This is a genomic window from Aeromonas rivipollensis (genome assembly GCF_010974825.1).
Classification (GTDB): Bacteria; Pseudomonadota; Gammaproteobacteria; order Enterobacterales; family Aeromonadaceae; genus Aeromonas; species Aeromonas rivipollensis.
Window position 1 is genome coordinate 1 of sequence record NZ_JAAILA010000022.1, and the last position, 57104, is coordinate 57104.

The following is a 57104-nucleotide window of genomic DNA, read 5'->3' on the forward strand; positions in this document are numbered from 1 at the left end:
AGATAAGTAATGTCGGCGACCACAAGTTGCTCTGGAGCCACCGGCGTGACCTGCTCAGACCCTGCCTTGAGCAAGTTGGGATGACGGTAGAAGCGGTGAAAACTGTGGGTGGTCTAGTGATACGCCCGCCTGGGGTGAACCAGCAGGCGGTGCTCGGCAAATATCCGAAACAGCCTGTCCCGCCCCACCTTGAGCCCGCCATCATCCTGACCCTGCAGCAGATAATGCAGCTTGCGAGTACCGACCCGCGGTTGGCGCAGTCGTACCTGACGCACGAAGCGCACCACCTGCAGCCCCTGTGCATGGCGCAGGTCTGCAACCCGATTGCGCTTGTAGTAAGCCTGACGGCTTATCCCCAGAAACAGGCAAGCCCTGACGATGGTCAGCCTCTGGACTTGCCGCTGCGAGAGGACTTGCCGGGTCGCTTTTTTACGATGGAGACGCCGTAGTCGTTCTTCAGCACATCGACGACGGCCTCAAAGAACTGGGCCTTCTGGCTCATCAGCGCCAGCTGCTGCTCGAGTTCCTTGATGCGCTGTTCGGGCGTCTGGTTGTCGGGGTCAGGCATGGTGATAGTCCTGCCGGCGCGCACAGAAGCCCCCTGGCTCCAATCTTGCCGACCATGTTTACGCAACCATACCAGAACGGTGGAGCGGCCCTGAATGCCATAACGAGTCTGCGCCTGTTTGTAGGTGAGCTCGCCTTTTTCAATCTGCTCGACCAGCGCCAGTTTAAAAGTCAGCGAGTAATCGCGCTGTGTTCGTTTCACACCTTGTCCCATCGGATTCTCCATTTATGTGGGGGAAAGGTGTAAACCATATTCAGGACGGGACAGGGTAAATAAAAAAGCCCTGAATAATCAGGGCCTTTCTGCACTATCCGTGGCTTAGAAGCGACGCACGAAGTCAGCGACAGGCAACTCGCGCAGCTTGCGCGCCTCCAGCATGGGGGTGCCCAGGTAGAGGAAGCCCACCAGTTGATCCTCCGGTGCCAGCCCCAGCCCCTGATTGATCACCTCATCGAAGATGAACCAGCCGGAGCGCCAGATGCCGTTGAACCCCTGTGCCTGGGCCGCCATCTGCATCGCCATCAGGGCGCAGCCGGCGGAGAGCTCCTGCTCCAGTTTAGGTACCTTGGGGTGTGCCTGATAGCGGGTCGCGACGGCCACCACCAAGGGCGCTCGCAGGGGCGCGGCGCGGCTCTTCTCGATGCTCTCGTCATCCTCGCCGCGGGCGCGAGCGGCGTCCGCCAGCAGGGCCCCCAGACGCTCGCGCCCCTCCCCTTCAAACAGGATGAACTGCCAGGGTGTCAGGGTGCCGTGATCCGGTGCCCGCAGGCCGGCCTTCAGAATATTGTCGAGCACCTCGCCACTCGGGGCCGGTGTGGTCAGACGGCCACAGGAGTGGCGGTTGAGTAACAGGGAGAGGGCATCCATGGTCAGTTCCTTATCAGGGGGCAATGATGGCGCTACCTTAGCACAGCCCGAAGGGGAGCACAGCCAGGGCCAGCCCGCGCCACCAATAGAAACCCCCTGATAGTCAGGGGGTTATCATCATGCTGTCAGCCAAGGCCAGGGCGCTAGATAACGGACGCCAGCTCGGCCCCCTGGCGGATGGCCCGCTTGGCGTCCAGCTCCGCCGCCACGTCGGCACCGCCTATAATGTGCACCGGCTTGCCCGCCGCCTGCAGACCGGCCTGCAGCTCCCGCAGGGGCTCTTGCCCGGCGCAGATGATCACCTGATCCACCGGCAGGCACTGCCTGGCCTCACCCACCTGGATGTGCAGCCCCTCGTCGTCGATGCGCAGGTACTGCACGCCGGAGAGCATCTGCACCTTGCGGTTCTTGAGCACGGTTCTGTGGATCCAGCCTGTGGTCTTGCCCAGGCCATCCCCCACCTTGCTCTCCTTGCGCTGGAGCAACCAGATCTGGCGCTCGGGAGCGTCTATCTCGGGCTTGATCAGGCCGCCGCGCTCACCCAGGCTCTTGTCGATACCCCACTCCTTGAGCCAGTGATCGCGATGATGATCCGCGCTCCCCTCCGCCTTCTTCTCCACCAGGAACTCGGCCACGTCGAAGCCGATGCCGCCGGCCCCGATCACCGCCACCTTCTGGCCGACCGGCTTGCCATCGCGCAATACATCGAGGTAGTTCAATACCTTGGGATGCTCGATCCCTGGGATGTTGGGGGTCCGCGGGCGTATGCCGGTGGCGAGGATCACCTCGTCGAAACCGCCGCCAAGCAGGCTCTCGGCGCTCTGGCGCTGGCCGAGATAGAGCTCGACGCCGCACTTCTCCAGCCGCCTGGCGAAGTAGCGTAGGGTCTCATGAAACTCCTCCTTGCCCGGGATCTGCTTGGCGAAGTTGAACTGGCCGCCTATGGTCGGCGCCTGATCGAACAGGCTCACCTGATGGCCACGCTCGGCGGCGTAGCAGGCGAACGCCAGCCCGGCCGGCCCGGCCCCCACCACCGCCAGCTTCTTGGGCTGGGGCACCCGGCCAAACGTCAGCTCGGTCTCGAAACAGGCGCGGGGATTGACCAGGCAGGAGGCGCGTTTTTGCTTGAACACGTGATCGAGGCAGGCCTGGTTGCAGGCGATGCAGGTGTTGATCTCGTCCGCCCGGTTCTCGGCGGCCTTGATGACAAACTCGGGATCCGCCAGGAAGGGGCGCGCCATGGAGACCATGTCCGCCTCCCCCTGCGCCAGGATGCGCTCGGCCACCTCGGGGGTGTTGATGCGGTTGGTGGTGATAAGCGGCACTGTGAGGTGCTTTTTCAGCTCGGCGGTCACCCAGCTGAAGGCGCCCCGCGGCACGCTGGTGGCTATGGTGGGGATACGCGCCTCGTGCCAGCCGATGCCGGTATTGATGAGGCTAACCCCGGCTTGCTCCAGCGCTTTCCCGAGCGCGATCACCTCCTCCAGGGAGGAGCCCTTCTCCACCAGATCCAGCATGGAGAGACGGAAGATGATGATGAAGTCGGTGCCGACCCGCTCGCGAATGGCCCGCACTATTTCCAGCGGGAAGCGCATGCGGTTTTCGCTGCTGCCGCCCCAGCCGTCGCTGCGCTGGTTGGTGCGCTCGCAGATGAACTGGTTGATGAGATAGCCTTCCGACCCCATCACCTCGACCCCGTCATAGCCCGCCGCCTTGGCGAGGGCCGCGGTCGAGGCGAAGTCCCGTATGGTGCCACGGATCTGCCGCTCGCTCATGGCCCGCGGCTTGAACGGAGAGATGGGAGCCCTGATGGCGCTTGGCGCCAGGCTGAACGGATGGTAGGCATAGCGGCCGGCATGGAGGATCTGCAGGGCTATCTTGCCCCCCTCCTGATGCACGGCGCCGGTCACCTTCTTGTGCTTGGCGACCTGCCAGGGGAAGCTGAGCTGGGAGCCATGGGGTACCAGGCGCCCCCGCAGGTTGGGGGCTATGCCGCCGGTGACTATGAGGCCGACACCGCCGCGGGCGCGCTCGGCGTAGAAGGCGGCCAGCTTGTCAAAGCCCCCCTTCTCCTCCTCGAGACCGGTATGCATGGAGCCCATCAAGACCCGGTTCTTCAACTGGGTAAAGCCGAGATCCAGGGGAGTCAGCAGGGTGGGATAAAGGCTCATGATGTGGCTCCTTGCAAGACAGGGGCGCAGGGGATCGCGAGCACACTGCGACGCGAGGGGGCACAAGCTGACTCAAGAGGGATCGGCAACGTCGGGTAGCGGCTCACAGGGCCTCCAGTTAATTTTTTGTTATCAAATTGAGGCTAGAGTAAAGAATCGAAAATCCTTTTTCAAACAAATGTTTGGACATTTTTTCAGCGAACAGCCGTATCCCGAAGCCAGGGGGAGCGATCGCGGCCAAGCGAAAATGGCAATTGGCGGGTCAACTGGTTAATAATGCCCTTCTCTACCCATTAACAGGGCGTTAGCACGGCTATGTCTATTTTCAAAGGTCTGGGGTGGCTGTTTCGCAGCCTCTGGCGTCTGCTCAACTTTACCCGCTTGATGCTGGTCAATCTGCTGTTTCTCATCGTCGTGCTGGTCATCGCCTTCAGCCTCAACCAGAGCGAGACCCCAAGCACCCCCATAGAGGGCGCCCTCACCCTCAATCTCGCAGGCGTGCTGGTGGAACAGCGCACCCAAACCGATCCGACGGTGCAGCTGCTGAGACAGATGGAGAAGAGCGACGATCAGCCCAGTGAAATCGTCCTCTCCGACCTGCTGTGGGCCATCAAGAGCGCCGGAGATGACGATCGCATCAAGGCGCTGGTGATCAAGCCCCAGGGACTGCAGGGGGCCAGCCTCTCCAAGCTACAGGAGGTGGCGAGCGCCATAGACGCATTCAAGGAGAGCGGCAAGCCGGTCATCGCCATGGCCGACTACTACAGCCAGGGCGCCTACCTGCTCGCCGCCCATGCCGATCACGTGCTGCTCAACCAGAGCGGCGCCGTGCTGATCGAAGGCTTTGGGGTCTACCAGACCTACTTCAAGTCGGCGCTGGAGAAGCTCAACGTCACCCCCCATGTGTTCAAGGTCGGCACCTACAAATCCTTCGTCGAGCCCTATACCCGTGACGAGATGTCCCCCGAGAGCAAGGAGGCGAACCAGCGCTGGCTGGATCAGCTGTGGCAATCCTATGTCACCGACGTGGCCGAGCAGCGGGAGATAGAACCGGATGCGGTCGCGCCAGACAAGGATCACTTCCTCGAGCTGCTGCGCAAGGCCGGTGGCAATGCTGCCAGCTACGCCCTCGACAACGGTCTGGTGGATCAGCTCGCCACCCGCGACGAGATGACCCAGGCGGTCATCAAGGAGGTGGGCGAGAGCGAGGATCACGGCTGGAAAGGGGTCGGGCTGAAAGAGTATCTGGCCGCCATCCCCGAGCAATATCCCCAGAGCGGCAAGGATGAGGTGGGCCTCATCACCGCCAGCGGCGCCATCATGGACGGGATCCAGCCGGCCGGCACCATAGGCGGTGACAGCCTCTCCGAGCTGCTGGCCGAGGCCCGCCGCGACGATCTGGTCAAAGCCGTGGTACTGCGGGTCGACAGCCCAGGGGGCAGCGCCTTCGCCGCCGAGCAGATCCGCGCCGAGCTGCTGGCCCTGAAACAGGCGGGCAAGCCGGTAGTCATCTCCATGGGCAGCTACGCCGCCTCCGGTGGCTACTGGATCTCCGCCGATGCGGACAAGATCTTCGCCTCCCCCACCACACTCACCGGCTCCATCGGGGTGTTCGGCATGTTCGCCACCATCGACAAGGCGCTCTCCCAGTACGGGGTGCACACCGACGGCGTCGGCACCACAGACTTCGTGGGAGTCGGGCTGACCCGGGCCCTGCCGGAGCACGTCGGCCAGGCCATCCAGCTGAGCGTGGAAGACACCTACCAACGCTTCGTCGGTCTGGTCGGCAAGGGCCGCGGCCTGAGCCCGGAAGAGGCGGAGAAAGCCGCCGAAGGCCGGGTCTGGACCGGTCAGGATGCCAAGGAGCTGGGGCTGGTGGACGAGTTCGGCAACCTGGACGACGCCCTCAAGGCCGCCGCCGAGCTCGCCAACCTCAAGAGCTGGCAGGTCACCCCCATAGCGCCGGAAGAGTCGGCAAGGGACAAGTTCCTGCGCGAGCTGTTTGACAGCAGCGCCCAGGCGCTGGCCCCGCACCTGCAAAGCTGGCTGCCCGCAGGGTTGGGCCAGGCGCTGGTGGAGATGAACCGCAGCCTGGACCCGCTGACCCGCTTCAATGACCCGCAAGGCACCTACGCCTTCTGCCCGGTCTGCGTGCCCTGATCCGGCAACGACAACAAAAAAACCGCCGAAAGGCGGTTTTTTTATCTTCAGAAACCCATGACTATCAGCTCAGCAACCCGGCCTCTGCCCAGTGCTGCAACTCGGCCAGCACCCGGGTCTCGCGCACAGTCCACTGGGGGCAGGGGCCGGCCAGCTGGGTCTTGTTGGTCTGCAGGGCCTCTTCCATGGCGAACCAGCCCGGGGTGAAGCCAAGACGTATCTCGTAGGGCTGGGGGTGCGGCTCGCTCCAGTCCTCCCCCACCTGGCAGAGGTAATAGAAGGAGCGGATGCAGTAGGCGTCATAGTAGGCCTCGCGGGCGGCGCGAAACTCCCGGGTCTGCCCGAGCAGCAGACCCACTGCCACCAGCTCGGCGCCGCACTCCTCGCGCAGCTCCCGGGCCAGGGCCGTATGGTGACACTCCCCCGCCTCTATGCCGCCCCCGGGGAACATGAGATCCCCGTTGACGCGAGAGTGCACCAGCAACAGTTCATCCCCGCGCATCACCACGGCCCTGACCGTGGTCCGCTCGAGCACCCTCCCCTCGCAGGGAACCTGACCATGGACGAGGCGGATGTCGAAGGCATGGGCCCACTCGGGGGCACCGGATGGCAGCGATATCATGGGGCCTGGTAGCTCCCGGCTCTAAGCGCCTCGACTATGGTGGCGGCCGCCTGATCCAGCCTCTCCTGCTGCTCCTTGCCGATGGCATGGTAGATCCCGAGGCGGGTGGACGAGACCTCGGGGGTCTCCTGAAACGACTCGCTCACCTTGCCCCACTGATAGGCCAGATCAAACGCCTTCTGCCCCATGTAGAGGGTGCTGAGAGCGGTGAGGATCCGGCTGTTGACCTTGTCCCCTTCCCCATAGAGGGAGAGGGCGTGATGCATCAGGGCGATGGCCTTCTGGGGCTCGCTCTTGGCATAGATACCCCCCAGAGCCAGCTGCAACTCCGGCTCCTCGAGGGCGGGGGTGCCTTCCAGCGCCAGGAAGCTGGCACGGGCCGCTGGATTGGTGTTGTTGGTCCAGTGCCAGAGCAGCAGATAGGGATCCTGGGAGCCACGGGTCTGGGCATCCAGCTGCTCCAGCTGAGCGCCGGCGGCCAGCATGCCCTCCACCCTGGGGCTCTTCTGCTCGCGGGCCCGCTTGTATTCGATGTTGGTGGAGTGTTCGGCGCACTGGAGGTAACGCTCCAGGTCACGCATCAGCTCGTACCTGTGCCTGTCCGTGCCCTCCTCCTGGAGGTAGTAGCGGGCGCGGATGACATCGCTGCGCTCATGGCGACACCAGCCGTCGTCCACCAGATCCGCACAGAGCGCCGGAGACTGGGTGCAGATGTTGTGGATCCTGTCGTCATCGCAGGCCATCAGCGTCAGACAACAGGCGAGGGGGAGCAGTAACGGACGCTGTGAGAATAGGGTCATGGTTCACATCTGGTTGGTAACAATCGCAACCCGCCCTGGCCACCGCCAACTAGCAAACAGGCTACATATCCATTACAATGCGCGCGCCGTATAAGGCCGCGACTGCAGAATAATATAACGAAACCGTCAGCCCTACACTGATCTGCATTCGACGAATTTCAATTTGCCCAGGCAACTTGCTTCAACAACGTGAAATAAAGGATCTGGTTAATGACCCACGAGCACTACTTGCAGGCGTGGCAGGAGAGCCAGGAGCTCGCCGAAGCCATGCAGCCCTTGATTGGTCGCCTCTACCGACAGCAAGGGATAGAAATCACCCTCTACGGGCGCCCCCTGCAGAACGCCTCCACCATCGACATCCTCAAGGCCCACAGGGTCGTTCGCCGCCACCAGGGCACTCCCCTCCCCATCCAGCAAAGCTTCCCCCTGCTCCAGGCCATGGTCGCCCTGAACCCGACCGCCGCCGAAGTCGATCTCGGCAAGCTGGCGGTGGGTTACTGGCAGGATCACCAGGATGAAGCCGGCATAGACGACTACCTGCGTGCCAAGCTGGCCCCGGCCCTGAACCGCGATTCAGTGCCCGCCCCGACCGACGTGGTGCTCTACGGCTTTGGCCGCATCGGCCGCCTGCTGGCCAGGCTGCTGATCGAGCGCACCGGCGCCGCCAACTCCCTGCGCCTGCGCGCCATAGTCGTGCGTGGCGGTCGCGAAGGAGATCTGGAGAAACGCGCCAGCCTGCTGCGCCGCGACTCTGTGCACGGTCCCTTCAACGGCTCCATCGAGGTGGATAATGAGCGCAGCGCCATCATCGCCAACGGCACCTTCATCCAGGTGATCTATGCAAACAGCCCGGCGGACATCGACTACACCGCCTATGGCATCGACAATGCGCTGATCGTCGACAACACAGGGGTCTGGCGCGACGAGGCGGGTCTGTCCGAGCACCTCAAGGCGCGCGGCGCCGCCCGGGTGCTGCTGACCGCCCCCGGCAAGGGGGAGATGAAGAACGTGGTGTTCGGGGTCAACCACGAGGTGATAGGCCCGGATGACAAGATCATCTCTGCCGCCTCCTGTACCACCAACGCCATCACCCCCGTGCTCAAGGTGATGCAGGACAAGTACGGCATCCGCCACGGCCACGTGGAGACGGTGCACTCCTACACCAACGATCAGAACCTGATCGACAACTATCACAAGGGCGAGCGCCGCGGTCGCAGCGCAGCCCTCAACATGGTGATGACCAGCACAGGCGCCGCCAAGGCGGTGGCCAAGGCGCTGCCGGAGCTCAAGGGCAAGCTGACCGGCAACGCCATCCGGGTGCCGACCCCCAATGTGTCGCTGGCCATCATCAACCTGTCGCTGGAGCAGGGCACGGATCGGGAGAGCCTGAACGCCTATCTGCAGCAGATGGCCCTGAGCTCGGCCCTCCATCGCCAGATCGATTACAGCGCCAGCACAGAGCTGGTCTCCTCCGACATGGTGGGTTCGCGCTTCGCGGGCATAGTGGACTCCCAGGCCACCATAGCCGAGGGGGATCACTGCGTGCTTTACGTGTGGTATGACAACGAGTTCGGGTACAGTTGTCAGGTGGTGCGGGTGATGGAGCAGATGGCTGGCGTGGTACGCCAGGATTTGCCTGCCTGATCCCTTCATGGCTCAATTTGCAAGGAGAGGCCGATGTCGTTTCAACAGGTGATAGGGCAGATGCCCAAAGAAGTGTACGAGCGGCTCAAGACCGCGGTCGAGCTGGGCAAGTGGCCGGACGGCCAGCCCCTCACCGAGGAGCAGAAGGCCACCTCGCTGCAGGCCGTGATGGCCTGGCAGGCGATGCACCTTGCCGATCCCGAGCACATGAACATAGGCCGCGACGGCGAGATCGTGATGAAGAGCAAGAGCGAGCTCAAGCGCCAGTATCGCGATGAGGAAGAGATAGTCAGGATCGACCTCAACCACTGAGCCTGACCTGCTAGGTAGCCCGCAGCAGCTACAACAAAAGGGGAGCCAATATGGCTCCCCTCTCTTTTTTCTGACATATCCCCCTCATCCCCAGCCCTTCTCCCGCCAGGGGAGAAGGGAGCAGGCCCGCAGCCTGCGGATAGTAAGCGGGCCACCTGCCGGCAATCTTCATGGCGAGCCTGGCTGCCAACAGCACCTCCATCTATCCCCTCTCTCCCTGGGAGAGGGCCAGGGTGAGGGCCGCAATGCTCAGGGGGTCAGCTCGCCCCGCAGGGACTGCTGCATCAGCTCGCGGATGCGCGGGGCCGGCAGATCCTGGCTCAGCAGGAAGTGCAGCTTGGTGAGCGCCGCCTCGGCCGTCATGTCGAAGCCCGAGATGACACCGGCCCGGGAGAGGGCGTTGCCGGTGGCATAGCCGCCCATGTTGACCTTGCCGTGCAGGCACTGGCTCAGGTTGACTATGATGACGCCCCGGGCCGAGGCCTCGGAGAGCAGCGCCAGCATGGCCGGGTTCTGGGGCGCATTGCCCACCCCGAAGGAGAGCAGGATCAGCGCCCGCACCGGTTGCTGCAAGATGTTGGCGATCACCTCGGCCGAGATGCCGGGATAGAGGGTCACCACGCCGATGGGCTGGGGGGTGATGTCGTGCAGCACCAGCGGACGCTCGGACGGCTCCCCCAGCTCCCCCGCTTCCAGAGAGATGGCGATGCCGGCATTGAGCAGCGGCGGGTAGTTCGGCGAATCGAAGGCGTGGAAGCCGTCCGCGTGCACCTTCTTGCTGCGGTTGCCGCGATAGAGCTGATTGTTGAAAAACAGCGTCACCTCGTGGATCGGGTAGTTGGCCGCGATATAGAGGGCATTGAGCAGGTTTTGCTGGCCGTCGGAGCGCAGCTCGGCGAGCGGGATCTGGGAGCCGGTGATGATGACCGGCTTGTGCAGATCTTCGAGCATGAAGGAGAGGGCCGAGGCGGTGAACGACATGGTGTCGGTGCCGTGCAGGATCACGAAGCCGTCGTACTGCTCGTAGTTGTCACGAATGTCCTCGGCGATGCGCTGCCAGTCCGCCGGGGTCATGTCGGAGGAGTCGATGAGGGGGGCATATTCGTGGATATGATAATCCGGCATCTCGGGCCGGTGAAACTCGGGCATCCGGGCCAGACAATCTTCCATGAAACCCGCCATCGGCACATAACCGTGGTCGGAACGCTGCATCCCTATGGTGCCGCCCGTGTAGGCGATATAGATAGACTTCTTCACACCCTCTCCTCTCTCTGGACTGACAACCGGCGGACAATTCAAGGTTCAACCGGTTCCTTCACTTCCTATTCCGGTTCCGCTCATGGGCGGGAAACTGGCGAATTATAGAGACTGCCGCTGCAAATGACAGCAGTCATTGTTGCGGGCAGGAGCACGCCCAGGACATAGTTTTAAATGCTAGGTTAATGCACTGTTTTGAGCATTAATATGATGAACATGGATATAAACGGTGATTTTTGCTACTATCCGGCGGATTTTTCATGAATGTCATCTGGATGCCTGATGAAATCGGGCTCGCATCGATCCCATTTTTGCCTGGGACTGGGGCTGTGGCCCCCTCTTGAACTGGCGCCTGCGCCACACTGTTTTTATCCCGGCTGAATCTGTGAGTCTTTCTCGCCAAAGACACAGCCGATCAACATGGGAGTACCGCATGATACAACTTGATTCCTACGCCACCCTGGTCGCCGCCACCCTGGTGTTGCTGCTCGGCCGTCTGCTGGTCAACCGGATTGGCCCCCTGCGTACCTTCAACATCCCCAAACCGGTGGCTGGCGGCCTGGTGGTCGCCCTGGTGCTGCTGCTGCTGCGCTCCACCATGCAGCTTGAACTGCAATTTGACACCACACTGCAAACCCCGCTGATGCTGGCCTTCTTCGCCTCCATTGGTCTCTCCGCCGATCTGGGCAGCCTCAAGCGCGGCGGCAAGGCGGTGATCACCTTCCTGCTGGTGGTCACCGGCCTGCTGCTGGTGCAAAACAGCCTGGGGGTCGGTCTGGCCACCCTGCTGGGTCTGGACCCGCACATGGGGCTGCTGGCCGGCTCCATCACCCTCTCCGGCGGCCACGGCACAGGCGCGGCCTGGGGCTCCATCTTCACCGAGAAGTACGGCGTTCAATCTGCCGCCGAGCTCGCCATCGCCTGCGCCACCTTCGGCCTGGTGCTGGGGGGGCTGATCGGCGGGCCTGTCGCCCGCTACCTGGTGAAGAAGGTGCAGGTGCCCGGCGAGGAGCACAACCGTGACGGCGCCCCCCAGGGCTTCGAGATGCCGGACATGGAGCGGCCGCTCACCACCTTCAGCCTGATCGAGACCCTGGCGCTGATCGCCATCAGCCTGAAGGGGGGCGAGATGTTCTCCCTCTACCTCAAGGGCAGTGCCCTGGAGCTCCCCGTCTTCGTCTGCGTGCTCTTCGTCGGCGTGCTGCTGCGCAACCTGCTGACCCTGCTCAACTGGCATGAAGTGAGCGACCGCGAGGTCTCCCTGCTCGGCAACGTCAGCCTGTCGCTCTTCCTCGCCATGGCGTTGATGAGCCTGAAGCTGTGGGATCTCGCCAGCCTGGCCCTGCCCATCTTCATCCTGCTGGCCGCCCAGACGGTGGCGATGGCGCTCTACGCCATCTTCGTCACCTTCAGGGTCATGGGCAGCAACTATGACGCGGCCGTGCTGGCGGCGGGCCACTGCGGCTTCGGTCTGGGGGCCACCCCCACCGCCATCGCCAACATGCAGGCCATCACCCAGCGCTTCGGCCCGTCCCACCTGGCGTTCCTGGTGGTGCCCATGGTGGGCGCCTTCTTCATCGACATCATCAACGCCGTGGTGATCAAGCTGTTCCTGGCCCTGCCCTTCCTGTAAGCCCGGGTGCCAGACCCCATATGAAAGAGCCCACCTTTTGGTGGGCTCTTTGCTGGCGCTCTCCCGCCCCCCTGGTTCCCAGGAAGGCCAGAGCATCCCGGGATTCAGCCCCTGCGACAGTCAGGACGCATCACGGCCTTGGCCGGATGACGGACAACAAAAAGCCCCGCACTCCAGTGCGGGGCTTTTTACATCGGGCGCCGCAGTGGCGCCGCTTCTCGACCCTTTCTTACAGGATAAAGGTCGAGACCTGCTGGTTCAGATTGGTGGCGCGTCCCTTGAGGTGGTGCGCCTGATCCAAATCCCGCATGGCGGCGGCGGTGATCTCGTCACTCACATCCTTGATGGCGGTGGTGTTCTGGGTGATCTCGCCAGTCACCTGGGTCTGCTCCTCGGCGGCGGTGGCGATCTGACCCGCCATGTCGGAGATGAGGGAGACGGCCTGGGTGATCTCTTCCAGCGCGGCGGCCGCGGCATCGGCGTCCTTGACGCTGTTGTCGGCCAGCCCCTGACTGGTCTGCATCAGGCTGACCGCACGGGCCGTGGTCTGCTGCAGCGTCTCTATGGTGGACTGGATCTCCTGGGTGGAGTCCTGAGTACGGCGCGACAGCACCCGCACCTCGTCCGCCACCACGGCGAAACCGCGACCCTGTTCACCGGCACGGGCCGCTTCGATGGCCGCGTTCAGCGCCAGCAGGTTGGTCTGCTCGGCAATGCCCTGAATGGTGGAGAGGATGCCGGAAATGGCCTGGGCGTGGCGGCTCAGCTCGCCGATGACGCCGGTGGCCTGACCCACTTCCTCGGCCAGGTTGTTGATGGACTGACGAGTCTGGTTCACCAGCATCTTGCCCTGCTCGCTGCTCTGGGCAGATTGCTGAGCGGCGGCGGCTGTGTTCTCGGCGTTGCCGGCGATCTCCATGGTGGCGCTCGCCATCTCGGTGACCGCGGTGGCGACCATGGTCACCTCCTGCTGTTGACGCTGCAGCTCTTCCACCGCGGCCTGGTTGGTCACCAGGCTGCGCTCCGCATCGGCATTCAGCTCGTTGGCGAGTTGGCGGATATTGCCGATCAGCTGGTGCTGGCTGCCGACGAAACGGTTGAAGCTGTTGGCCAGCTGACCCACCTCGTCATTGGCATCGATCTTGATGCGCTGGGTCAGATCGCCGTTACCGTCGGCGATGCGGGCCAAGGCCTGGGAAACCTTGCCGAGGGGGCCCAGCAGCAGGCTGACCAGCCAGGAGATGGCGATGATGCTGCCCACCAGCACCAGCAGAGCCAGGCCGAGCTGGGTCATCAGCAGGGAGGAGAGCGGTGCCTCCAGGGTGGCCTTGTCCAGCACCAGCACCAGCTCCCAGTCGGTGTTCGGGATGTCCGTCGCCCACAGCAGCTTGTCGCGGCCTTCGTTGTCAAAATAGGCGGGGAGCAGGCTGTTGCTGCTCTTGCTCTGCTCGATCAGGGCATTGGAGAGATCGTTGTCGATCTCGCTCGCGGGCTTCATCGCCTTGGCCGCATCTTTATAGGCAATGACAGTGCCGTCCTTGTGCATCAGGATGGCGACACCGTCCGCCGGCAGGGCCATCTTGGTGACATCCTCCACCAGGGAGGCGATGGAGAGATCGCCGCCGACCACGCCGCCCTGGGCCGGTTGGGCCAGGGTCACCACCATGACGTTGTAAGCCACGTCCAGGTAGGGCTTGGTCACTATCATGCCGCCCTTGGCCATGGCTTCCTGATACCAGCCACGGGAGCGGGGATCATAGCCGTCACGGTTGATGGAAGGGTCAGAGTCGTTCATCTTGCCACTGCCCTCACCGAAATAGGTGAGCTGGAAACGGCCGGAAACTTGCGCCTGTTGCAGGGCATTGAGGGGTTCGGGGCCAGCCTTGTTGCCAAGGGCCTGGATGACATCGCGACGGGCGGCGAGCCAGTCACTGACGCTGGCGGCCTGCTGGCTGCCGAGGCGCTGCACCTGTTCCTGACTGCCTTGCAGCAACAGGGACTTCTGGCTGCTGTAGCTCTGCCAGGAGAGCAGCAGGATCACCAGGGAGAGGGCGATCACCACAGACAACAGTATCTTCTGCTTGAGTGATAGGTTTTTCATCGTGCTTTCTTCTTGTGGGGTCAGGAACAGGATTACTCGAAAAGTGCGCGGCACTCCATGTTGTTGTTAGCGGCCAAAGCGCACAGAACTGAAGCGGAGAATGGCGCGGCTGGCGATATTTTCTGCAAGAAAGCACAAAATAGCCTCCGAAATCGGTGACAGAAGGCGGCCAGGGCCAGCCAACCCTGTTTATTCCTTCCACAATTGGCTAGAATATCCCGTTTTTAAATCACATCGACCCCGAGAGTTTTCACGATGTTTGAAGTCAATCCTGTATTAAACAAACTTAAGGAGCTGTCTGAGAGGACAGAGCTTCTTAGGGGGTACCTTTGACTATGACGCCAAGAAAGAGCGTCTAGAAGAGGTCAACGCCGAGCTGGAACAGCCGGACGTATGGAATGAGCCCGAGCGCGCACAGGCGCTGGGCAAGGAGCGCGTCTCCCTGGAAAACGTGGTCGGCACCATAGACGTCTTGACACAAGGTGCTGAGGACGTCGAGATGCTGGTCAGTCTGGCGGTCGAAGGCGAAGACGAGGAGACCTTCAACGAGGCAGTGGCCGAAGCCGATCAGCTGGAAGCCAAGCTGGTGGATCTCGAATTCCGCCGCATGTTCTCCGGTCAGCACGACGGCTCCGACTGCTACATCGACATCCAGTCCGGTTCCGGCGGCACCGAGGCTCAGGACTGGGCCAACATGGTGCTGCGCATGTACCTGCGCTGGGGCGATGCCCACGGCTACAAGCCGGAGCTGATCGAGCTGTCTGACGGCGACGTGGCCGGCATCAAGTCCGCCACCGTCAAGTTCACCGGCGAGTATGCCTTCGGCTGGCTGCGCACCGAGACCGGCGTGCACCGCCTGGTCCGCAAGTCACCGTTCGACTCGGGTGGCCGTCGTCATACCTCGTTCTGCTCGGTGTTCGTCTACCCCGAGATCGATGACGACATCGAGATCGACATCAACCCGGCGGATCTGCGCATCGACGTCTACCGCGCCTCCGGTGCCGGTGGTCAGCACGTCAACCGGACCGAGTCCGCGGTGCGTATCACCCACGTCCCCACCGGGGTGGTGGTGCAGTGCCAGAACGACCGTTCCCAGCACAAGAACAAAGATCAGTGTATGAAGCAGCTGAAGGCCAAGCTCTACGAGCTGGAAATTCAGAAGCAGAACGCTGAGAAGCAAGCCCTCGAAGAGACCAAGTCCGACATCGGCTGGGGCAGCCAGATCCGCTCCTACGTACTGGATGACTCCCGTATCAAGGATCTGCGCACCGGCGTCGAGACCCGCAATACCCAATCGGTACTCGACGGCGACTTGGACAAGTTTATCGAAGCCAGCCTGAAATCAGGCCTGTAAACAGAGCAGCAGGAATCACCATGTCTGAACAAACCACTACTCCGGAAGTCGACCAGACTCTCGAACTGAACAACGAGATGACTGAGCGTCGCTCCAAGCTGGCCGCCTTGCGCGCCCAGGGCAACCCTTTCCCCAACGACTTCCGTCGTGACAGCCTGTCCGGCGATCTGCACGCCGAGTTTGGCGACAAGAGCGCCGACGAGCTGGTGGCCTTGAATAAACGGGTGAAGATTGCCGGTCGTATCATGACCCGCCGGATCATGGGCAAGGCTTCCTTCGCGACCCTGCAGGACATGGCTGGCAAGATCCAGATCTACGTGACCCGTGACGACCTGCCGGAAGGCTTCTACAACGAGCAGTTCAAGAAGTGGGATCTGGGGGACATAGTCGGCGTGGAAGGGACCCTGTTCCGCACCAACACCGGCGAGCTCTCCGTCCATGTGGGCGAAATCCGCCTGCTGACCAAGGCACTGCGTCCGCTGCCCGAGAAGCACAAGGGCCTGACCGACCAGGAAGCCCGCTGCCGTCAGCGCTACCTGGATCTGATCGCCAACGAAGAGTCCCGCAAGACCTTCATGATCCGCACCCAGGTGGTTGCCGGCATCCGCAAGTTCTTCAACGAGAAGCGCTTCATGGAAGTGGAAACCCCCATGATGCAGGTCATCCCGGGCGGCGCCTCCGCGCGTCCCTTCGTCACTCACCACAATGCGCTGGACATCGACATGTACCTGCGTATCGCCCCCGAGCTTTACCTGAAGCGTCTGGTGGTCGGTGGTTTCGAGCGCGTGTACGAGATCAACCGCAACTTCCGTAACGAAGGGATCTCGGTGCGTCACAACCCCGAGTTCACCATGATCGAGTTCTACATGGCCTATGCCGACTACATCGATCTGATGGACCTGACCGAGGAGCTGCTGCGCACCCTGGCCCAGGACATCCTGGGTGACACCAAGATCCGTTACGCCAAAGAGGGCGAAGAGGGTCTGACCATCGACTTCGGTCAGCCGTTCCAGCGCCTCACCATGGTCGAGTCCATCCTCAAGTTCAACCCGGATGTGACCCAGGACGATCTGGCCACCCTGGAGAGCGCCAAGGCCGTCGCCAAGGGTCTGCACATCGAGCTGATGAAGGGCTGGGAGCTGGGCCACGTGATCACCGCCATCTTTGAAGAGACAGTTGAGCACATGCTGCTGCAACCGACCTTCATCACCGAGTACCCGGCTGCCGTCTCCCCGCTGGCTCGCCGCAACGACAAGAACCCGGATGTGACCGATCGCTTCGAGTTCTTCATCGGTGGCCGCGAGCTGGCCAACGGCTTCTCCGAGCTGAACGATGCGGAAGATCAGGCCAAGCGCTTCCAGGATCAGGTGAACCAGAAAGAAGCGGGCGACGACGAAGCCATGTTCTACGACGCCGACTTCGTCACTGCGCTGGAACACGGCCTGCCGCCCACTGCCGGTCAGGGTATCGGTATCGACCGTCTGGTGATGCTGTTCACCAACAGCCACACCATCCGCGACGTCATCCTGTTCCCGGCCCTGCGTCCGCAACAGAAATAAGCGATCGCCTCAGGCCTGGCCTGATGCCCGATGGCACTGAAAACGCCCCGCAACTGCGGGGCGTTTTTTATGGCAAAGAATAAAGCTGCGAGCAGGGTACGCCCGGCTGGCGGCTTATGGGGCGGGCGGCAGCAGCCACTCCCCCTGCCACAGGGTCAGCGCCTGACCCGACATCCACACCCTATCCCCCTGCAACTCCAGCACCAGCTCCCCGCCCCGCGCGGAGATCTGCCGCGCCCGCAACTGCGTCTTGCCGAGTCGCTCGGCCCAGAAGGGCACCAGGGCGCAGTGGTTGGAGCCGGTGACAGGATCCTCCTCCACTCCGACCCAGGGGGCGAAGTAGCGGGAGACGAAGTCATCGCCTCCCCGGCTGGAGAGCGCAGTCACCATCAGGCCACGACCTGGCAGGGCCCCCAGGGCGTGGAAGTCCGGCTTGAGTGCCTGCACCTCTTCTTCGCTCTCCAGCACCAGCAGGAACTTGGCGCCGGCGGCCAGGGTCTGCAGCGGCGTGCAGCCGAGGGCCTCGGCATAGGCGGGATCCAATGTCAGCGGAGCAAGGGGGATGCGCGGAAAGTCGAGCCGGATCCACTCCCCCTCGCGGCAAGCCTGCAGCTCGCCGCTGCGGGTCTCGAAGCGCAGCACCTGGGTGCGGGCCACAGCCCCGGTCTGCCACAGCACATGGGCGGCCGCCAGGGTGCCGTGACCGCAGAGATCCACTTCAACCGTCGGGGTAAACCAGCGCAACCGATAGTGCGCCTCTCCCAGGGGAGTGAGGAAGGCGGTCTCCGACAGGTTGAACTCCGCCGCCATGGCCTGCAGCTCGGCATCGCTGCGCTCGGGGCCCAATACGACGATGGCGGGGTTGCCCCCGAAGGGGCGCTGGCTGAAGGCATTGACATGGAACAGTCTGGACATCGGCAGATCCTGAGAGGCGGAAGGGGACTCAATATTGCGATTTTTATACCACAGCCGGGGAGCCGCTGAGGCGGATTTCGGCTTTATAAATTCATAAATCGCATAAAGAAGATATTTTTATTCTTTGTTGTTATTCATTGCACCCCTTAACCTGACCAAAAATCAGACCATGGAAGACGTGTGTGATGCAATTGACAGCCCCAATACCCACCATAAGCCCGCTCTCTGACGAGCAGCAGCGCCAGCTGAATCAGGTCTTGTCGACCCTCAATACCCAGCAACTCGCCTGGGTGAGCGGTTATCTCTACGGCCTCTCCCAGTCAGGCGTCCAGAACGTCACCACCAGCGCCGCCGTGGCCGCCTCCGGTGGCAGCCTGACCATTCTCTACGGCTCCCAGACCGGCAACGCCAAGGGTGTCGCCAGCGCCATCCAGGCGCAGGCGAAGGCCCGCGGCCTGCCGGTGACCCTGACCTCGATGGCGGACTACAAACCCAAGCAGCTCAAGAAAGAGAGCCATCTGCTGGTGATCGTTAGCACTTACGGGGAGGGAGAGCCGCCGGAGAGCACGGTGGATCTGTTCGAGCAGCTGAAAAAAGGCAAGATCGGCAAACTCGAAGGTCTCAAGTTCGCCGTGTTGGGGCTGGGTGACAGCTCCTACGAATTCTTCTGCCAGACCGGCAAGGACTTCGACGACTTACTGTCAAAAGCGGGTGCCGAGCGCATTCATGAACTCGCGAGCCTGGACGTGGACTATCAGGACGCGGCCAAGGCCTGGGGCGAGCAGGCAGTCAATGCCGTCGCCGCCACCCTGTCCGCAGGGGCCGCGACCGCCAGCGTAGCGGATTCGGTGCAGCAAGCCGTCGGCCACAGCCAGTATCACAAGGAGAATCCCTTCCCGGCCAAGCTCTCGGTCAATCAGAAGATCACCGGCCGCGACTCCACCAAGGACATCCGCCACATAGAGATCAACCTGGAAGAGTCCGGCATCACTTATCAGCCGGGTGATGCCCTCGGCATCTGGTTCGACAATGACGCCGATCTGGTGGGCGAAGTGCTGGCCCTGACCGGCCTCTCCGGCGATGAAACCACCGCACAGGGCCCCTTGCGCGCGGCCCTGACCCGCCACTTCGAGCTGACCCGCTTGCACGGCGGCTTTATCACAGGACTCGCTGACATATCGGGCAATCCGGCGCTCAAGGATCTGGCCGGCGACAAGGCCCAGGTCAACGCCCTGGTGGCCAGCGCCCAGGTGGTGGATGTGCTCAAGCGCTTCCCCTCCTCCCTGAGCGCGGATCAGCTTGTCAAACTGCTGCGCCCGCTGACCCCGCGCCTCTACTCCATCGCCTCCGCCCAGAGCGAGGTGGAGGAAGAGGTACACCTGACAGTCGGCGTGGTGCGCTATGCCCAGGAAGATGGCACAGTGCGATCTGGCGGCGCCTCCTCCTATCTGGCGGACCGTCTGGCCGAGGACGCCGAGGTCAGGGTGTTCGTGGAGCACAACGACAACTTCCGTCTGCCGGCCAATCCCGATACCCCCGTCATCATGGTGGGTCCGGGCACCGGCATAGCCCCCTTCCGCGCCTTTATGCAGGAGCGTGAGGCACAAGGGGCCGAGGGCAAGAACTGGCTCATCTTCGGCAACCCTCACTTCACCCAGGACTTCCTCTATCAGGTGGAGTGGCAGCGTTATGTGAAATCCGGCCTGCTGTCGAAGATTTCCCTGGCCTTCAGCCGGGATCAGGCCAACAAGATCTATGTGCAGGATCGCCTGCGCGAGGCAGGGCAGGAGCTCTACCAGTGGCTGGAAGCAGGTGCTCACTTCTATGTGTGCGGCGACGCCAACCACATGGCGAAGGATGTGCAGGAGGCCCTGCTGGATGTGATCAGCGATCATGGCCACAAAAGCCGTGAAGAAGCAGAAGAGTATTTGAGCGAATTGCGTCGTGCCAAACGTTATCAAAGGGATGTCTACTGATGAGCAAGCAACCAATCTCGAAACAAGCAGCAGGACCGGTTGAAGGACCACTGTCCGACAACGAACGCCTCAAGCGCGAGAGCAATTTCCTGCGCGGCACCATAGAGCAGGATCTGCAGGATCCCCTCACCGGTGGCTTTAACGGCGACAACTTCCAGCTGATCCGCTTCCACGGCATGTATCAGCAGGATGACAGAGACATCCGCCCGGAGCGCACCGCCCAGAAGCTGGAGCCCCTGCACAACGTCATGCTGCGCGCCCGTCTGCCGGGCGGCATCATCACCCCGGCCCAGTGGCAGGTGATCGACAAGTTCGCCGAGGAGCACAGCCTCTACGGCAGCATCCGCCTGACCACCCGTCAGACCTTCCAGTTCCACGGCGTGCTCAAGCGCGACATCAAGCTGATGCACCAGACCCTCAACAGCACGGGCATAGATTCCATCGCCACCGCCGGCGACGTGAACCGCAACGTGCTCTGCACCAGCAACCCGGTGGAGTCCGAGCTGCACCAGGAGGCCTACGAGTGGGCCAAGAAGATCTCCGAGCACCTGCTGCCCAAGACCCGCGCCTACGTGGAGATCTGGCTGGATGGCGAGAAGCTGGGCGGTGACGAGGAGCCGATCCTGGGTTCCAACTACCTGCCGCGCAAATTCAAGACCACAGTGGTGATCCCGCCCCACAACGATGTGGACATCCACGCCAACGATCTCAACTTCGTGGCCATCGCAGATGGCGGCAAGCTGGTGGGCTTCAACGTACTGGTGGGCGGGGGTCTGGCCATGACCCACGGCGACACCAGCACCTATCCGCGCAAGGCGAGCGATTTCGGCTTCATCCCGCTCTCCCACGTGCTGGAGGTGGCCGCCGCAGTGGTCAGCACCCAGCGCGACTGGGGCAACAGGGTCAACCGCAAGAACGCCAAGACCAAGTACACTCTTGAACGCGTGGGGGTGGAGGCCTTTAAGGCCGAGGTGGAGAGCCGCGCCGGCATCCCCTTCGCCGAGAGTCGCCCCTACGAGTTCACCAGCCGTGGGGATCGCTTTGGTTGGGTCGAGGGGATCGACGGCAAGCACCACCTGACCCTCTTCATCGAGAATGGCCGCCTGCTGGACTTCCCGGGCAAGCCCCTCAAAACCGGCATGCTGGAGATCGCCAAAGTGCATCAGGGGGATTTTCGCCTCACCGCCAACCAGAACCTGATCATCGCAGGCGTGCCTGCCAGCGAGAAGGCCCGCATCGAAGCACTCGCGCGCCAGTATGGCCTGCTGGATGACGGCGTGAGCGAGCAGCGCAAGCAGTCCATGGCCTGCGTGGCCCTGCCCACCTGCCCGCTGGCGATGGCAGAAGCGGAGCGCATGCTGCCAGCCTTCGTCACCGACATCGAAGGTCTGCTGGCCAAACACGCGCTGGCGGATGACGCCATCATCTTCCGGGTCACCGGCTGCCCCAACGGCTGCGGCCGCGCCATGCTGGCGGAAGTGGGTCTGGTGGGCAAGGCCCCCGGCCGCTACAACCTGCACCTGGGGGGCAACCTCGAAGGGACCCGCATTCCCCGCCTCTATCAGGAGAACATCACGGAGCCGCAGATCCTGGCCGAACTCGACGCCCTGATCGGCCGCTGGGCCAAGGAGCGCAACTCGAACGAGTGCTTCGGCGACTTCGTGATCCGGGTTGGGGTGATTGCCCCCGTCATCGACTCCGCGAGGGACTTCTATGCAGCCTGAACTCATTGATAGCGGGCGGCTGACACTGACCGCCGATGGCAGGCTCGACCTCGACGCCCTGCTGGCCCTCGGCCGGGAGGAGCAGAGCGAGGCGCTGGCCCCCCTTAACCGGGAGCTGGACGCCATGAGCGCCTCCGAGCGGGTGCGCTGGGCGCTGGCGAATCTGCCGGGGGAACATGTGCTGTCGTCGAGCTTCGGCATCCAGGCGGCGCTGATGCTGCACCTGGTGAGCCGCGAGCGGAGCGATGTGCCCGTGGTGCTGACCGATACCGGCTATCTCTTCCCTGAGACCTACCACTTCATCGACCAGCTGACCGAGCGCCTCAGCCTCAACCTGAAGATCTACCGGGCCGAGCTCAGCCCGGCCTGGCAGGAGGCCCGCTTCGGCCTCTTGTGGGAGCAGGGGGTGGAGGGGATCACCCGCTACAACCAGCTCAACAAGGTGGAGCCCATGGACCGAGCCCTGAGCGAGCTCGGCGCCCGCACCTGGTTCTCCGGCCTGCGCCGGGAGCAGGCGGGCAGCCGCGGCAAGCTGCCGGTACTGGCCATACAGCGCGGCCGCTTCAAGTTCCTGCCGGTGATCGACTGGAGCAACAAGGACGTCTTCTACTACTTCAAGGAGCACGATCTGCCCTACCACCCCCTGTGGGAGCAGGGCTACCTCTCGGTGGGCGACGTCCACACCACCACCAAGTGGGAGCCGGGCATGAGCGAGGAGCAGACCCGCTTCTTCGGCCTCAAGCGCGAGTGCGGCCTGCACGAAGAGAGCGGCGAGCACGACGGCTCCGGCATCTGATCCCGGGTGCAAGCGGCTGACCATAAAAAACGCCCGGCAATGGCCGGGCGTTTTGCTTGCTGACATCCATGGACTGGGCTGCGCCTGGACCTTAGCCCGCTGATTTGTCTTGCGCTGCGGCACGCGCCTGGGTCAGCCAGTCATTGACCAGGGCCTGGTGTCCCTTGAGCCAGGCATCGGCGTGGCGCTCCACATCCGCCGGCTTGTTCTGTCCCTTGTTCATCAGGCCGTTCTGGATGTTGATGTCGTTCAACGGCAGCTTGACGATGCTGAACAGCTTGGCTGCCGCCGGGTTGGCATCGGTGAAGGCCTTGTTGGCGACTATGTGCATGGTGTTGACGGCAAAGCCGTAGTTCTTGCCGTTGGGCAGCCGGGTCTTGGCCGCCTCTTTGGCATCGGCGGGCACTTCCAGCCACACCACGTCCTTGCCCGGCACCAGCTCGCTGCTGAGCCAGTAGGGGGTCCAGGTGTAGTAGAGCACCGGCTTGCCGGCCTGATAACGGGCCAGGGTATCGGCGATCAGGGCCGCGTAGTTGCCCTGCTTGTGGGTGACTGTCGGGGTCAGACCGAACTCGTCCAGATGATGGTTGATGGCCCCTTCGCAGCCCCAGCCCGGGTTGCAGCCCACCAGATCGGCCTTGCCGTCGCCATCGCCGTCAAACAGCGCCGCCAGCTTGGGATCCTTGAGCTGACCCAGGTTGGTGATGCCGTACCGGGCCGCAGTCTTCTTGTCGATGAGGTAGCCCTGGGCGGCGCCGGCCACATAGGTGCCCTGACGGAAGAACACCTTGTCGCCCCCAGCCTGTTCGTACTTGTTGTCCTGCAGCGGTATCCAGTTGAAGGCGAGGAAGGTGCCGTCCCCTTGCGCCACCGAGGCGTAGGCCACGTTGTAATCCACCTCCTGGGCGGGCTGGACATCATAGCCGAGGCGGCCCATCAGCTTGCTGACCAGCAGGCTCTGGAAGGCCTCCTCCGGCAAGGAGCTCTGCAGGGGCTGCACCTTGACCCCCTCCCCCGGCAACGCTGTATTGGCCATGGCGAGGGAACTCAGCAGCAGGGCGCTCAGGGTCAATCCTTTGGTGATCTGTTTCATGCATTTACTCCTTTGTAATCGAGGGATTTGCCGCGGCCGCACAGGCGCAGCAGCAGGGCGACGGGACCGCGCTGATACCAGCGGCCGACCCGGCTGCGATCCGGCTGCCCCATCGCCTGGGTCAGTCGGTCGAGGACTATGGCCAGCAGCACTATGCCGAGGCCGCCGATGGAGGCGAGCCCCATGTCGAGGCGGCCTATGCCGCGCAGCACCATCTGGCCCAGGCCGCCGACCGCAATCATGGAGGCGATCACCACCATGGAGAGCGCCAGCATCAGGGTCTGGTTGACCCCGGCCATGATGGTGGGCATGGCGAGCGGCAGCTGTACCTTGAACAGCAGCTGGGAGGGGCTGGCACCGAACGAGTGGGCCGCCTCCACCAGATCGGCGGGCACCTGGCGAATGCCCAGCATGGTCAACCGGATCATCGGCGGCAGGGCGAAGATGACGGTCACCACCACCCCGGGCACATTGCCTATGCCAAACAGCATGACGATGGGGATGAGGTAGACGAAGGCCGGGGTGGTCTGCATGGCATCCAGCAGCGGCCGGGTCCAGGTGGAGAGCCGCTCGCTCCTCGCCAGCAAAATGCCGACCGGCAAGCCTATCAGCACGCAGAAGAACAGCGAGGTCAGCACCAGGGACAGGGTCACCATTGCATCGGACCAGGCGCCGATAAGGCCGATCCCAACAAGAGACGCGAGCGTGCCGAGCGCCATGCGGCCGCCCACCAGCTGCCAGGCGATCAGGGTCAAGAGCCCCATCATCAGGGTGGAGGGCACAGTCTGCAACAGCTGGGTCATGGCCCCCAGGGCCAGCTCCACAGGGGCGCGGATCAGCTGGAACACAGGCCGCAGGTTCTCCACCAGCCAGCCGATGCCCCCCTCGACCCAGGTATCCAGCGGCACCAGGGCCTGCTGGAAGGGATCCAGCCAGTCGACGGCGGCACTGTTATCGACCATTGCGATCTGGCTCTGCCAGTCTGCCGCCTCTGTGGCCGTACTGCCCCAGGGATCCTCGGCTGTGGTGGTGGTCGCAGCGCCCCAGGGATCGGCCTGCGCCTCGTCGGCCCAGGCGGGAGCGCTCGTCAATAGCAACAGCGCCAGCAAGCCGGTCAGCAGACGGTTCAAGAGGTTGAGATTCATACCGGGGTACTCCTGTCCAGGGTGTTGAGCAGATTGGCCTTGGAGATGAGTCCCAGATAGGTGCCATCCTCCTCGACCACTGGCACCTGGCAGGGTGCGGCGGCCACCTGGCTGATGAGTTCGTTGAGGGAGGTGTCGGCCAGAATGGGCTGGATGTCCGCCAGCAGCGCCTGCTCCAGGCTCCCCTTGTCACGGACCGCCTGACCGAGCGACTCGACCGAGACGACCCCGAGGAAGCGGCGGCTGCGATCCACCACGTAGCCGTACTCCCGCTCCAGCTCCTTGAGCTGGCGCAGGGCATTGCCCGGCCCGTCCGTGGTGTGTTTCTTGATAAGCGGCATCTGCTTGCGGCTGGCCACATCCCGGGCGCTGAAGACGTTGGCGAGATCCACCCCGCGAAAGAAGGCGCGCACATAGTCGTTGGCGGGCTGGTTCAGGATCTCGTCCGGGGTGCCGACCTGCACCAGCTGGCCATCCTGCATGATGGCGATGCGATCGCCGATGCGCATCGCCTCGTCCAGATCGTGGGAGATGAAGACAATGGTGCGCTGCTGGCTCGCCTGCAGCTTGAGCAACTCGTCCTGCATCTCGGTGCGGATCAGGGGATCCAGCGCGGAGAAGGCCTCGTCCATCAGCAGTATGTCGGGGTCATTGGCCAGCGCCCGGGCCAGGCCGACCCGCTGCTTCATGCCGCCGGAGAGGGCGTCGGGGAAGGCGTCGATCCACTGCCCCAGACCCACCTGATGGAGCGCCTGACGGGCGCTCTGCTGGCGCTCCGCCAGCGGCACCCCGGCCAGCTCCAGACCGAAGGCGGTGTTTTCCAGCACGCTCAGGTGGGGCATCAGGGCGAAGGACTGGAACACCATGCTGATCTTCTTGCGGCGCACCTGGCGCAGTTCGCGCTCCGAGATGGCGGCTATGTCCTCGCCATCGATCAGCACCTGGCCACGGGTCGGCTCGATCAGCCGGTTGAAGAGACGCACCAGGGTGGACTTGCCCGAGCCGGAGAGGCCCATCACCACGAAGATCTCCCCCTCGTGGATGGCCAGATTGACATCCTGGACCCCCAGGGTCTGCCCGGTCTTTTGCAGTATGCTGGCGCGGTCGTGCCCTTTCGCCAGCAATTTGAACGCTTTTTCCGGATGTTCTCCGAAGATTTTATAGAGCGATTTCACTTCGAGTTTGACTGTCATACTGTCCTTTTTTTATGGCCGGCATCTTGCTGTTCCTGCTGCCGAACGCGCACCAATTACTTTCAACACTAAACAATTAAGCCAAACAACAAAAGAACCATAAGAGTCCACTAAAACAAGTTGTGACATAAATAACTGATTTTTATAACTTATTTAAGGCAACAAAAATTCAACAGATGACCGAAATGGATCGGAAAAATATGAGGTAGCTGCATAAATAGTCCGTTTATTATCCATATCATGAGTAGAATCAAGGGGGTGAGGAGCATAAATGAGGGTCCTCCCCCGGACTGAGGCCCCCTTTCATCAAGACCCACAAAACAATTACAACATTAATCATATTTAATCCCTGTGAAGGGGGGGCGATTTAGGGGAGGATTGAGCAGGAAAGGGGCCTATGCGGAGCGCGGCGGCGAAGTCGAAAAAAAAAGCCCCTCGCAGTGGAGGGGCCTTGCTGACGGGAGGGATTAGCGTCGCTGCCAGGTTTCGAAGCAGTAAGGATGAGGGTTCTTCTCGTCGGGCTGATGGGGATCGCTCTCGGTGCGCACCCAGTCCCCCTCATCGAAGGCGGGGAAGCGGGTATCCCCTGCCACCGCCAGATCGATCCGGGTCAGATAGAGCCTGTCGGCCCGGGGCAGCAGCTGGCCATAGAGATGCCCCCCCCCTATCACCATCAGTTCATCCACTTTCTCGCCCCTTGCCAACAAGGTGAGCGCGGCCTCGACCGAATCGACCACCTCCACCCCTTCTGCGCAATAGTCAGGGTTGCGGCTGATCACCAGGTTGCGGCGTCCGGGCAGCGGGCGACCTATGGACTCGAAGGTCTTGCGCCCCATCAGCACCGGCTTGCCGAGCGTCACCCGCTTGAAGTGGGCCAGATCGGCGGGCAGATGCCAGGGCATCTGGTTGTCCAGGCCAATCACGCGATCGTGCGCCATGGCGGCAATCATGGAAATGTGCATGGGTTCAGCCTCTTGCAGCCAGTCTCAGATAATGGGCCGGTTACGGTACACGACCAAAGAGGGGATCGCCAAACCGAAACTGAGGGCCCCCACGATAAAGAGCACCTTGAGGCCGTTGGTCACGGCGTGATGGATAAGCTCCGTGGTCACCCCCGAGATGTTGAGCTCCACCACGGCAATCATGGTCTTGAACGCATAGACACCCGGGATCATGGGGATGATGGAGGCAACGCTGAACACGGGACGCGGTGCCAGCAGGCGCTTCGACCAGTAGACGCAGACAAAGCCCACCGTAGTAGACGCCGCCAGGGTGGCCCACTCTATGGGCATGCCGTAATGAATGAGCAGGGTGCGCAGGCTGTGGGCCAGGGCACCTCCCATGGCGCAATACTTCAGCATCCTAGGCGGCACGTTGAACAACATGGCGAAGCCGACCGCCGGTATGGCAGACCAGAACGCATCCCTGGCGAGCAGCAAGAGCAGTTCCATCATGGCCGCGTCCCTCCCGCCAAGACCACCAGACGAGGCCCTGGCCCAACACTCACACTAATGGCACCGAAACGGCGCGCTATTGTCCCGCTTCTAGCGCGGATAGCGTCATTGCATCTCATATGGAGTTCCACCACAGTTTCCAGCCCCAGATCCCGGTGACCGACATGGCCAGCACTATGCCGATAACGGCGCTGATGGTGAGCAGGGTCGCCATGCCCCAACGGGCCAACCCCAGGTTGAAGTAGCCCTTCACCATGTCGGAAACCGCATTGATGAGCGGAAAACCCGGCACCAGCAGCAAGACGCTGGCCGCCATGGCGAGATAGGGTTGGTCTCCCCACTGGAAGTAGGTGGCGCAGGAGGCGATCAGGGTGGCGACGAAGCCGGTCGCGGCGAAGTTGATGAGCGGACTGTGGTGATGGCGAGCCATCAGCTGGCGCACTCGCATCGCCACCGCAGCGGCGATGAAGGTCACCAGGAAGATGGGCCAGTCGCCGCCGAACAGCAGACTGAAGGCGCCGCAGGAGAGCCCCACCATGGGCACCACCAGCCAGGGGTGATAATGGAATGGCACTATGCCGTCGAGCCGCTGGCGCACCTCCCGCACACCGATCAGCTCCTTCTCCGCCAGGATGCAGATGCGCTGGACCTCGCACACCACCTGCATGTTGATCCCCTGATCCCGCACCCGGCGGGTGGTGGTGACGCAACTCCCCTGATAGAGGCTGGTGAGCACTATGGCACTGGCGGAGATGGCCATCTCGACGCTCTCCAGCCCCAGCGCCAACCCGAGCCGGACCGTGGTCTGCTCTATGATGCGCCCCTCGGCACCATGCTGGGCCAGCAACTGACCCACCTTGACGATGATCCGGGTGATCTCTGTCTGTTGCTCCCGCGACAGCACCCTTCTTGGTGTGATACTTCTCATAATCCCTTAGAGTCGTAGCAAGATGAAATGTGCCGAGATATTACCCCAAGCGTTATATTCCTTCATCCATATCTGCGGATTTAGCGGGCCGCCATGTTATTAAATGAGTGTGCAATGTGAATTTGCAGCAAATAAAAAACAAACCACCCTGTTTATTAACATTGGGTGGTTTTCGCTGAAGAAAATATTGAAAATAGCGGAGCAGGGTGGCGGCCAATAAATTATTTATTCCTCGGATGATCCGCCAGCACTATCACATTGTCTGGCGGCAGCCTCTCTTCGGCTTGCGCCAGAGACGTCTCCTGCAACTGGATGATGTGGCGGCGCATGGCATACACGGAGTCGTGCATCATGTTGGCAATCCGGATGCAGCTGTCGAGATTGTTCCTGGCCAGACGGCGCTGGCAATCGATGCGAAACTGCAGGCCCCGCAACCGCCGCTGCCGATCCGGCCCCACCTGCGCTATCAGGGCCTCTATCTGCTGGTGCAACAAGGCATCGAGCCGCTCCGGCTCGGCCAGGGCCCAGTGTTTGAGCGTATCAAAATCTGGCAGCTCCATATCCCCTCCTGGCCAGACTCCTCCCACATCCAAGTGCGACCACGCCCGGCACATCATTTCGCTGTCCATAGAAAGGTTATATAAGATGGTGGGGATTTTGGGTCTGTCGGCTCCGAGTCACAGGAGTCCGCTTTTTCATCCAGTGGGCGGATATTGGGCGAGAGGAAAGATTAATTCTTTAGGATTCATGAAATTATAGTGATGCCCCATGCGTCACTTTTTTTATAAATTTTAAAGGCTTTTATGGCTCTTCTTATTCCCTATTCATCGATAGCGAATAGATCTGCTTTTCGTTCGACTCTCAATTTAGACCTTGCCATGTCGCACCCAAGCCGGTGGTTTAACATATCTCACTGATTATGTTATTTTATTTACCACTTTTTCCAATGACCAAGGGTTGAGCATGAGCAAGGCAAGAATCGGTATAGTCACCGTCAGCGATCGCGCCAGCGCGGGCATCTATGAAGATCTCTCCGGCAAGGCCATCATCGACACCCTTGACGCCTATCTGACCTCGGAGTGGGAACCCGTCTATCAGGTGATCCCGGATGAGCAGGATCAGATTGAGGCGACCCTGGTTCGGCTGGCGGATGAGGAGTCATGCTGCCTCATCGTCACCACGGGCGGCACAGGGCCGGCCAAGCGGGATGTGACACCGGAAGCCACCGAAGCCGTGTGCGATCGCATGATGCCGGGCTTTGGCGAGCTGATGCGGGCCGAGTCACTCAAGTTCGTGCCCACCGCCATTTTGTCACGCCAGACTGCAGGCCTGCGCGGCAGCTCCCTCATAGTCAACCTGCCGGGCAAGCCCAAGTCCATCCGCGAGTGCCTGGATGCGGTCTTCCCTGCCATTCCCTACTGCATCGACCTGATGGACGGGCCCTATCTCGAGTGCGATGAAGCCGTCATCAAGCCATTCCGCCCCAGGAAATAGCTAAGTGGACGGGGGATGTTAAGCCCCCGTTCCTCTCTTATTTGCGGCCGTACACCTTGACCCCCGCCTTGCTCCCTTCCGAATTGCCATAAACCTCGATCCGCTTGATGCAGACCCGGCTGCCGAGGGACTTCCAGCCGGACTCCTGATCCTCCTTCAGCGTCTTGTCAAAGTGCAGTGTCTTGCTGCGGTCATTGCCGTAGATCACCTTGACCCTGTCCAGAGTCAGCTCCCGCCCCGCCTTGACCATGATGGACTTGGCCGGACGACAGATGATGACGGGAATGATGGCAGCATGGTCGCCCACCCCCAGCAGCATGGTCTTGCCCAGCAGAAATTCATCATCGGCCATGGCCGGGGACACAACCCCGCCGAGCAGCGCCATCGGCACCAGGATGCGCAAGGCGCGGGTAAAGGGGGATGAGAGATGAAGAGAAAACAGAGCTGACATTATGCCTCCTGAAAAAAGGGGCATGATAAGGGTCCATAACCAAACCCAAGCTGTACTGGAGCTGTACCAGGGGGCAAGGCAATAGCCAGGCGAGGCTCATGCCGATGATGGCACCTCAGGCGCCAGACCTGTGATGGCGGGGATTCAGGCCCCCGTCATCACCCCTGGGGAGACTAGTTGCCCCACATGGTCATCAGCTGGGATTCCATGGCCTCTTCCGGCTCATCCGGCAGCGCGGTGAAGAAATCGAGCCCGGTCTGCTCCTCCACCGCATCCACAGTCACTATGTAGTCCGCAAGCCGGCTGGCCGACACATTCTCCTGGGGCAGGATGAAGGCGATGGCTTCCTGATTGGCTACATCCATCACCACCCTGTAATAGGCGTGGGGCACAGTCACACCGTTGCCGATGGCGCCATCGGAGTTGGTGAAGATGGGGCCGGTGATCACCTGGACATTCTCATAGGCGATGGCCCACTGCCGGGTCTTCTCTTCCAGGATGCGCCAGGCCCCCTGATTGAGGGCCGGCAACTGCGGCGTCATGTTGGTCAGCAGGAAGCTCTGCTTCATGGTGGTGGCGCTGGTGCGCATGTCCGCCGCGGGCGCCTGATGGCCGCGATCAAAGCCCGAGCCCTTGTAGTCCGCCAGGGTGGCGCGGTACTGCACCGGCACTTCCTTGTCTTCGGCGAAGGCATCTTTGCGCGGCACCTGCCCCTGGGCGCTGGCCGCCGTCATCCGGTAAGAGACCCAGTCAGAGACCTTGGTGTCGTAGTTGTAACCGGCGGCATAGCCCTCCCGGCACAACAGCTGACTGGATTGACCTGGCACCCCCAGGGTGACGTGATCCTTGCACTGAAAGCCCGCCGCCAGGGTCGGGAAAGTGGTGAGAGCAAATCCGATAGCCAGAACCAATTTATTGATATTATTCATTATTATGCCACTCCTTGTGTTAGGCGGAGTGATTTGACACCAGGTCGGATGAGCAAGGCAATCGCACAAATAGCGAGCAATCCGGAAATGTGAGGGGGGCGGCAGATCGGTGAAATCCCTGTCGCCAGCTGGGGGATTGCCATCCCGTTCTCGCTGTGACAGGAACGGCACTTTGACTTGGTTATCAGATAGATAGGTAGACAACAAGCGGAGCCACCGGCTCCGCCACTCTCCTCATTCCGCTCAGCTCTTCACCTCAGGCCTGGGGGTATCGGGCCGGGACGGCGGCAGTATGGGCAGCACTATCTGCGGCTGCTCCCCGGTCAGGCTCTCGAGGTAGGCGGTCATGTCGTCGGCCTCCTGCTCGCTCAGGCGCTGGCCGAGCTGGATGTCCGCCATGATCTGCACCGCCTCCTTGAGATCCCAGACGGCGCCGTCGTGGAAGTAGGGGTAGGTCAGTTCTATGTTGCGCAGGGTGGGCACCTTGAACCAGCCGATGAGCTGCGGCTCGCCGGTCACCGCGCCGCGCCCCTGGGCCGGGTTGTCGGTCTGGTAGTGCTTGACCAGCCCCATCTTCTGGAAGGTGTTGCCACCTATGGCGACCCCGTTGTGGCAGGCGGTGCAGCCCTTCTCCTTGAACAGCTGATAGCCCTTCAGTTGCTGCGCCGTCAGCGCCTTGCCGTCCCCCTTCAGCCAGCGATCGAAGGGGGCATTGGGGGTGATCAGGGTCTCCTCGAAGGCGGCGATGGCATCGGTGACTTCATCTATGCCGAAGTCCGCCTTGCCATAGACAGCATCGAAGCGGGCGCGGTACTCGGGCAGGGTATGCAGGGTGCCCACCGCCAGCTTGTGGGTGAAGGCCATCTCAAGCGGGTTCTCGATGGGCCCGGCCGCCTGCTCCTTCAGATCCTTGGCGCGACCATCCCAGAACTGCACGAAGTTGAGGCTGGAGTTGAGCACGGTCGGGGAGTTGATCGGCCCCTCCTTCCACTTGTGGCCGAGGGAGCTAACCTGATTATCCACCCCGCCGGTTGCCAGGTTGTGGCAGGAGTTGCAGGAGATGGCATTGGATTTTGACAGTCTGGGCTCGAAGAACAGCATCTTGCCCAGCTCGACTTTCGCCGGGTCTTTCACCTTGGCGGCCTCGACCGCTTGTATCGGCTCACTCGCCCACCCCATCCCGGGCAAGGCCAGTGCCAGCAGCAGACAATATTTATTCATCTTTTTTCTCTCCCTTGAGTCTGCGAACAATCGCAGCCTCAGCCTGCCCGGGAAAGGTTCTCTTTTATTTGCCCAAGATCAATATAGGTTACAAAAAACCACAATAAAAACAATGCATTGATTTATTTCAGGCGGAGTAACGGCGGGGACTTGCGAGGTAAAAACAAGCTGAATTTCGATGCGTGAATTATGAGCTAATTCATCAGCAACGACAGCCTATTAATTAGATTGCTGTCATTGAATAAAGCGATTATTCAATATGCAGTGGCGACCGCCCGTTAATTAGATCCATTTAATATGCATCATAAATATGAGCCGTTGTCGCCACCAATAATAAAGAAGCCGGTCTGAACCGCTGTTCCCCTTATTTCAGACGATGCCATTTGTTATTCCTTCACTAAATCAAGGAGGCGAATGGTTGTGCTTTTCAATCAAGATAAGGATATATGATGAGAAAGTCCCTGCTGGCCGGCGCCCTGCTGCTCTGCCCCACGGCCTTCGCCGCTACTGTGCACTGGGAATACAGTGGTGAGGCCGGCCCGGCGAAATGGGCAAGGCTGACCCCGGAGTTTGGCCAGTGCGCCGGCAGCAACCAGTCGCCGGTCAACCTCACGGCTCTGGTGGAGGCCGAGCTGGCGCCGCTGCAGTTCCACTACCTGCCAGGCGGCAAGACGCTGGTCAACAATGGCCACACGGTACAGGTCAACTATGCCCCCGGCAGCACCTTGCAACTCGACGGTATGGCGTTCGAACTCAGGCAGTTCCACTTCCACGCCCCCAGCGAAAACCTCATCGAGGGCAGGTCCTACCCCCTGGAGGGGCACCTGGTGCACGCCAACGACAAGGGGGAGCTGGCGGTGGTAGCGGTGATGTTCGAGGCGGGCCGCGCCAACCCGGCCCTGAGCCAGGCCTGGCAGGCGCTGCCAGCCAAGGCCGGGGAAACTCGCGCCCTCAAGGTACCGCTCTCGGCAGAGCAACTGCTGCCCACCCAGCGCGGCTACTACCGCTTCAGCGGCTCGCTGACCACACCGCCCTGCTCGGAAGGAGTGCGCTGGCTGGTGATGAAGCAGCCGGTGCAGGTGAGTCAGGCCCAGATCGACGCCTTCAAGGCGGTGATGCACCACCCCAACAACAGACCCGTCCAGCCTCTCAACGGACGCCAGGTGCTGCAATAGGGTTTTATGTAAGCGATTTTCGCAATAAAAAGAGGGCCTATTGGCCCTCTTTTGCATCTATCACAAAGATGTTTACAGGCTGGCGGCAATCTTTGCCCCCAGGGCGGCGTTGTTGAGTACCAGCTGGATGTTGGCCGCCAGGGAGTTGCCACCGGTCAGCTCGCACACCCGGGCCAGCAGGAAGGGGGTGGATGCCTTGCCCTTGACCCCCTGCTCGTCCGCCTCACGCAGTGCCTGGGCAATGGCCGCGTCTATGTCGGCCTTGGGCATGGCAAACTCGGTCGGGATGGGGTTGGTGACCACGGCGCCACCGGCCAGTCCCAGCTCCCACTTGAGGCGCAACGCCTCGGCAATGGCCGCCGGGGTGTCGAGGCGGTAATCCACCTTGAAGCCGCTCTCGCGGGTGTAGAAGGCGGGCAGCTCCTCGGTCTGATAACCGATGACGGGCACCCCCTGGGTTTCCAGATATTCCAGGGTCAGGCCGATGTCGAGGATGGACTTGGCACCGGCGCAGACCACGGCCACCGGGGTCTGGGCGAACTCCTGCAGATCTGCCGAGATGTCGAAGGTCTCCTGGGCGCCGCGGTGCACGCCGCCGATGCCGCCGGTGGCGAACACCCGGATCCCCGCCATGGCGGCGATGATCATGGTGGAGGCAACCGTGGTTGCCCCCAGCCCCTTGTTCGCCAGCACGAAGGGGATGTCACGGCGGCTGCACTTGGTGGCGGCGTGACCGGCCTTGCCCAGCGCCTCCAGCGCCCCCGCATCCAGACCCACCTTGAGGCGGCCATCCAGAATGGCGATGGTGGCCGGCACGGCGCCGTTGTCGCGCACCACCTGCTCTACCTGGCGCGCCGTCTCCACGTTCTGCGGATAGGGCATGCCGTGGGAGATGATGGTGGACTCCAGGGCAACGACAGGTTTGCCAGCGGCCAGGGCAGCGGCGACTTCAGGTTGGATATCGAGGTAAGCGTTCAACATGGGTACTCCTCCAGCATGCGTTCAACGGCGGCCTTGGATAGGCCGGAAAAGACGGTATCGGAACAATTGACGGTGAGGGCAGCGCAGCCGAGGGCGAAACGGGTCGTCTCCATGATGCCCTGCTCCTGCAACCAGGCGTGGGCCAGCCCTGCCATGAAGGCATCGCCGCCGCCGGTCACGTTGACGACGGGGCTGCCGAGCACGGACAGATGGCCCTGGCACTCCCCGTCGCTATAGAAAATCCCCTGATCCCCGAGGCTCAGGAACAGCCGCTGCACCCCGGCGCGGTGGAACCAGGCCGCCGCCATGGGCCAGGTGTCGGGCCCCCCGATGGTGAAGCCGCACAGCTGCTCCGCCTCGGTGCGATTGGGTTTGAGGGTGTGGATGCGGTGCAGCCAGGGGCGGATCTTCTCCACCTTGGCCACCGACACGGTGTCGACGAAGATGATGTGCTCCCCCTGGCGCTCGAACAGCCAGTCCAGGGTGTGGGTGGCGAGATTGGTGTCCAGCACCCAGAGCCGGGCCGCGCCAAGGAAACCGCTGAGCGGGGTAAGCCGGGCCGGGGTGAGTTCGTCTATGATGCCCATGTCGTTGACGGCGCAGCTCATCTCGCCGCTGCCATCGTGCAGGCTGAGGTAGCAGGAGGTCGCCTGCCCCTCCAGCACCAGCGCCTGGCGCACGTCGACGCCGGCGCGCTGGCTCACCTCCAGCAGGTGATGGCCGTACTGATCGTTGCCCACAGCCGTCAGCAGCCGGGTATCGGTGCCGAGCCGCGCCAGGTTCTCGGCTATGTTGCGCCCCACCCCGCCGGCGGAGGTGCGGACCCGGCCCGGGTTGGAGTCGCCGATGCGCAGGTTGTCGTGGCTGCAGCCACAGATGTCCATGTTGGCACCGCCGATCACCACGGCGTAGGGCCCTTCCCGCAGCACATAGCCGCGCCCCTGCACATAGCCCTGGCGCATCAGGCTGGAGATGTGACTCGCCAGCGCCGAGCGGCTGATACCCAGCCTGTCTGCCAGCTCCTGCTGGGCAATCATGGGATCCTGGCGCAGCAGGGCGAGGATCTCTTGTTCACGTTCCGTCATAGACAAACATCCAGTTACAAACGTTTGTCTATTATTTCCGAAAAACGTTTTCCCGCCATCCTCTCGTGCAAGAAATGTCGGGTCAGCCACAAAAAATCACCGGGACACTCAGGGCCGGATAGTCCAGACCGCGACCGTCCATCAGGGCGTAGCGCTGTTTGTCATGTCGGGTCAGCAACAAGAACATCACCGGGCAAGCCCGGTGATCCTTCATGGGATATGTGCGGCGCACTCAGCCCAGCCGCGCGACACTCAGGGCCGGATAGTCCAGACAGCGACCGTCCATCAGGGCATAGCGCTGCTTGTAATGTCGGGTCAGCAACAAGAACATCACCGGGCAAGCCCGGTGATCCTCAATACGATATACACGACCCGCTCAGCCCAATTGCACCCAGACAGCACCCTCATCCAACCGCACCGGCCAGCAGGCGACACTCAGGGCCGGATCGTCCAGACAGCGGCCGTCCATCAGGGCGTAGCGCTGCTTGTAGAGGGGGGAGGCGACCACGGGCTCGCCCCCGGCGTCTCCCACCAGGCCGCGCCCCAGCACGGCGACGCCGGCCAGAGGGTCCACCCCGTCCAGGGCATAGACCCGCCCCCCGAGGCGAAACAGCGCCAGCACCCGCCCGTCCAGCCAGGCGCTGCGCCCGGCCTGCTCCGGCAGGGCGGACAGCTCGCACACCCTATGCCACTGTCCATGCTCGGGGTGCGCTGTGCCTTCCTTGAAATCCTTCATACCACCTCCTTGATACTGATATCCGGCACCCACTGGCCCCGCTCCTCCCGCCGGGGCGGTGTCTCGTCCTCGGGCCGGTTGACGAAGGCCTCGAACAGCTTGAGCTTGTCCGGATCCGCCAAGGTGCTCCTCCACTCGCACTGCCAGGTACCGACTATCCCCTCCATCATGGCCTCCAGCTCGGCCCCTATGCCGAGCCTGTCCTCGATGATCACCGACTTGAGGTAGTCGAGCCCCCCCTCCATGCCCTCCATCCAGACCGAGGTACGCTGCAGCCGATCCCCGGTGCGCACGTAGAACATCAGCAACCGGTCTATGTAGCGGATCAGGGTCTGCTCGTCGAGGTCGGTGGCAAACAGATCGGCGTGACGCGGCCGCATGCCGCCGTTGCCGCAAACATAGAGGTTCCAGCCCCGCTCGGTGGCGATGACGCCTATGTCCTTGCTCTGGGCCTCGGCGCACTCCCGGGTGCAGCCGGAGACCGCAAACTTCAGCTTGTGGGGGGCCCGCAGCCCCTTGTAGCGGTGCTCCAGGGTCTGGGTCAGGGTCATGGAGTCCTGCACCCCGTAGCGACACCAGGTGGAGCCGACACAAGACTTCACGGTGCGCACCGACTTGCCGTAGGCCTGGCCAGTCTCGAAGCCCGCCGCCACCAGCTCGCCCCAGATGGCGGGCAGTTGGTCGACCCGGGCACCGAAGAGATCGATGCGCTGGCCGCCGGTGATCTTGGTGTAGAGGCCGTACTTGCGCGCCACCTCCCCTATGGTAATGAGCCCGTCCGGGGTGATCTCCCCACCCGGGATGCGCGGCACCACCGAATAGGTGCCGTCCTTTTGCAGGTTGGCGAGGAAGGCGTCGTTGGTGTCTTGCAAAGCGCGGTGGGGCTTCTCCAGCACGTGCTCGTTCCAGAGGGACGCCAGTATGGAGGCCACCGTCGGCTTGCAGATGTCGCAGCCAAGGCCCTGGCCGTGCTTGTCCCGCAGCGCCTCGAAGCTCTTCAGCTCGCCGACCCGGGCCAGGTGATAGAGCTCCTGGCGGCTGTAGGCGAAGTGCTCGCACAGCCCCTTGTCCGCCTCGACCCCGATCTCGCTCAGGGTCTGCTCCACCACCTGCTTGAGCAGGTTGCCGCAGCCGCCGCAGCCGGTGCCCGCCCTGGTGCAGCTCTTGACCGCCGAAAGCTCGTGGTTGCCCGCCCGAACGGCGGCCACCACCTCCCCCTTGCTGACGTTGTGGCAGGAGCAGAGGATGGCGCTGTCCGGCAGCACCAGGGGCGCGGGGGCAGCCCCCACCTCCCCCACCAGCAGGGAGAGCGGCGGCTGGGGCAGCGCCACCCCGTTCTGGTAGTACTGCAGCAACCGCTCATAATCGGTTCCGTCCCCCACCAGGATGGCGCCGAGCAGCCGGCTCCCCTCACCGTCGGTCACCAGCTTCTTGTAGATGCCCTTGACCCTGTCCAGCAGCAGCAGCTCCTGGGCCCCGGCGGTGCTGGCGTGGGCGTCGCCGATGGATCCCACATCCACCCCCATCAGCTTGAGCTTGGTGGACATGTCGGCCCCGACAAAACGGGTCTCGCCGCCGCACAGGCTGGCCACGGCGGCCCGGGCCATCTGGTAGCCGGGGGCCACCAGGCCGAAGATGCGCCCCTGCCAGAGCGCGCACTCGCCGATGGCGAGGATGGCGGGATCCGAGCTGTGGCAGCCGTCGTCGATGCAGATGCCCCCGCGCTCCCCGACCACCAGCCCGGATTGGCGGGCCAGGGCGTCGGCGGGGCGGATGCCCGCCGAGAACAGCAGCACGTCGGTCTCAAGATGAGTGCCGTCCTTGAAACGCAGGCGATGGCGAGCCTGCTCCCCCTGCTCTATGCACTCGGTGGCCTTCTCCACCAGCACCTCGACCCCGAGGGCGCGGATCTTGTCCCGCAGCACGGCGCCGCCACTCTCGTCGAGCTGCACCGGCATCAGCCTGGGGGCGAACTCCACCACCTGGGTCTTGAGGCCGAGCAGCCGCAGGGCGTTGGCCGCCTCCAGCCCCAGCAGGCCGCCGCCGATGACCACGCCGCTACGGGCCTGGGCACAGGCATCGCGGATGGCGGCGAGATCCCCCAGGGTGCGGTAGACGAAGCAGCCCTCCCGCTGGTGGCCGGGGATGGGGGGCACGAAGGGCACTGAGCCGGTCGCCAGCACCAGACGGTCGTAAGGGAACTGCTCGCCGTTGGCCAGCGTCAGGGTGCGGGCGGCCCTGTCGAGCACCTCCACCCCGGCCCCCAGCCGCAGTTCGACCCCCTGCGCCTCATACCAGGCGGGATCCGCCATGCGCAGCGCCTCCGGGGCCTTGCCGCCGAACACCTCGGAGAGGTGCACCCTGTCGTAGGCGGAGTCCGGCTCGGCCCCGAATACCGTCACCTCGAAGCGCGCCAGCCCGCCGGCCGCCACCAGCTGCTCGATAAAGTGGTGACCCACCATGCCATTGCCCACCACCAGCAGGCGCTGCTTACCGGCCTTTTCGGGGGATCCGGCGCTCTGGCGATCGTTAAGATCCATGCCGTCGCCTACCACCCACAGTTGCTCTTTGTCAGCCATATCTCTCTTCCTTGAATCCGTTGGGGCTCAGGCACGCAGCTTGCTGCGCACTTTCTCGGCCGCCTTGAGGGGGGTCACCTTGCGCTGCTTCTCGTAGAGGAAGCGCAGCACCTGCTGGCGCAGCTTGTGGTAGTGGGGGTCGTCCGCCAGGGCGACCCTGTCTCTGGGCCTTGGCAGGTCCACGGTCAGGATCTCCCCGACTGTGGCACTGGGGCCGTTGGTCATCATGCAGATGCGATCGGAGAGCAGCACCGCCTCGTCCACGTCGTGGGTGATCATGATGACGGTGTTGCCAAGCTCAGCCTGGATCGCCATCAGGGCATCCTGCAGATGGGCCCGGGTCAGGGCATCGAGGGCGCCGAACGGCTCGTCCATCAGCAGCACCTTGGGGGAGAGCGACAGCGCCCGGGCTATGCCGACCCGCTGTTTCATGCCCCCCGACAGCTCGTGGGGCATCTTCCGGCTGGCGTGGTCCATCTGCACCAGGGAGAGGTAGTAGTCCACCCGCTCCGAAGCCGCCCGCCGGTTCGGCTCAACCTGCCCCACCGCCAGCGCCACGTTCTGCTGGACGCTGAGCCAGGGCAGCAGGGCGTGGTTCTGGAACACCATGGCCCGCTCGGGCCCTGGGCCCGCCACCTCGCGGCCATCGAGTATGATGCCGCCCAGGGTCGGCTCCAGCAGCCCGGCCACCAGGTTGAGCACTGTGCTCTTGCCACAGCCCGAGTGACCTATGAGGGAGACGAACTCCCCCTTCTCGATGCGCAGGTTGACCCGGCTGAGGGCCTCGAAGCTGCCCAGCTCCGTCTCGAACGAGATGCCGACGTCGCTTATCTCCAGATAACTCTTCATTGGCTCTTCTCCTGCCTGAATATGGAATTTGTTGTTAACGCAACACCTGGCGCTTGTCCCAGGAGAGCCACTGCTGCAGGGCCAGCATGCCCCTGTCCAGGGCGCAGCCAATGAGGCCTATGGTGATCACCGCCACCATGATCCGGGCCAGGGAGGCCGAGCCGCCGCTCTGGAACTCGTCCCACACGAACTTGCCGAGCCCCGGGTTCTGGGCCAGCATCTCGGCCGCGATCAGCACCATCCAGGCCACCCCGAGCGACAACCGCAACCCGGTGAAGATCATGGGCAGGGCCCCGGGCAGCACTATGCGCCGCACGTGGGTCACAAAGGAGAGCCGCAGCACCCGGCTTACGTTGTGCAGATCCCTGTCCAGCCCCGCCACCCCCACCGCCGTGTTGATCAGGGTCGGCCAGAGGGAGCAGAGGGTCACCGTCAGGGCCGAGGTGAGGAAGGACTTGGCGAGCCAGGGCGCAGGGCTGGCGTAGAGGGCGCTCACCACCAGCGTGATGAGGGGCAGCCAGGCCAGGGGGGACACCGGCTTGAGCAGCTGGATCACCGGATTGGCGGCGCGATAGAGCCCCTGATTCATGCCGAGCAACACCCCGCACGGGATGGCGATCAGGGTCGCCAGAGCGAAGCCGCACAACACTGTGAGCAGGCTGGTGGCAATCTGATCGAAGAAGGTGGGACGCCCTGTGTAGGGGCGCAGCTTCACCTCGGCCGCCGGATCCTGCGCCAGCCTTGCAGCGTTGCGCACCTGCTGGCGCTCGAGGAAGGCACTCGCCCTCTCCCGCTCGGCCAGGTGATCCTGACCCAGGGACCAGAGCTGGCTGGCGGTGGCGAGCGGCCCGGGCAGGGTGCCCAGACTGGTCTGCACCTGGCTAGCCCCCCACTGCCAGAGGCCGAGGAAGAGCAGCACGCCCAGCAGGGGCTGCACCATGACTTTCCAATTGACGGCTTTCCAATGGATGAGTGGCCACTTGTGTCGGTTCATTGGGTTCTCCTTGCTCATTGCACTCGCTCATCGCCCTTGAGGCCGATGGCAAACTGATGCAGATAGGCGTTGGGGTGGCGGCCGTCGTAGAGCAGGCCGTCGATGAAGCCATCCTGGGGGCCGCGATAGCCCTGCTCGCTGGCAAAATCCGGGAAGTCGGTGGCCTTGAGTTTGCCCTCGGCGATCAGCGCCTCGGCGGCCTGGCGATAGACGCCCGGCTGGTAGACGGCCTTGGCCACCTGCTCGAACCAGGCGTCCGGCTTGGCCTCGGGGATCTGGCCCCAGCGCCGCATCTGGGTCAGATACCAGATGGCGTCCGAGTAGTAGGGGTAGGTGGCGTGGTGGCGGAAGAAGACGTTGAAGTCCGGCAGCTGACGCTTGTCCCCCTTGGCGTACTCGAAGGTGCCGGTCATTGAGTTCGCAATCACCTGCTCGTCGGCCCCCACGTACTCCGGCCTTGCCAGCAGCTTGGCCGCCTCGCGCCTGTTGCCGTTCTGCTCCGCATCCAGCCACCAGGCCGCCCGCAGCAGCGCCTTCACCAGCCGGACATGGGTGTTGGGATGGCGCTCTGCCCACTGCCGGGTGACGCCGAACACCTTCTCCGGGTTGTTGCGCCAGATCTCAAGGTCCGTGATAACGGGCACCCCTATGCCTCTGGCGACCGCCTGCTGGTTCCAGGGCTCCCCCACGCTGTAGCCGGCTATGGTGCCCGCCTCCAGGGTGGCGGGCATCTGGGGCGGCGGCGTCACCGAGAGCAGCACGTCAGCCTGACGCTGGCCCGAGTTGTCGCCAAGCTTGGGCGCGTAGAAGCCGGGGTGCAGGCCGCCCGCCGCCAGCCAGTACCTGAGCTCGTAGTTGTGGGGGGATACGGGGAACACCATCCCCATGTTGAAGGGCTTGCCCCCCTGGCGGTACTCGGCCACCACGGGTTTGAGGGTCGCGGCGCTCACAGGGGGCGGCACCTGGCCCGCCTTCGCCTTGGGCAGCTGGGGCGCCATGGCGGCCCAGACGCTGTTCGCCACCGTGATGGCGTTGCCGTTGAGATCCATGGCAAAAGCCGTCACCAGCTCGGCCTGGGTGCCAATGCCGATGTGGGCCGCCAGGGGTTGGCCCGCCAGCATCTGGGCGCCGTCCAGCTCGCCGTCTATCACCCGATCCAGCAAGATCTTCCAGTTCGCCTGGGCTTCCAGGGTCACGTAGAGCCCCTCGTCCTCGAAATAACCGCGCTCATAGGCCACCGCCAGCGGCGCCATGTCGGTCAGCTTGATGAAGCCGAGCCTCAGCTCCTCCTGCTCCGGAGCCCCCAGCGCCAGTACCGGCAGCGACAGCGTCGCCAGCAGCAAGCCCGTACATCCTTGTCTCTTGTTCATTCGCCTTCCTCGCTCACATCACAGTCATGGGCAGCCGTTCCCCTGCGCCGTTGCAGAGTTGCGACCAAAAAAAAACCTCACCGATCCGGGATCGGTGAGGCCTCTTTGCCCTGTTGCGAGTGACGGGCCCATGGGCACCATCACTCCTTGTATGTTGACTAATTCACTTTCCGTGCCAAATTGGCTAATCCATAGAAACTGGCCCTATCCCGCCTCTTTCCTCCCTGTTTCTCCCCTCGTTTGCCTCAATTAGGCGCAATTGCACCAAAACGGTTTGCCAGCGGGGCGCTCAGGCGGGCAGTGCCTGCAGCAGTTGCCGCGCCAGCTCCCCCAGGCTCAGGTGCCGGCTCATGGCGGTGCTGCGCATCAGGCGGTAGGCCTGCTCCTCGTCCAGCCCCTGATGGCGCATCAGACGCCCCTTGGCCTGCTCGACGAGCCGCCGCTCCTCCAGCTTCTGGCGCAGCTCGCTCTCGGTCTGCATCAGGGCCTGCACCATGGCCAGCTGGCTGCGGGCGAGCCGCAGCCACTGCTCCACCGGCTCACGCTCGCCACAAGGGTGGGGCACCAGCAGCACCCCCTGCTGCAACAGGGCGAGCTGGGTGTCGCCCCCGAGCCGCTCGCAGAACAGCAGGCGCGGCAAGCAGGGCCAGAGGGAGAGACCGAGGCGCACCTCGGCGCCGAACTGGCGGCAACTGACCAGCAGGGCATCCCCCTGATCCATAGGGGTCAGCAACTGACGGGTGTCGAGTATCCTCGGCTGATGGCCGTAGTGGCTCACCAGCAGGGCCAGGCGGTTCGCCTGACCCGGATCATCGGCGTGGATCAGCAGGCGGGAGGGGGGGCCATCCTGGCCCCGGGGAAGAGTAGTCATGGCGCTCCTTGCCAACGGCTATCGCAACGTGTCTGCTGAACATGCCGCAACATGAAGGCCAACTATTTGAATCTACCTCCTTTTTATCTATCCAGAGGTAGTGGGGGTAGAGGGGAAACCCCGGCTCAGGCCACCCGCTCCATGGTCTGGTTCAGCAGGGCCTGCAGCTCGGCGCCCAGGTTCACCACCTCCCCCATGATCATCAGCACAGGGCTCTGGCCGAGCAGGGCCCGGGCGGCCAGCTCCAGCCCCTCCAGCCGGGCGTGATGGACCTGCTGGCGCGCACTGCACCCGGCCACCACCAGGGCCACCGGCAGATCCCCGGATGCCCCTGCCGCCAGCAGCCCCTGCCGGATCTGGGCCGCCCGCTCCAGCCCCATGTAGAACACCAGGGTGTGGCCGGCCCGGGTCAGCCCCTGCCAGCCTCTATAGTCCCCCTCGTCCATCAGGTGGCCCGTCACCAGGGTCAGGGAGCGGGCCAGCCCCCTATGAGTCAGGGGGATCAGGGTGCTGGCGGCGCAGCCCAGGGCCGCCGTGATGCCGGGCACCAGCTCGGCCTCTATGCCGTGGCGGGCCAGGTGCAGCGCCTCCTCCCCGCCCCGGCCGAACACCAGGGGATCCCCCCCCTTGAGGCGCACCACCCGCTTGCCGGTGCGTGCCAGGGCCAGCAGCAGGGCATTGATCTCCTCCTGGCTCGGGCTCGGCTCGCCGCAGCGCTTGCCCACGTCGAAGCGGGCCGCCCCCTGGGGGATCCGGGCCAGGATCTCGCTCCCCACCAGACGGTCATAGACCACCACCTCCGCCGCCTCTATGCGGTGCAGGGCGCGCAGGGTCAACAATTCGAGGGGCCCGGGGCCCGCTCCCACCAGACTGATTTGGCTCATCGCACACTCCTTGTGTTGCTGCCCAGGCCTCAGGCTTGGGCGATATAGACATGCTTGATCAACAGCTTGTCGATCTCGGGCAGACAGGTACCGCAGTTGCTGCCGCAGCCGAGCAGAGCCTGCAGCCCCGCCAGCTCGCTCACCCCCTGCCGGGTGATGGCATCGACGATGCGCTGCTCCGACACCCGCAGGCAGGAGCAGACCAGCCGGCTCTCCCCGGCCAGGGCCAGGCTCAGGGTCTGGCTCAGGGCCCCCGCCTGCAGCGGCGTGCCGAGCAGGCTGGCCAGCAGGTCAACCTTGATGTCAGGGCGCCGCTCCCCCACCAGCAAGATGCCCTCGATGCGATCTCCGGCCAGGGTCAGGGCGAGCCAGCCCTCTTTCAGGGGGAGCCGCAGCCAGTGCCCCTCTGCCCCCAGCCGCTGCCACAGCCCCTGGGTGCTGTCGGACCATGAGGCCAGCAGGGTGCAGTTGCCCTCGGGCAGGGGGCGCCTGGCCCACCAGTCCACCGGCTCGCGCCAGTCATGGCGACCGCACCAGAGCCCCTGCCAGCGGGTGGCCTGCGCCCTGGCCTGCACCCGCCCCTGCTTGAACATGGGCTGGCCCGAGAGGGGATCCACCACGGCGGCGATGAGGCGGTTGACCGCCCCCTGGCTGCACTGACTGTCGGTCCAGTGCATGGGCAGGAAGGCCTCCCCCTCCCTGAGCCCCTCGTCCAGCCCGACCAGCAGCAGGGCCTCCCCGAGCTCGTTGTAGAGGCGCACCAGATCCCCCTCCCTGGCGCCGAGCGCCAGCAGGCTGGCGGCCCCCACCCGCACCCTGGGCCAGGGCTCGGCCTCCTGCAACCTGGGCACGTGACCTGTGCGGGTCATGGTGTGCCACTGATCCCGCAGCCGCCCGCTGTTGAGGAGCAGGGAGAGATCCTCCCCTTGGGGGGCGGCCTTCGGCTGGGGGGGGAAGTGCTGGGCCAGGGGCAGCAGGCGGGCCCGGCCATCCGGGGTGGCGAAGCGCCCGTCCTCGAACAATCGGGCTCGCCCCTTTGGCCAGTCGCCGTTGACGGGCCAGCTCAGGGGGGCGAGCGCCTCGAACTCGGCGCGGCTAAGATCCGCCAGCCCCGAGATGTCGAACTGGCGGGCCCCTTCGTTCTCGAAGCCGGAGAGGGCGGCGTGTTCACAGAAGATCTCGTGCTCGTGCCCATAGGCGAACCCCTCGCCAAAGCCGAGCCGGCGGGCGAGCTGGGTCAGGGCCCACCAGTCGGGCCTTGCCTCCCCCGGCAGGGGCAGGAAGGCGCGCTGGCGGCTGATGGTGCGCTCGGAGTTGGTGACGGTTCCGCTCTTCTCCCCCCAGGCGGCGGCGGGCAGCAGCAGGTGGGCGAGGCGCGCCGTGTCGGTATTGGCCGTCACCTCGGAGACCACCAGCAGCTCGCAGCGGCTCAGGGCTTCGCGCACCCGGTTGCCGTCCGGCAGGGAGACAGCCGGGTTGGTGCCGAGCACCCAGAGGGCGCGGATCTCCCCCCTGTGCACCGCCTCGAACAAGGCCACCGCCTTGTGCCCAGGCCCGCGCACCATGGTCGGGCTTCCCCAGAAGCGCTGCACCCTATCGCACTCCTCCTCGCCAAAGCCCATGTGGGCGGCGAGCTGGGTCGCAAGTCCCCCTACCTCGCGCCCCCCCATGGCGTTGGGTTGCCCCGTCATGGAGAAGGGGGCCGCCCCCGGCTTGCCGATGCGGCCGCACAGCAAGTGGGCGTTGATGATGGCGTTGGCCTTGTCCACCCCCTGGTTGGACTGGTTTATTCCCTGGCAGAACAGGGTGACAGTCCTGGGGGTGCGGGCAAACAGCTGGTAGAAACCGAGCAGATCGCTGCGGGATAGACCACAGCTGCGGGCCACCTCGTCCAATTGCCAGGCCGGATCGTCCAGCGCCGCCGCCAGCGCCTCGAAGCCGCTCACATGCTGCGCCACATAGGCCTTGTCCCAGCCGTCGCTGTCGAGCAGATAACGGCACAGGCCGTTCCACAGCGCCACATCGCTGCCGGGCTTGAGGGCCAGATGCAGATCCCCCTGCTCCGCCGTCATGGTGCGGCGGGGATCCAGTACCACCAGCCTGAGCTCGGGGCGCCGCGCCCGCGCCTGCTGCAGGCGGCGAAACAGCACGGGGTGGGTCCAGGCGGTATTGGCACCGGTCAGCACCACCAGATCCGCCAGCTCCAGATCCTCGTAGCAGGCGGGCACCAGATCCTCCCCGAAGGCCCGCTGATGGGCCACCACAGCCGACGACATGCAGAGCCGGGAGTTGGTGTCCACGTTGGCGCTACCCAGATACCCCTTCATCAGCTTGTTGGCGACGTAGTAATCCTCTGTGGTGAGCTGGCCCGACAGGTAGATGCCGATGGCTTGCGGCCCAGACTCCGTCAGGATGGCGGCAAGGCGATCCGCCAGGGTATCCAAAGCCTCTTCCCAGCCGATGCGCTGCCCCATCCAGCGCGGATAGAGCAGGCGATCGGGGAAGGCCAGGCTCTCCAGCAGGCTGGCCCCCTTGACGCACAGAGCGCCCGCGTTGGCCGGATGCTCTTCATCCCCCTGCAGTTGCCAGCTCTCCCCCTCCCGGCTCAACCGGATACCACACCCCACTCCACAATAGGCACAGGTGGTCTTCATTCCCTCGCTCCTTGTCGCCGGCGGCCCCCGGGGGCCGCCTCCTTGTCCTGTTTGATGACGGGCCCATAAAAAAGCGTCCGCCCCCCTGCGGGGACGGACGCCTTTGTCCGGATGAGCCTAAATCATCTTGTATGGGGAAGTGACTGCAAAGCCCGCGCCAGGATGCAAGGTGCGCCGCCATTGGGCGCCAGGGCGCAGGGCTGCGCCAGGGCGGTGCAACTGCTCCCTTGTTGGGCCCGCCGGGCGGGAGTCGGCACCACAGGCTGGGCAAGGGGCCCACCGGGGGTATAATGCGCCGCCACAGAGGAGAACGAGATGAAAGAGTCAGGTTACGGCGCCGCACAGCGGGTCGATGCGCGGCCGGATGCGGCCCCCGAGTATTGCGCCATCGGGCTGGTCAACCCCAAGTCACCGGAGAACGTCGGGGCCGTGATGCGGGCCGCCGGTTGCTACGGGGCAGAAGAGGTCTACTACACGGGTCAACGCTTCGAGCTGGCGCGGCGTTTTGCCACCGACACCAAGCAGATGGTGGAGAAGATCCCCCTGCTCGGGGTCGAGGATCTGCTGGCCTTCGTCCCCGAGGGCTGCACCCCTGTGCTGGTGGATCTCATCGAGGGAGCCACCTCGCTGCCGGACTACGAGCATCCCGAGCGGGCCTTCTACATCTTCGGCCCTGAGGATGGCACCCTGGAGCCCGCCCGTTTCGCGGCGGTCAAGGAGGTTGTCTACGTGCCGACGAATGGCTGCATGAACCTGGCCGCCTCGGTCAACGTGATCCTCTACGATCGGCTGGCCAAGAAGCTAAGGGCTGAAGGCTGAAGGCTGAAGGTGAGCCTGGTGGCCGGACAGCAGGCCGCCTCAATCCTGTGATGGCGCCTCCCTGCGCACCCTCGCCTCCTGCTCCCTGATAAAGTCCAGGTAGTCGTCGTAGAGCCGGTTTTCCCGATAGATCCGTGCCAGTGTCCCCTCCCTTATCAGGGTGCGCATGCCGGGATCCCAGAGCCCGTGCAGCTGCCTGCCCTTCTCGTTATCGGCGAAGATGGGGTAGGTCGGGATCCAGCGCAGGAACACCTGCGCCAGCTCGGGCGGGAGGGCATCCTTGGGGTAGAGGGCGCCGTCGGTCAGGTAGTAGCGGTAGCGCCCCTTGAGCAGCAATTGCAGCGCCATCTCATGGCTGTCTATCTCGTACCAGCGCATCGGCAGCGGGATGAACTTGTCGAAGGCCCAGCCCCGCAGCCAGAGCACCTCCTGCTCCTTCAGGCTGTGCTCGCCGGCCCAATGTGGCAACCAGCGACGCTGCATCACCACGCTCACGTAATCCGCCGAGTCGGGGTAATCGGGCTGATGAGCGCCCTTCACCTCCCCCCGATAGACCCCCATCGCCATGTCCCCCGCCTTCTGCGACACCACCGCCAGCGCCCGCTTGTAAGGCACCAGGTGCAGGCGCACCACATAGCCCTCGGGCTCATAGATGGCGCGCACTATGTCCAGATAGACACCTTCGCCATCCTTCTGGCAGAAACCGGGCCAGTCATCGCAATAGACATGCAGGGTATCGGCCCGCACGGGCCCGATGAGCAGCAGGCAGCAGAACAGAAAAAGACGAACCATGGGTTTCCTCGGTGGTATGACCGTCGGCAGGCACTCACCGCCAGACGGCCCGTTCAGGCATACAGATAGCATAGAAAGCCAGCCTGCCCTGTTACATTTTTCCCGATTTTGCGAGCGGGTCGAGGGTTATTGCCCCCTCGATCGGTATCATGGATCATAAGATTCATTAGTGACCTAACTGAGGGGAGCCTTCTCATGCCAACCATCAAATCCCTGCTCTGTCCCGTCGATTTTTCCGAGATGTCCAAGGCCGTGCTCGACTACGCCGTCTTCATGGCCCAGAGCCATCAGGCCGAGCTCAAGTTGGTCCACGTGGTGGATCAGCTGCACGGTTTCGACAGCTACAAGATCCTGCACATGACCGCCATCGAGATCACCCATGAGATGGAGCGTCAGGCCAAGAGCCAGCTCAAGGAGCTGGTCGCCAGCCTGCCCATCCCGGCCAAGTTCGAGGTGCGCTTCGGCCGCGCCGCCGACGAGATAGTGATCCAGGCGAAGGAAGACAAGGTGGATCTGCTGGTCATGGGCAGCCACGGTCGCTCCGGCATCAGCCACCTGCTGGTGGGCAGCGTGGCGGAATCCGTGGTACGCCACGCCCCCTGCCCCGTGCTGGTGGTGCGCAAGTAACCCCAACCCCCGACCGGAAGGCCAGCATATGCTGGCCTTTTTGCTCTCTATGCCCCCTCAACCATGGGCATAGATGACGCTGCCCCCCTTGATGGTGTCTATGATGGCCCTGGACTGCTCTCGTGGCAGGGCCGGGCAACCCCAGCTGCGACCCAGCTTGTCATATTTTTGCAAATGCCTCGGGCTCGCATAGTCAGCCCCGTGCACGACGATGGCGCGCTTGCGGGCATTGCTGTTCTTGCCAGGGCTAAGGCCGTCCAGGCGCAGGGAGTAGCCGTGCTTGCCCTGATAGGTCTCGGCGGTGCGATAGACCCCGAGGGAGCTCTGGCGGGAGTTGAGCTGGTTGGAAAACTGGCGCGCGGCCAGCTCCCCCGAATTGCGACCGTGGCTGACCCAGGTGTGGTAGAGCAGCTTGTGACGCTTCACGTCGATGACGAAGAGGCGGCGCATGGTCGAGGGTTTGCTGTAGTCGATGATGGTGAGTATGGGTTTGCGCTTGTGGCGCACATCTTGATAGCCCTGCAGGGCCTTGCGGAATACCTGCTTGTCCAGCTTGCCCGCCAGACCCAGCTGGCGATAGAGATCCTGATCCCAGCTGGCGTGGCCCTGGCTGCTGAAGCAGAGCGCACCCAGCAGCAGCGGCAACCCCAGCCAGAGGCTGGCCAGCCGCGACATCCAATACTGTCGCTTCATCCTTGAAGTCGCTCCCCTTCCTGAACTGGCGCTCTGAATGACGCAATGTCTCGCTGGATAGTTATATGCAAGCCACTGATAGCGCGCAATAAAAAACCACAAAAATGCCGACCTGAGTCGGCATTGACGGCAATATGTTGACGACCTTGCTCAGGCACGGATCAGATAGTCCGCCTGACCGACCCACTTGTAGCTGGTCAGCTCGGTCAGCCCCATGGGGCCCCGGGCGTGCAGCATCTGGGTAGAGACAGCGACTTCCGCCCCCAGGCCAAACTGGCCACCGTCGGTGAAGCGGGTGGAGGCGTTGACGTAGACAGCCGCCGAGCCGGCGCCGTTGACGAAGCGCTCCGCATTGGCCAGATCGTTGGTCAGGATGGCATCGGAGTGGCCGGCATTGTGCTCGCGCATGTGGGCCAGCGCCTCGTTGACGTCAGCCACCAGCTTGACCCCCAGGGTCAGCCCCAGCCATTCGGTGTCGAAATCTTCCGCTCCCGCTTCGCACAGGTTGTCGGCCCCGGCCAGCAGTGGCATAGCGTTGGCGGCGCCCACCAGGGTCACCTTGCGCTCGTTCATCAGGGAGACCAGCTGCGGCAGGAAGCGGGCGGCGATCTGCGCGTGGACCAGCAAGGTATCGAGGGCGTTGCAGGCGGAGGGGCGCTGCACCTTGGCGTTGTCGATGACCGCCAGGGAACGCTCCAGATCGGCGCTCTCGTCCACAAAGATGTGGCTGATGCCAAAGCCGCCGATGATGACGGGGATGGAGCTGTTCTCCTTGCACATCTTGTGCAGCCCGGCACCGCCGCGGGGGATGATCATGTCCACATAACGGTCGAGGCGCAGCAGCTCACCCACCAGGGCCCGGTCCGGGTTGTCGATGTACTGGACAGCCTCGGCCGGCAGACCGGAGGCTGCCAGCGCGCTCTGGATCACCCGCACCAGCTCCAGATTGGAGTGGAAGGTCTCGCGGCCACCGCGCAAGATGCTGGCGTTACCGGTCTTGAGGCAGAGGCTGGCGATGTCGATGGTGACGTTGGGACGCGCCTCGTAGATGACGCCTATGACCCCGATGGGCACCCGGCGACGGGAGAGGCGCAGGCCATTCTCCAGCACCCGGCTGTCGATCTCGGCGCCGACCGGATCATCCAGGGAGATCACCTTGCGCACGTCCGCCACTATGCCGGCGAGTCGGGCGGGGTTGAGCAGCAGGCGATCCAGCATGGCTTCCGACAAGCCAGCGTCGCGGCCAGCCGCTATATCCTTCTCGTTGGCAGCCAGGATCTGCGCACTGTGCGCCTCCAGTTCATCGGCGATAGCGGCCAGCGCCCGGTTTTTCTGCGCCGTGCTGATGGTCGCCAGCTGATAGGCGGCCTCGCGGGCCGCCTGCCCCATTTTCTCCAGACTCATAACGTCATCCTTTTTCTCTTTCATAGGTGTCGCTCATAGCAGCACCATGTCGTCTCTGTGGATGGCCCATGATCCCATAGCCGTAGCCGTAGCGGCAGGGTTTATCGGGGCCGACTGCTCACAGCAGCACCATATCGTCTCTGTGGATAGCAACGGCGCCATAGCCGTAACCCAGCACGGCCTCTATCTGATCCGAGTGTAGGCCCCGCAGCTTCTCAAGCTCCAGATGATCGTAACGGCAGATGCCGCGGGCCAGCTCGCTCCCCTGAGGGCCCAGGATCCGCACCACGTCGCCACGGACGAAGTCTCCCTTGACCGCGACTATGCCCTTGGGCAGCAGGCTGGAGCCCTTCTCCTGCATGGCGGCCACGGCCCCCTGATCCACCTGGACTTCCCCATGGGGGGGCGGCCCTGCCAGGATCCAGCTCTTGCGCCCTTCCAGCGGCGAGGCCAGGGCCGGGAACAGGGTCCCCACCCGCTCGCCGGCGGCGAGGCGACCTATCACTTCCGGGATCTGGCCAGTGGCGATCACCACATTGACCCCGGCGCGGCGTGCCACGTCGGCGGCCTGCAGCTTGGTGGCCATGCCGCCGGTCCCGAGGCCGCTGACGCTGTCACCAGCGAGGGATCGCAGGGTGTCGTCTATGGTCTGCACCTCTTCGATGAGCTGGGCATCCGGGTTGGTGCGGGGATCCGCGGTAAAGAGCCCCTTCTGATCGGTGAGCAGGATCAGCAGATCCGCATCGGCCAGGATGGCGGCGCGGGCGGAGAGGTTGTCGTTGTCCCCCACCTTGATCTCGGCGGTGGCCACGGCGTCGTTCTCGTTGATGACGGGGATGATGCGGTGATCGAGCAGGGTGCGCAGGGTGTCGCGGGCATTGAGGTAACGCTCCCTGTCCTCCAGATCGGCGCGGGTCAGCAACATCTGGCCGATGTGCAGCCCGTAGAGGTTGAACAGGTCCTGCCATACCCGGATGAGCTGGGTCTGGCCCACCGCCGCCAGCATCTGCTTGTTGGGCAGGGTCGGCGCCAGCGGAGGGTGCCCCAGGTGCTCACGTCCGGCGGCAATGGCGCCGGAGGTCACCAGAACGACACGGTGTCCGTGTCGATGCAGGGCGGCACATTGCCTGACCAGCTCCACCATGTGGGCACGGTTGAGACGGGCAGATCCCCCGGTGAGCACGCTGGTGCCCAATTTGACGACTATGGTTCTGTTTTCCATGGGAACAAAGGGTTAGAAAAGTAAGGAATCCCTTTATACCCACGGCCCTGTTACCCTGCAAGGCAATTAAGCCTCACAGCTGTCATGGCAAAGAAGGAGGCCCTGCGGATATGACCGCAGGGCCCGGGCGGATCAGGCCGCCGTCACGTTCAGCTCGGCGGTGACCTGCTTGGCGGGAGACAAGGTGCACTCCAGCAGGGTCAGCTTGGCGCTGATGAGCTTGTAGAAGTGGTTGAGGGTACGCTCGACCTCTGCCTGATGCTTCTTGGGCAGCGGCTTGTTGATCCACTCCCCGTCCGCATTGTAGAAGCCGACCTGATAGTGATAGCTGAAGCTGTGGTCCTCCTGCTCCAGCACCAGCCACCAGCCCCAGAACTCCCGCTTGTCCGGCGCCGGTTTGGCGCTGACGCAGACGGAAAGGCAGTCGAAGCGGTAGCGTCCCTCTTCGCACAGATCCTCGCGCAGATAGGGGCCAATGGCCGCGAATTGCCGCAGCAATCGCTTGTAGGTCACTCTTTCTGACATGCTAACCTCCCTGTTGAACAAGCCATACCATCACATGATGATGTTACATTTTTAGTTCTATATCATGTACATAAGTGCTTTTTTAGCCAATCTACCGTCTCTTTGAGCGCCTCGTCATACACCTCCAGCAGAGGCTGTTTGTCGAACACCACCGCCTTGCCATTGCGGCTGGCGGAGGCCAGGGCCCGGACATCCTGCTCGGGACAAATGAAGTCACGCTTGTGGCCAATGCTCAGGATGGGCACAGAGGTGCGGCTCCCCAGCAACCCCTGGGTCTTGAGGGAGAAGACCTGGCACTTGGTGCGCAGCAGATCCCACTGGGCGGCATCGGCCCCCAGGCGGTTCGCCAGCCCGTCTCGCATCATGCGCGGACAGCGGGCAAACATCTCCTGATTGGTAAACACCTGATTGATGCCGGCCCCGATGCAGACCACAGTCCTGAGCTTGAAGGGCTCGATGAAGGCGAGGCGCGCCGCCACATTGCCGGCGAGGCGGAACCCCACCATGGCGATGCGCTGATGATCGACCCAGGCCACCTCGGAGAGGTGGTTGAGCACCGCCTGGTGCAGGCGACTGGTGTCCTGCACCAGGGGCCAGTGCTCCGCATAGCCGGTTCCCGGCATGTCCAGCGATAGCATGCCGATGCCGTGGGGCTCGAGGCACTTGAAGTAGAAGTTGAGGAAGTCGACCTGGAGGGCGTCTATGCCACCGCTGACGATGACCAGGGGCACAGGCCTGTCGGTGGTGGGCAGGTGCAGATAGCCTTGAATGGTCTTGCCCCGGAACGGGACCTGCAGCTCCTTGAGGGGCACCTTGAACAACCTGCCTGCCTCGCGGTAGGCCATGTTGCAGAGCAACTGGGCCTGATCTGCCAGCTCGTCATTCTTGAGGTGGGGATAGCTCGCGATGGAGTAGTAGCGCACCGCCTTGAGCAGATTCTTCAACGCCCCGGCACTGTCGCCCTGGCTGACCAGCTCGCGCCCGGCATTGAAATAGCGGCCAGCCAGCTGGCTCCACTCATAGACCCAGTTGCCGGGCACATAACCTTTGATGGTATCCAGATAGCGCTCGTGGCTGCGCTCTCCCTGACCCATGGCGATGCGGGCAAGAGTCTGCTCCACTTCCACCGGATCCGCACCCTGCCAGGCCCAGGTCGGCCGGCGCAGCAGGCGGTACCAATGGGGCGACAGGGCGCCGTCGATGAAGCTCTCGGCCAGGGAGCTGTCCTGCTCATCGACCGGGCTGGAGTTGGATATTTCGGAGGTTTCCAATACCTGTTTGACCCGGGTGAACAGCTTTTCCGTCAGGTTGGTATCGTCGTTTGGTTCCAAGATGGTGACTCTTCTGTCTCAAACAATGGTCCATCTTAACCACTTTTCACCGCGGGCAGCCACATCATAAACGCATAAGGCCCCAAACAGGGGCCCTATGAAACCATCTTGCCATCAGCGCGAGCAAACCTCCCCCACCAAAGTCAGGGGCGGGGCGCCAAGGCTGGGGGCGATTACTCTTCGTCGCAGATCGGGTTGGCAAACTCCAGCGCCATGTCCCAGGGCTGCTCAATCCAGGTGTCCTGCGGGATGGCGACCTCGAAGTCATCCAGCAATTGCTCACCCATGGGCTTGGCGAAGATGGCGATGAACTTGGCCTTGGGATAGAGCTCGCGGATCGCCTTGGCGGTAGTTCCTGTGTCCACCAGATCTTCCACTACCAGCCAGCCTTCACCGTCACCGGCTGTGGTGGCGGCCTTGACGACCACCAGCTCACGCTGGCTGTTGTGGTCATAGCTGGAGATGCAGAGGGTTTCGACGTTGCGAATGCCAAGTTCACGGGCCATCAGGGCAGCAGGCACCAGGCCACCACGGCTGACCGCGATGATCCCTTTCCACTGGCTGACGGGCAGTTGACGACGGGCCAGACGGCGCGCTTCACGTTGCAGGTTATCCCACGATACATAGAACTTTTTTGGCATGCTATCGATCTCAACGAGTTATAAAGGCAATCACTAAGACGTAAGGGTCCCGGCAGACACACGGGATCCGGTAAATTCTGGCCCCCGTTTCCTGAATTTTGCTTGCACTTTTGCGGCCTCAGGAATGAACCCTCGGCAGCAAAAAGCAGATGCATTGAAAGCAGGACGGGCATGGCTGGCGGCCATCTCGATCTAGACCCAGACCTCAGGCCAGCTGTTGGGCCGGTATGATAGCACCCTTTGCAGATAAAATGACTGGCAAACGTATGCGAAAAACAGGAAAAGTCGGCCATCTCCTGCCCGTTTGGCCTCCCCTCGGGGCCCAGTCCTCATCAACAGGGTGCTCATTCGAAGAGCAAACCTCGAATTTCGGGTAAAAAAATAGCAGGGGGAGGATGGAACCCTCACACACCTGCTGCTTTTCTGCTTTCTCTGTCAGCCTGGCTGACTGCCCGTCTTAACGACGACCGGCGTAGGGGTTCGGATAGTTGAAACCCTGGGTATAGAGAGACTGGGCAAACCAATAGGTTGAATTGCTGCCTGACATAATGAACTCCTGATTGCTTAACAAGTTACGTACCTTTAATGCGGGTTCAGATCCTTGAACAGACACTCGGTTCCGTGGAGGCGCACTTGCTTTGCTTCGGTTCCCTGGAGGCATTCATTGTCGTCCTGACAAGTGGTTGACCCACGGCGGCTAATTTACCACCCGGCGGCGAAAAGACAATATTTTTGTGATATGCGTCACGAATTTCATCTTCTGCTGGTAACCATGGGCAAGGCAGTCATGTTCGCCATTCAGGCTCCCTTTATCAGCACAAGCAGACCGCAATTTGCGCAGATCGCTCACATTTTTGTGTGATTGACTGTATTATCGTTACCCTCTTCTGCGGCCCACTGGGCCCTGTCCATTTCCGTGCTGGTAAGGAGTCCCGACGTGGCACAGCTTAGTTCTCTGTCTCCCAAGTTGATTTGGCAATTCTTCGAGCAGATCTGCTCCATTCCCCACCCCTCCAAGCACGAGGCCAAATTGAGCGCCTGGATAGTGCAGTGGGCCCAGGGGGAAGGCCTGGCGGTCAAACAAGACGCCGTGGGCAACATCATCATCAAGAAGCCGGCCACCCCGGGCATGGAAAACCGCAAGGCCGTGGTGCTGCAGGCCCACATCGACATGGTGCCCCAGGCCAATGCCGACACCCGGCACGACTTCACCCAGGATCCCATCGATGCCTACATCGACGGTGAATGGGTCACCGCCCGTGGCACCACCCTGGGAGCCGACAACGGCATGGGCATGGCAGGCTGTCTGGCCGTGCTGGCCGACAAGACCATCAAGCACGGCCCGCTGGAAGTGCTGCTGACCACGGACGAAGAGACCGGCATGACAGGCGCCTTCGGCCTGGAAGCGGGCTGGCTGGAGGGCGAGATCCTGCTCAACACCGACTCCGAAGAGGATGGCGAAGTCTACATGGGCTGCGCCGGCGGGGTGGATGCCAATATCCGCTTCCCGCTGGAGCAGGTTGTCGCCACCCAGGGTGAAGGTTTCGAGCTGCAGGTGAAGGGGCTGCGTGGCGGTCACTCCGGGGTCGACATCCACCGCGGTCGTGGCAACGCCAACAAGCTGCTGGTGCGCCTGCTCAAGGCCGCCGAGCCGCTGGGGGTGCGTCTGGCCGAGATAAGCGGCGGTACCCTGCGCAACGCCATCCCCCGCGAAGCCCGCGCCACCCTGCTGGTGCCCACCGCCAGCGTCAGCGAGTTCAAAGCCCTGGTTGACCGCTACGCCGGCATCTATCAGAGCGAGCTGGCAGCCACCGAAGCCAACCTGACAGTGCTGCTCACCGCTCAGGAAAAACCGGCCAAGCTGATGAGCGAATCCCTCCAGACCCGCCTGCTGGACGCCCTGATGGCCTGCCCCAACGGCGTCATCCGCATGAGCGATGCCATCCCGGGCGTCACCGAGACCTCCACCAACCTCGGCGTCATCAAGACCCTCGAGGGTGAGGTCTATGTGCAGTGCCTGATCCGCTCCCTCATCGACTCGGGTCGCGAGAGCGTCGAGCAGATGACCCGTTCCCTGTTCAGCCTGGCGGGCGCCAGCTGTGAATTCACCGGTGCCTACCCTGGCTGGGCACCGAACGTGGACTCCCCCGTGATGGCGCTGGTACGCAACAGCTACCAGACCCTGTTCGGCGAGATGCCGAACGTCATGGTGATCCACGCCGGTCTCGAGTGCGGTCTGTTCAAGAGCGCCTACCCGGATTGGGACATGGTCTCCTTCGGCCCGACCATTCGCGGTGCCCACTCACCGGACGAGAGGGTTCATATCCCGGCGGTCGAACGCTTCTGGCAGCTGCTGGTCCACGTGCTGGAACAGATCCCGGCCAAGTAAGCACGGGCCTCCCGAGCCACTCCATGCCCCGCCCAGTGCGGGGCATGTCATTGGGGCTGTGCCCCTCCTTTCTCTGCGTTGACCCCTTCACTGCCCCTGCCGATCCCCCTTGAAAT

The 57104-nt window shown here is 63.2% G+C and carries 48 protein-coding genes and 1 pseudogene; 14 read left to right on the top strand and 35 right to left on the bottom strand.

Annotation, left to right across the window (positions count from 1 at the left end; translation table 11 throughout):
• From G4923_RS13500 to G4923_RS13510, 3 genes and pseudogenes are all read right to left on the bottom strand, one after another.
• Positions 1 to 781, bottom strand: a pseudogene (locus G4923_RS13500) (transposase family protein); the annotation flags it as partial.
• Between the two features lie 105 nt (positions 782 to 886).
• On the bottom strand, positions 887 to 1435 hold the full coding sequence (locus tag G4923_RS13505; RefSeq protein ID WP_163137369.1) for an NAD(P)H nitroreductase: 549 nt from the start codon (positions 1433 to 1435) through the stop codon (positions 887 to 889).
• Positions 1436 to 1578: 143 nt separating this feature from the next.
• Complete coding sequence (locus G4923_RS13510; protein WP_163137370.1) at positions 1579 to 3606, bottom strand: NADPH-dependent 2,4-dienoyl-CoA reductase; 2028 nt, start codon at positions 3604 to 3606, stop codon at positions 1579 to 1581.
• A gap of 315 nt (positions 3607 to 3921) precedes the next feature.
• On the opposite strand from G4923_RS13510, the gene sppA reads away from it, so the two are divergent.
• Positions 3922 to 5766, top strand: coding sequence for a signal peptide peptidase SppA (gene sppA, locus G4923_RS13515; protein ID WP_106887655.1), 1845 nt, complete (start codon positions 3922 to 3924; stop codon positions 5764 to 5766).
• Positions 5767 to 5830: 64 nt separating this feature from the next.
• Here the strand turns inward: sppA and G4923_RS13520 are convergent, their stop codons facing one another.
• Together G4923_RS13520 and G4923_RS13525 are read right to left on the bottom strand one after the other, a co-directional pair.
• On the bottom strand, positions 5831 to 6388 hold the full coding sequence (locus G4923_RS13520) for an NUDIX domain-containing protein (RefSeq protein WP_163137371.1): 558 nt from the start codon (positions 6386 to 6388) through the stop codon (positions 5831 to 5833).
• A complete protein-coding gene (locus G4923_RS13525) occupies positions 6385 to 7188 on the bottom strand; it encodes a DUF2989 domain-containing protein (protein ID WP_163137372.1) in 804 nt (267 codons plus the stop codon). The genes G4923_RS13520 and G4923_RS13525 overlap by 4 nt, the downstream gene beginning before the upstream one ends.
• Positions 7189 to 7398: 210 nt before the next feature.
• On the opposite strand from G4923_RS13525, the gene G4923_RS13530 reads away from it, so the two are divergent.
• Positions 7399 to 8832 (top strand): glyceraldehyde-3-phosphate dehydrogenase, encoded by a 1434-nt coding sequence (locus G4923_RS13530; protein ID WP_163137373.1) that lies wholly within the window; start codon positions 7399 to 7401, stop codon positions 8830 to 8832.
• Between the two features lie 33 nt (positions 8833 to 8865).
• Entirely contained in the window at positions 8866 to 9144 is a 279-nt protein-coding gene (locus tag G4923_RS13535; protein ID WP_163137374.1) for a YeaC family protein, read from the top strand.
• 249 nt (positions 9145 to 9393) lie between these two features.
• On the opposite strand, the gene ansA is transcribed toward G4923_RS13535, so the two are convergent.
• Entirely contained in the window at positions 9394 to 10401 is a 1008-nt protein-coding gene (gene ansA, locus G4923_RS13540; protein ID WP_025326000.1) for an asparaginase, read from the bottom strand.
• Positions 10402 to 10834: 433 nt separating this feature from the next.
• Here ansA and gltS point away from each other — a divergent pair, with 433 nt between their 5' ends.
• Positions 10835 to 12034 carry a sodium/glutamate symporter gene (gene gltS / locus G4923_RS13545; protein ID WP_025325999.1) on the top strand — a complete coding sequence of 400 codons (1200 nt, stop codon included), beginning with the start codon at positions 10835 to 10837 and terminating at the stop codon, positions 12032 to 12034.
• 229 nt (positions 12035 to 12263) lie between these two features.
• Here the strand turns inward: gltS and G4923_RS13550 are convergent, their stop codons facing one another.
• The gene (locus G4923_RS13550) at positions 12264 to 14135 is read right to left on the bottom strand and encodes a methyl-accepting chemotaxis protein (protein WP_106887660.1); all 1872 of its coding nucleotides are present in this window, start codon (positions 14133 to 14135) and stop codon (positions 12264 to 12266) included.
• 255 nt (positions 14136 to 14390) lie between these two features.
• On the opposite strand from G4923_RS13550, the gene prfB reads away from it, so the two are divergent.
• Both prfB and lysS read left to right on the top strand, forming a co-directional pair.
• Positions 14391 to 15489 (top strand): peptide chain release factor 2 gene (gene prfB / locus G4923_RS13555; protein ID WP_163137375.1). Its coding sequence is split into 2 segments (ribosomal slippage): positions 14391 to 14465 and positions 14467 to 15489, totalling 1098 coding nucleotides; the frame shifts between segments, so codons are not numbered across the junction.
• A 20-nt stretch (positions 15490 to 15509) separates the two neighbouring features.
• Entirely contained in the window at positions 15510 to 17048 is a 1539-nt protein-coding gene (gene lysS / locus G4923_RS13560; protein WP_163137376.1) for a lysine--tRNA ligase, read from the top strand.
• A 114-nt stretch (positions 17049 to 17162) separates the two neighbouring features.
• On the opposite strand, the gene G4923_RS13565 is transcribed toward lysS, so the two are convergent.
• On the bottom strand, positions 17163 to 17963 hold the full coding sequence (locus G4923_RS13565) for a PhzF family phenazine biosynthesis protein (protein WP_420884903.1): 801 nt from the start codon (positions 17961 to 17963) through the stop codon (positions 17163 to 17165).
• Between the two features lie 185 nt (positions 17964 to 18148).
• Between G4923_RS13565 and G4923_RS13570 the strand changes: the two genes are divergently transcribed.
• From G4923_RS13570 to G4923_RS13580, 3 genes are read left to right on the top strand one after another with little or no spacing between them, the layout of a single operon-like run.
• Positions 18149 to 19939, top strand: coding sequence for an assimilatory sulfite reductase (NADPH) flavoprotein subunit (locus tag G4923_RS13570; RefSeq protein ID WP_163137422.1), 1791 nt, complete (start codon positions 18149 to 18151; stop codon positions 19937 to 19939).
• Positions 19939 to 21663 (top strand): assimilatory sulfite reductase (NADPH) hemoprotein subunit, encoded by a 1725-nt coding sequence (gene cysI, locus G4923_RS13575; protein ID WP_163137377.1) that lies wholly within the window; start codon positions 19939 to 19941, stop codon positions 21661 to 21663. Before G4923_RS13570 ends, cysI begins: the two co-directional genes overlap by 1 nt.
• A complete protein-coding gene (locus G4923_RS13580) occupies positions 21653 to 22459 on the top strand; it encodes a phosphoadenylyl-sulfate reductase (RefSeq protein ID WP_163137378.1) in 807 nt (268 codons plus the stop codon). The genes cysI and G4923_RS13580 overlap by 11 nt, the downstream gene beginning before the upstream one ends.
• A gap of 91 nt (positions 22460 to 22550) precedes the next feature.
• Here the strand turns inward: G4923_RS13580 and proX are convergent, their stop codons facing one another.
• The 7 genes from proX to G4923_RS13615 form a co-directional block, all read right to left on the bottom strand.
• A complete protein-coding gene (gene proX, locus G4923_RS13585) occupies positions 22551 to 23552 on the bottom strand; it encodes a glycine betaine/L-proline ABC transporter substrate-binding protein ProX (protein WP_163137379.1) in 1002 nt (333 codons plus the stop codon).
• The gene (proW, locus tag G4923_RS13590) at positions 23549 to 24697 is read right to left on the bottom strand and encodes a glycine betaine/L-proline ABC transporter permease ProW (RefSeq protein WP_163137380.1); all 1149 of its coding nucleotides are present in this window, start codon (positions 24695 to 24697) and stop codon (positions 23549 to 23551) included. Before proW ends, proX begins: the two co-directional genes overlap by 4 nt.
• Positions 24694 to 25890, bottom strand: a complete 1197-nt coding sequence (proV, locus tag G4923_RS13595; protein WP_163137381.1) for a glycine betaine/L-proline ABC transporter ATP-binding protein ProV — start codon at positions 25888 to 25890, stop codon at positions 24694 to 24696. Before proV ends, proW begins: the two co-directional genes overlap by 4 nt.
• 467 nt (positions 25891 to 26357) lie before the next feature.
• Positions 26358 to 26852 (bottom strand): type 3 dihydrofolate reductase, encoded by a 495-nt coding sequence (gene folA, locus G4923_RS13600; protein ID WP_106887670.1) that lies wholly within the window; start codon positions 26850 to 26852, stop codon positions 26358 to 26360.
• 24 nt (positions 26853 to 26876) lie between these two features.
• Positions 26877 to 27344, bottom strand: coding sequence for a threonine/serine exporter family protein (locus G4923_RS13605; protein ID WP_163137382.1), 468 nt, complete (start codon positions 27342 to 27344; stop codon positions 26877 to 26879).
• A 115-nt stretch (positions 27345 to 27459) separates the two neighbouring features.
• Positions 27460 to 28272: a threonine/serine exporter family protein gene (locus G4923_RS13610; RefSeq protein WP_106887672.1), complete on the bottom strand. Its 813-nt coding sequence runs from the start codon at positions 28270 to 28272 to the stop codon at positions 27460 to 27462.
• A gap of 221 nt (positions 28273 to 28493) precedes the next feature.
• On the bottom strand, positions 28494 to 28832 hold the full coding sequence (locus G4923_RS13615; RefSeq protein WP_163137383.1) for a DUF3135 domain-containing protein: 339 nt from the start codon (positions 28830 to 28832) through the stop codon (positions 28494 to 28496).
• Positions 28833 to 29235: 403 nt separating this feature from the next.
• Here G4923_RS13615 and mog point away from each other — a divergent pair, with 403 nt between their 5' ends.
• Positions 29236 to 29766: a molybdopterin adenylyltransferase gene (gene mog / locus G4923_RS13620; RefSeq protein WP_163137384.1), complete on the top strand. Its 531-nt coding sequence runs from the start codon at positions 29236 to 29238 to the stop codon at positions 29764 to 29766.
• Between the two features lie 37 nt (positions 29767 to 29803).
• On the opposite strand, the gene G4923_RS13625 is transcribed toward mog, so the two are convergent.
• The 3 genes from G4923_RS13625 to G4923_RS13635 form a co-directional block, all read right to left on the bottom strand.
• Positions 29804 to 30151: a DUF2541 family protein gene (locus G4923_RS13625; RefSeq protein ID WP_240455345.1), complete on the bottom strand. Its 348-nt coding sequence runs from the start codon at positions 30149 to 30151 to the stop codon at positions 29804 to 29806.
• Between the two features lie 239 nt (positions 30152 to 30390).
• A complete protein-coding gene (locus G4923_RS13630; RefSeq protein WP_163137386.1) occupies positions 30391 to 31146 on the bottom strand; it encodes a DNA/RNA non-specific endonuclease in 756 nt (251 codons plus the stop codon).
• Between the two features lie 243 nt (positions 31147 to 31389).
• Positions 31390 to 32367, bottom strand: a complete 978-nt coding sequence (locus G4923_RS13635) for a cytochrome-c peroxidase (RefSeq protein WP_163137387.1) — start codon at positions 32365 to 32367, stop codon at positions 31390 to 31392.
• Positions 32368 to 32816: 449 nt separating this feature from the next.
• Here G4923_RS13635 and G4923_RS13640 point away from each other — a divergent pair, with 449 nt between their 5' ends.
• Positions 32817 to 33542, top strand: coding sequence for a carbonic anhydrase (locus tag G4923_RS13640; protein WP_163137388.1), 726 nt, complete (start codon positions 32817 to 32819; stop codon positions 33540 to 33542).
• 72 nt (positions 33543 to 33614) lie between these two features.
• Here G4923_RS13640 and G4923_RS13645 read toward each other — a convergent pair whose 3' ends face one another.
• The 10 genes from G4923_RS13645 to G4923_RS13690 all read right to left on the bottom strand — a co-directional run bounded on the left by G4923_RS13645 (position 33615) and on the right by G4923_RS13690 (position 46545).
• Positions 33615 to 34523: a pseudouridine-5'-phosphate glycosidase gene (locus G4923_RS13645; protein WP_163137389.1), complete on the bottom strand. Its 909-nt coding sequence runs from the start codon at positions 34521 to 34523 to the stop codon at positions 33615 to 33617.
• Positions 34517 to 35608: a PfkB family carbohydrate kinase gene (locus G4923_RS13650; protein ID WP_163137390.1), complete on the bottom strand. Its 1092-nt coding sequence runs from the start codon at positions 35606 to 35608 to the stop codon at positions 34517 to 34519. Before G4923_RS13650 ends, G4923_RS13645 begins: the two co-directional genes overlap by 7 nt.
• A gap of 376 nt (positions 35609 to 35984) precedes the next feature.
• A complete protein-coding gene (gene nirD, locus G4923_RS13655) occupies positions 35985 to 36344 on the bottom strand; it encodes a nitrite reductase small subunit NirD (protein WP_163137391.1) in 360 nt (119 codons plus the stop codon).
• Positions 36341 to 38923, bottom strand: a complete 2583-nt coding sequence (gene nirB / locus G4923_RS13660; RefSeq protein ID WP_163137392.1) for a nitrite reductase large subunit NirB — start codon at positions 38921 to 38923, stop codon at positions 36341 to 36343. Before nirB ends, nirD begins: the two co-directional genes overlap by 4 nt.
• A gap of 27 nt (positions 38924 to 38950) precedes the next feature.
• Positions 38951 to 39772, bottom strand: a complete 822-nt coding sequence (locus G4923_RS13665) for an ABC transporter ATP-binding protein (protein ID WP_163137393.1) — start codon at positions 39770 to 39772, stop codon at positions 38951 to 38953.
• A gap of 34 nt (positions 39773 to 39806) precedes the next feature.
• A complete protein-coding gene (locus G4923_RS13670) occupies positions 39807 to 40766 on the bottom strand; it encodes an ABC transporter permease (protein WP_163137394.1) in 960 nt (319 codons plus the stop codon).
• 14 nt (positions 40767 to 40780) lie between these two features.
• Entirely contained in the window at positions 40781 to 42136 is a 1356-nt protein-coding gene (locus G4923_RS13675; RefSeq protein WP_163137395.1) for a CmpA/NrtA family ABC transporter substrate-binding protein, read from the bottom strand.
• Between the two features lie 289 nt (positions 42137 to 42425).
• Positions 42426 to 43007: an ANTAR domain-containing response regulator gene (locus tag G4923_RS13680; protein WP_163137396.1), complete on the bottom strand. Its 582-nt coding sequence runs from the start codon at positions 43005 to 43007 to the stop codon at positions 42426 to 42428.
• Positions 43008 to 43132: 125 nt separating this feature from the next.
• Complete coding sequence (cobA, locus tag G4923_RS13685) at positions 43133 to 43891, bottom strand: uroporphyrinogen-III C-methyltransferase (RefSeq protein WP_163137397.1); 759 nt, start codon at positions 43889 to 43891, stop codon at positions 43133 to 43135.
• A gap of 29 nt (positions 43892 to 43920) precedes the next feature.
• Positions 43921 to 46545 carry a nitrate reductase gene (locus tag G4923_RS13690; protein ID WP_163137398.1) on the bottom strand — a complete coding sequence of 875 codons (2625 nt, stop codon included), beginning with the start codon at positions 46543 to 46545 and terminating at the stop codon, positions 43921 to 43923.
• A 315-nt stretch (positions 46546 to 46860) separates the two neighbouring features.
• On the opposite strand from G4923_RS13690, the gene G4923_RS13695 reads away from it, so the two are divergent.
• A complete protein-coding gene (locus tag G4923_RS13695; protein WP_163137399.1) occupies positions 46861 to 47364 on the top strand; it encodes an RNA methyltransferase in 504 nt (167 codons plus the stop codon).
• Between the two features lie 39 nt (positions 47365 to 47403).
• On the opposite strand, the gene G4923_RS13700 is transcribed toward G4923_RS13695, so the two are convergent.
• Positions 47404 to 48156 (bottom strand): type 2 periplasmic-binding domain-containing protein, encoded by a 753-nt coding sequence (locus tag G4923_RS13700; protein ID WP_163137400.1) that lies wholly within the window; start codon positions 48154 to 48156, stop codon positions 47404 to 47406.
• Positions 48157 to 48351: 195 nt separating this feature from the next.
• On the opposite strand from G4923_RS13700, the gene G4923_RS13705 reads away from it, so the two are divergent.
• The gene (locus G4923_RS13705) at positions 48352 to 48783 is read left to right on the top strand and encodes a universal stress protein (protein ID WP_025325966.1); all 432 of its coding nucleotides are present in this window, start codon (positions 48352 to 48354) and stop codon (positions 48781 to 48783) included.
• Positions 48784 to 48840: 57 nt separating this feature from the next.
• Here the strand turns inward: G4923_RS13705 and G4923_RS13710 are convergent, their stop codons facing one another.
• The 6 genes from G4923_RS13710 to gpt all read right to left on the bottom strand — a co-directional run bounded on the left by G4923_RS13710 (position 48841) and on the right by gpt (position 54599).
• Positions 48841 to 49476, bottom strand: a complete 636-nt coding sequence (locus G4923_RS13710; RefSeq protein ID WP_025325965.1) for a murein L,D-transpeptidase catalytic domain family protein — start codon at positions 49474 to 49476, stop codon at positions 48841 to 48843.
• 150 nt (positions 49477 to 49626) lie between these two features.
• Positions 49627 to 50880: a glutamate-5-semialdehyde dehydrogenase gene (locus G4923_RS13715; RefSeq protein ID WP_163137401.1), complete on the bottom strand. Its 1254-nt coding sequence runs from the start codon at positions 50878 to 50880 to the stop codon at positions 49627 to 49629.
• A 118-nt stretch (positions 50881 to 50998) separates the two neighbouring features.
• Positions 50999 to 52102, bottom strand: a complete 1104-nt coding sequence (proB, locus tag G4923_RS13720) for a glutamate 5-kinase (RefSeq protein WP_106887690.1) — start codon at positions 52100 to 52102, stop codon at positions 50999 to 51001.
• A 132-nt stretch (positions 52103 to 52234) separates the two neighbouring features.
• Positions 52235 to 52627, bottom strand: a complete 393-nt coding sequence (gene crl, locus G4923_RS13725) for a sigma factor-binding protein Crl (RefSeq protein ID WP_106887691.1) — start codon at positions 52625 to 52627, stop codon at positions 52235 to 52237.
• Positions 52628 to 52689: 62 nt separating this feature from the next.
• Complete coding sequence (frsA, locus tag G4923_RS13730; protein WP_163137402.1) at positions 52690 to 53958, bottom strand: esterase FrsA; 1269 nt, start codon at positions 53956 to 53958, stop codon at positions 52690 to 52692.
• Between the two features lie 173 nt (positions 53959 to 54131).
• Complete coding sequence (gene gpt / locus G4923_RS13735; protein WP_025325960.1) at positions 54132 to 54599, bottom strand: xanthine phosphoribosyltransferase; 468 nt, start codon at positions 54597 to 54599, stop codon at positions 54132 to 54134.
• Between the two features lie 937 nt (positions 54600 to 55536).
• Here gpt and G4923_RS13740 point away from each other — a divergent pair.
• The gene (locus tag G4923_RS13740) at positions 55537 to 56988 is read left to right on the top strand and encodes a beta-Ala-His dipeptidase (RefSeq protein ID WP_163137403.1); all 1452 of its coding nucleotides are present in this window, start codon (positions 55537 to 55539) and stop codon (positions 56986 to 56988) included.
• Positions 56989 to 57104 lie beyond the last annotated feature (116 nt).

What these genes read in the sequence shown, in the direction of transcription:
- G4923_RS13505 (WP_163137369.1), bottom strand. Translation starts at nt 1,435, where the DNA reads ATGGATGCCCTCTCCCTGTTACTCAACCGCCACTCCTGTGGCCGTCTG.
- G4923_RS13510 (WP_163137370.1), bottom strand. Translation starts at nt 3,606, where the DNA reads ATGAGCCTTTATCCCACCCTGCTGACTCCCCTGGATCTCGGCTTTACC.
- sppA (WP_106887655.1), top strand. Translation starts at nt 3,922, where the DNA reads ATGTCTATTTTCAAAGGTCTGGGGTGGCTGTTTCGCAGCCTCTGGCGT.
- G4923_RS13520 (WP_163137371.1), bottom strand. Translation starts at nt 6,388, where the DNA reads ATGATATCGCTGCCATCCGGTGCCCCCGAGTGGGCCCATGCCTTCGAC.
- G4923_RS13525 (WP_163137372.1), bottom strand. Translation starts at nt 7,188, where the DNA reads ATGACCCTATTCTCACAGCGTCCGTTACTGCTCCCCCTCGCCTGTTGT.
- G4923_RS13530 (WP_163137373.1), top strand. Translation starts at nt 7,399, where the DNA reads ATGACCCACGAGCACTACTTGCAGGCGTGGCAGGAGAGCCAGGAGCTC.
- G4923_RS13535 (WP_163137374.1), top strand. Translation starts at nt 8,866, where the DNA reads ATGTCGTTTCAACAGGTGATAGGGCAGATGCCCAAAGAAGTGTACGAG.
- gltS (WP_025325999.1), top strand. Translation starts at nt 10,835, where the DNA reads ATGATACAACTTGATTCCTACGCCACCCTGGTCGCCGCCACCCTGGTG.
- G4923_RS13550 (WP_106887660.1), bottom strand. Translation starts at nt 14,135, where the DNA reads ATGAAAAACCTATCACTCAAGCAGAAGATACTGTTGTCTGTGGTGATC.
- lysS (WP_163137376.1), top strand. Translation starts at nt 15,510, where the DNA reads ATGTCTGAACAAACCACTACTCCGGAAGTCGACCAGACTCTCGAACTG.
- G4923_RS13565 (WP_420884903.1), bottom strand. Translation starts at nt 17,963, where the DNA reads ATGTCCAGACTGTTCCATGTCAATGCCTTCAGCCAGCGCCCCTTCGGG.
- G4923_RS13570 (WP_163137422.1), top strand. Translation starts at nt 18,149, where the DNA reads ATGCAATTGACAGCCCCAATACCCACCATAAGCCCGCTCTCTGACGAG.
- cysI (WP_163137377.1), top strand. Translation starts at nt 19,939, where the DNA reads ATGAGCAAGCAACCAATCTCGAAACAAGCAGCAGGACCGGTTGAAGGA.
- G4923_RS13580 (WP_163137378.1), top strand. Translation starts at nt 21,653, where the DNA reads ATGCAGCCTGAACTCATTGATAGCGGGCGGCTGACACTGACCGCCGAT.
- proX (WP_163137379.1), bottom strand. Translation starts at nt 23,552, where the DNA reads ATGAAACAGATCACCAAAGGATTGACCCTGAGCGCCCTGCTGCTGAGT.
- proW (WP_163137380.1), bottom strand. Translation starts at nt 24,697, where the DNA reads ATGAATCTCAACCTCTTGAACCGTCTGCTGACCGGCTTGCTGGCGCTG.
- proV (WP_163137381.1), bottom strand. Translation starts at nt 25,890, where the DNA reads ATGACAGTCAAACTCGAAGTGAAATCGCTCTATAAAATCTTCGGAGAA.
- folA (WP_106887670.1), bottom strand. Translation starts at nt 26,852, where the DNA reads ATGCACATTTCCATGATTGCCGCCATGGCGCACGATCGCGTGATTGGC.
- G4923_RS13605 (WP_163137382.1), bottom strand. Translation starts at nt 27,344, where the DNA reads ATGATGGAACTGCTCTTGCTGCTCGCCAGGGATGCGTTCTGGTCTGCC.
- G4923_RS13610 (WP_106887672.1), bottom strand. Translation starts at nt 28,272, where the DNA reads ATGAGAAGTATCACACCAAGAAGGGTGCTGTCGCGGGAGCAACAGACA.
- G4923_RS13615 (WP_163137383.1), bottom strand. Translation starts at nt 28,832, where the DNA reads ATGGAGCTGCCAGATTTTGATACGCTCAAACACTGGGCCCTGGCCGAG.
- mog (WP_163137384.1), top strand. Translation starts at nt 29,236, where the DNA reads ATGAGCAAGGCAAGAATCGGTATAGTCACCGTCAGCGATCGCGCCAGC.
- G4923_RS13625 (WP_240455345.1), bottom strand. Translation starts at nt 30,151, where the DNA reads ATGGCGCTGCTCGGCGGGGTTGTGTCCCCGGCCATGGCCGATGATGAA.
- G4923_RS13630 (WP_163137386.1), bottom strand. Translation starts at nt 31,146, where the DNA reads ATGAATAATATCAATAAATTGGTTCTGGCTATCGGATTTGCTCTCACC.
- G4923_RS13635 (WP_163137387.1), bottom strand. Translation starts at nt 32,367, where the DNA reads ATGAATAAATATTGTCTGCTGCTGGCACTGGCCTTGCCCGGGATGGGG.
- G4923_RS13640 (WP_163137388.1), top strand. Translation starts at nt 32,817, where the DNA reads ATGAGAAAGTCCCTGCTGGCCGGCGCCCTGCTGCTCTGCCCCACGGCC.
- G4923_RS13645 (WP_163137389.1), bottom strand. Translation starts at nt 34,523, where the DNA reads ATGTTGAACGCTTACCTCGATATCCAACCTGAAGTCGCCGCTGCCCTG.
- G4923_RS13650 (WP_163137390.1), bottom strand. Translation starts at nt 35,608, where the DNA reads ATGACGGAACGTGAACAAGAGATCCTCGCCCTGCTGCGCCAGGATCCC.
- nirD (WP_163137391.1), bottom strand. Translation starts at nt 36,344, where the DNA reads ATGAAGGATTTCAAGGAAGGCACAGCGCACCCCGAGCATGGACAGTGG.
- nirB (WP_163137392.1), bottom strand. Translation starts at nt 38,923, where the DNA reads ATGGCTGACAAAGAGCAACTGTGGGTGGTAGGCGACGGCATGGATCTT.
- G4923_RS13665 (WP_163137393.1), bottom strand. Translation starts at nt 39,772, where the DNA reads ATGAAGAGTTATCTGGAGATAAGCGACGTCGGCATCTCGTTCGAGACG.
- G4923_RS13670 (WP_163137394.1), bottom strand. Translation starts at nt 40,766, where the DNA reads ATGAACCGACACAAGTGGCCACTCATCCATTGGAAAGCCGTCAATTGG.
- G4923_RS13675 (WP_163137395.1), bottom strand. Translation starts at nt 42,136, where the DNA reads ATGAACAAGAGACAAGGATGTACGGGCTTGCTGCTGGCGACGCTGTCG.
- G4923_RS13680 (WP_163137396.1), bottom strand. Translation starts at nt 43,007, where the DNA reads ATGACTACTCTTCCCCGGGGCCAGGATGGCCCCCCCTCCCGCCTGCTG.
- cobA (WP_163137397.1), bottom strand. Translation starts at nt 43,891, where the DNA reads ATGAGCCAAATCAGTCTGGTGGGAGCGGGCCCCGGGCCCCTCGAATTG.
- G4923_RS13690 (WP_163137398.1), bottom strand. Translation starts at nt 46,545, where the DNA reads ATGAAGACCACCTGTGCCTATTGTGGAGTGGGGTGTGGTATCCGGTTG.
- G4923_RS13695 (WP_163137399.1), top strand. Translation starts at nt 46,861, where the DNA reads ATGAAAGAGTCAGGTTACGGCGCCGCACAGCGGGTCGATGCGCGGCCG.
- G4923_RS13700 (WP_163137400.1), bottom strand. Translation starts at nt 48,156, where the DNA reads ATGGTTCGTCTTTTTCTGTTCTGCTGCCTGCTGCTCATCGGGCCCGTG.
- G4923_RS13705 (WP_025325966.1), top strand. Translation starts at nt 48,352, where the DNA reads ATGCCAACCATCAAATCCCTGCTCTGTCCCGTCGATTTTTCCGAGATG.
- G4923_RS13710 (WP_025325965.1), bottom strand. Translation starts at nt 49,476, where the DNA reads ATGAAGCGACAGTATTGGATGTCGCGGCTGGCCAGCCTCTGGCTGGGG.
- G4923_RS13715 (WP_163137401.1), bottom strand. Translation starts at nt 50,880, where the DNA reads ATGAGTCTGGAGAAAATGGGGCAGGCGGCCCGCGAGGCCGCCTATCAG.
- proB (WP_106887690.1), bottom strand. Translation starts at nt 52,102, where the DNA reads ATGGAAAACAGAACCATAGTCGTCAAATTGGGCACCAGCGTGCTCACC.
- crl (WP_106887691.1), bottom strand. Translation starts at nt 52,627, where the DNA reads ATGTCAGAAAGAGTGACCTACAAGCGATTGCTGCGGCAATTCGCGGCC.
- gpt (WP_025325960.1), bottom strand. Translation starts at nt 54,599, where the DNA reads ATGCCAAAAAAGTTCTATGTATCGTGGGATAACCTGCAACGTGAAGCG.